This is a genomic window from Mycolicibacterium vulneris (assembly GCF_002104765.1).
Classification (GTDB): Bacteria; Actinomycetota; Actinomycetes; order Mycobacteriales; family Mycobacteriaceae; genus Mycobacterium; species Mycobacterium vulneris.
Genome location: NZ_NCXM01000027.1, coordinates 55,921 through 96,385, shown reverse-complemented (window position 1 = coordinate 96,385; position 40,465 = coordinate 55,921). Strand labels below are relative to the sequence as shown.

39 protein-coding genes, 4 pseudogenes and 1 riboswitch (1 of these 44 cut by a window edge) are annotated in these 40,465 nt (G+C 67.2%); of the genes and pseudogenes, 22 read left to right on the top strand and 21 right to left on the bottom strand.

The window, feature by feature from the left end; translation table 11 throughout:
* Positions 1-180 precede the first annotated feature (180 nt).
* The 3 genes and pseudogenes from B8W69_RS32040 to B8W69_RS32310 all read left to right on the top strand — a co-directional run.
* Positions 181-369, top strand: a complete 189-nt coding sequence (locus B8W69_RS32040; RefSeq protein WP_065029241.1) for a hypothetical protein — start codon at positions 181-183, stop codon at positions 367-369.
* A gap of 154 nt (positions 370-523) precedes the next feature.
* Positions 524-1,138 (top strand): annotated as a pseudogene (locus B8W69_RS32315) (DUF7159 family protein); the annotation flags it as partial.
* A gap of 300 nt (positions 1,139-1,438) precedes the next feature.
* A pseudogene (locus B8W69_RS32310) lies at positions 1,439-2,086 on the top strand (Rv1157c family protein); the annotation flags it as partial.
* 81 nt (positions 2,087-2,167) lie between these two features.
* Here the strand turns inward: B8W69_RS32310 and B8W69_RS22700 are convergent.
* Entirely contained in the window at positions 2,168-2,314 is a 147-nt protein-coding gene (locus B8W69_RS22700) for a hypothetical protein (protein WP_003875447.1), read from the bottom strand.
* 28 nt (positions 2,315-2,342) lie between these two features.
* A complete protein-coding gene (locus B8W69_RS22695) occupies positions 2,343-2,963 on the bottom strand; it encodes an HhH-GPD-type base excision DNA repair protein (RefSeq protein ID WP_110882024.1) in 621 nt (206 codons plus the stop codon).
* A gap of 46 nt (positions 2,964-3,009) precedes the next feature.
* Between B8W69_RS22695 and B8W69_RS22690 the strand changes: the two genes are divergently transcribed.
* Positions 3,010-3,540 carry a nuclear transport factor 2 family protein gene (locus B8W69_RS22690; RefSeq protein ID WP_245843338.1) on the top strand — a complete coding sequence of 177 codons (531 nt, stop codon included), beginning with the start codon at positions 3,010-3,012 and terminating at the stop codon, positions 3,538-3,540.
* A gap of 45 nt (positions 3,541-3,585) precedes the next feature.
* On the opposite strand, the gene B8W69_RS22685 is transcribed toward B8W69_RS22690, so the two are convergent.
* On the bottom strand, positions 3,586-3,810 hold the full coding sequence (locus B8W69_RS22685) for a DUF5302 domain-containing protein (RefSeq protein ID WP_085292008.1): 225 nt from the start codon (positions 3,808-3,810) through the stop codon (positions 3,586-3,588).
* Between the two features lie 49 nt (positions 3,811-3,859).
* Positions 3,860-4,303 carry a PPOX class F420-dependent oxidoreductase gene (locus B8W69_RS22680; RefSeq protein ID WP_065127467.1) on the bottom strand — a complete coding sequence of 148 codons (444 nt, stop codon included), beginning with the start codon at positions 4,301-4,303 and terminating at the stop codon, positions 3,860-3,862.
* A 74-nt stretch (positions 4,304-4,377) separates the two neighbouring features.
* Here B8W69_RS22680 and B8W69_RS22675 point away from each other — a divergent pair, with 74 nt between their 5' ends.
* The gene (locus B8W69_RS22675) at positions 4,378-4,899 is read left to right on the top strand and encodes a DUF1697 domain-containing protein (protein ID WP_085292007.1); all 522 of its coding nucleotides are present in this window, start codon (positions 4,378-4,380) and stop codon (positions 4,897-4,899) included.
* Positions 4,900-4,956: 57 nt separating this feature from the next.
* On the opposite strand, the gene B8W69_RS22670 is transcribed toward B8W69_RS22675, so the two are convergent.
* On the bottom strand, positions 4,957-5,322 hold the full coding sequence (locus B8W69_RS22670; protein WP_085292006.1) for an Rv1152 family transcriptional regulator: 366 nt from the start codon (positions 5,320-5,322) through the stop codon (positions 4,957-4,959).
* A 36-nt stretch (positions 5,323-5,358) separates the two neighbouring features.
* On the opposite strand from B8W69_RS22670, the gene B8W69_RS22665 reads away from it, so the two are divergent.
* A complete protein-coding gene (locus B8W69_RS22665; protein WP_085292005.1) occupies positions 5,359-6,072 on the top strand; it encodes an SIR2 family NAD-dependent protein deacylase in 714 nt (237 codons plus the stop codon).
* Positions 6,073-6,083: 11 nt separating this feature from the next.
* Here the strand turns inward: B8W69_RS22665 and B8W69_RS22660 are convergent, their stop codons facing one another.
* Positions 6,084-6,713, bottom strand: a complete 630-nt coding sequence (locus B8W69_RS22660; protein WP_085292004.1) for a class I SAM-dependent methyltransferase — start codon at positions 6,711-6,713, stop codon at positions 6,084-6,086.
* A 66-nt stretch (positions 6,714-6,779) separates the two neighbouring features.
* Positions 6,780-9,125 (bottom strand): MMPL family transporter, encoded by a 2,346-nt coding sequence (locus B8W69_RS22655; RefSeq protein WP_085292003.1) that lies wholly within the window; start codon positions 9,123-9,125, stop codon positions 6,780-6,782.
* Between the two features lie 310 nt (positions 9,126-9,435).
* On the opposite strand from B8W69_RS22655, the gene B8W69_RS31855 reads away from it, so the two are divergent.
* On the top strand, positions 9,436-9,558 hold the full coding sequence (locus tag B8W69_RS31855) for a hypothetical protein (RefSeq protein ID WP_085981634.1): 123 nt from the start codon (positions 9,436-9,438) through the stop codon (positions 9,556-9,558).
* 143 nt (positions 9,559-9,701) lie between these two features.
* Here B8W69_RS31855 and B8W69_RS22650 read toward each other — a convergent pair whose 3' ends face one another.
* Complete coding sequence (locus B8W69_RS22650) at positions 9,702-10,463, bottom strand: 3-hydroxyacyl-CoA dehydrogenase (protein ID WP_085292002.1); 762 nt, start codon at positions 10,461-10,463, stop codon at positions 9,702-9,704.
* 48 nt (positions 10,464-10,511) lie between these two features.
* Positions 10,512-11,603 (bottom strand): CaiB/BaiF CoA transferase family protein, encoded by a 1,092-nt coding sequence (locus B8W69_RS22645; protein WP_085292001.1) that lies wholly within the window; start codon positions 11,601-11,603, stop codon positions 10,512-10,514.
* A gap of 120 nt (positions 11,604-11,723) precedes the next feature.
* On the opposite strand from B8W69_RS22645, the gene B8W69_RS22640 reads away from it, so the two are divergent.
* Both B8W69_RS22640 and B8W69_RS22635 read left to right on the top strand, forming a co-directional pair.
* Entirely contained in the window at positions 11,724-12,536 is an 813-nt protein-coding gene (locus tag B8W69_RS22640; protein WP_085292000.1) for an enoyl-CoA hydratase, read from the top strand.
* Between the two features lie 90 nt (positions 12,537-12,626).
* Positions 12,627-13,970 carry a DUF2867 domain-containing protein gene (locus tag B8W69_RS22635; RefSeq protein WP_085291999.1) on the top strand — a complete coding sequence of 448 codons (1,344 nt, stop codon included), beginning with the start codon at positions 12,627-12,629 and terminating at the stop codon, positions 13,968-13,970.
* A gap of 2 nt (positions 13,971-13,972) precedes the next feature.
* On the opposite strand, the gene B8W69_RS22630 is transcribed toward B8W69_RS22635, so the two are convergent.
* Both B8W69_RS22630 and B8W69_RS22625 read right to left on the bottom strand, forming a co-directional pair.
* Positions 13,973-14,695, bottom strand: coding sequence for a CPBP family intramembrane glutamic endopeptidase (locus B8W69_RS22630; protein WP_085291998.1), 723 nt, complete (start codon positions 14,693-14,695; stop codon positions 13,973-13,975).
* Entirely contained in the window at positions 14,692-15,840 is a 1,149-nt protein-coding gene (locus B8W69_RS22625; protein WP_085291997.1) for an NAD(P)H-binding protein, read from the bottom strand. The genes B8W69_RS22630 and B8W69_RS22625 overlap by 4 nt, the downstream gene beginning before the upstream one ends.
* A 71-nt stretch (positions 15,841-15,911) precedes the next feature.
* Here B8W69_RS22625 and B8W69_RS22620 point away from each other — a divergent pair, with 71 nt between their 5' ends.
* From B8W69_RS22620 to B8W69_RS22610, 3 genes are read left to right on the top strand one after another with little or no spacing between them, the layout of a single operon-like run.
* A complete protein-coding gene (locus B8W69_RS22620; RefSeq protein ID WP_085291996.1) occupies positions 15,912-17,006 on the top strand; it encodes a type III polyketide synthase in 1,095 nt (364 codons plus the stop codon).
* A gap of 20 nt (positions 17,007-17,026) precedes the next feature.
* A complete protein-coding gene (locus B8W69_RS22615) occupies positions 17,027-17,527 on the top strand; it encodes an isoprenylcysteine carboxyl methyltransferase family protein (RefSeq protein WP_085291995.1) in 501 nt (166 codons plus the stop codon).
* On the top strand, positions 17,524-18,540 hold the full coding sequence (locus B8W69_RS22610; RefSeq protein WP_085291994.1) for an NAD(P)/FAD-dependent oxidoreductase: 1,017 nt from the start codon (positions 17,524-17,526) through the stop codon (positions 18,538-18,540). Before B8W69_RS22615 ends, B8W69_RS22610 begins: the two co-directional genes overlap by 4 nt.
* A gap of 109 nt (positions 18,541-18,649) precedes the next feature.
* Here the strand turns inward: B8W69_RS22610 and B8W69_RS22605 are convergent, their stop codons facing one another.
* From B8W69_RS22605 to B8W69_RS22550, 10 genes are all read right to left on the bottom strand, one after another.
* Entirely contained in the window at positions 18,650-19,441 is a 792-nt protein-coding gene (locus B8W69_RS22605) for a crotonase/enoyl-CoA hydratase family protein (RefSeq protein WP_085291993.1), read from the bottom strand.
* Entirely contained in the window at positions 19,438-20,586 is a 1,149-nt protein-coding gene (locus B8W69_RS22600; RefSeq protein WP_085291992.1) for a thiolase family protein, read from the bottom strand. Before B8W69_RS22600 ends, B8W69_RS22605 begins: the two co-directional genes overlap by 4 nt.
* 424 nt (positions 20,587-21,010) lie before the next feature.
* The gene (locus B8W69_RS22590) at positions 21,011-22,279 is read right to left on the bottom strand and encodes a cytochrome P450 (RefSeq protein WP_085291991.1); all 1,269 of its coding nucleotides are present in this window, start codon (positions 22,277-22,279) and stop codon (positions 21,011-21,013) included.
* A 493-nt stretch (positions 22,280-22,772) separates the two neighbouring features.
* Positions 22,773-24,257, bottom strand: a complete 1,485-nt coding sequence (locus tag B8W69_RS22580; protein ID WP_085291989.1) for an aldehyde dehydrogenase family protein — start codon at positions 24,255-24,257, stop codon at positions 22,773-22,775.
* 114 nt (positions 24,258-24,371) lie between these two features.
* On the bottom strand, positions 24,372-25,586 hold the full coding sequence (locus tag B8W69_RS22575; RefSeq protein WP_085291988.1) for a cytochrome P450: 1,215 nt from the start codon (positions 25,584-25,586) through the stop codon (positions 24,372-24,374).
* A gap of 9 nt (positions 25,587-25,595) precedes the next feature.
* Positions 25,596-26,600 (bottom strand): SDR family oxidoreductase, encoded by a 1,005-nt coding sequence (locus tag B8W69_RS22570; protein WP_085291987.1) that lies wholly within the window; start codon positions 26,598-26,600, stop codon positions 25,596-25,598.
* On the bottom strand, positions 26,593-27,735 hold the full coding sequence (locus B8W69_RS22565; protein ID WP_085291986.1) for a spirocyclase AveC family protein: 1,143 nt from the start codon (positions 27,733-27,735) through the stop codon (positions 26,593-26,595). Before B8W69_RS22565 ends, B8W69_RS22570 begins: the two co-directional genes overlap by 8 nt.
* A complete protein-coding gene (locus B8W69_RS22560; protein WP_085291985.1) occupies positions 27,735-28,853 on the bottom strand; it encodes an ABC transporter substrate-binding protein in 1,119 nt (372 codons plus the stop codon). Before B8W69_RS22560 ends, B8W69_RS22565 begins: the two co-directional genes overlap by 1 nt.
* 82 nt (positions 28,854-28,935) lie before the next feature.
* On the bottom strand, positions 28,936-29,811 hold the full coding sequence (locus B8W69_RS22555; RefSeq protein WP_085291984.1) for a CbbQ/NirQ/NorQ/GpvN family protein: 876 nt from the start codon (positions 29,809-29,811) through the stop codon (positions 28,936-28,938).
* Positions 29,812-29,867: 56 nt separating this feature from the next.
* Positions 29,868-31,589, bottom strand: a complete 1,722-nt coding sequence (locus tag B8W69_RS22550) for a nitric oxide reductase activation protein NorD (protein ID WP_439330636.1) — start codon at positions 31,587-31,589, stop codon at positions 29,868-29,870.
* A 124-nt stretch (positions 31,590-31,713) separates the two neighbouring features.
* Here B8W69_RS22550 and B8W69_RS22545 point away from each other — a divergent pair, with 124 nt between their 5' ends.
* The 10 genes and pseudogenes from B8W69_RS22545 to B8W69_RS31565 form a co-directional block, all read left to right on the top strand.
* The gene (locus B8W69_RS22545) at positions 31,714-32,688 is read left to right on the top strand and encodes an SDR family NAD(P)-dependent oxidoreductase (protein ID WP_085292018.1); all 975 of its coding nucleotides are present in this window, start codon (positions 31,714-31,716) and stop codon (positions 32,686-32,688) included.
* 178 nt (positions 32,689-32,866) lie between these two features.
* Positions 32,867-33,133: a nuclear transport factor 2 family protein gene (locus tag B8W69_RS32030; RefSeq protein WP_342744708.1), complete on the top strand. Its 267-nt coding sequence runs from the start codon at positions 32,867-32,869 to the stop codon at positions 33,131-33,133.
* Complete coding sequence (locus B8W69_RS22535; protein ID WP_085291982.1) at positions 33,081-34,238, top strand: acyl-CoA dehydrogenase family protein; 1,158 nt, start codon at positions 33,081-33,083, stop codon at positions 34,236-34,238. Before B8W69_RS32030 ends, B8W69_RS22535 begins: the two co-directional genes overlap by 53 nt.
* Entirely contained in the window at positions 34,235-35,356 is a 1,122-nt protein-coding gene (locus tag B8W69_RS22530) for an acyl-CoA dehydrogenase family protein (protein ID WP_085291981.1), read from the top strand. The genes B8W69_RS22535 and B8W69_RS22530 overlap by 4 nt, the downstream gene beginning before the upstream one ends.
* Before the next feature lie 17 nt (positions 35,357-35,373).
* Positions 35,374-35,619 (top strand): annotated as a pseudogene (locus B8W69_RS22525) (nitroreductase family protein); the annotation flags it as partial.
* Between the two features lie 138 nt (positions 35,620-35,757).
* Complete coding sequence (locus B8W69_RS22520) at positions 35,758-37,035, top strand: TetR/AcrR family transcriptional regulator (RefSeq protein ID WP_085291980.1); 1,278 nt, start codon at positions 35,758-35,760, stop codon at positions 37,033-37,035.
* A 97-nt stretch (positions 37,036-37,132) separates the two neighbouring features.
* Complete coding sequence (locus B8W69_RS22515) at positions 37,133-37,978, top strand: SDR family oxidoreductase (protein ID WP_085291979.1); 846 nt, start codon at positions 37,133-37,135, stop codon at positions 37,976-37,978.
* A gap of 26 nt (positions 37,979-38,004) precedes the next feature.
* Positions 38,005-38,646: an SDR family oxidoreductase gene (locus tag B8W69_RS22510; protein WP_085291978.1), complete on the top strand. Its 642-nt coding sequence runs from the start codon at positions 38,005-38,007 to the stop codon at positions 38,644-38,646.
* 216 nt (positions 38,647-38,862) lie between these two features.
* Positions 38,863-40,092 (top strand): glycosyltransferase, encoded by a 1,230-nt coding sequence (locus B8W69_RS22505; protein ID WP_085291977.1) that lies wholly within the window; start codon positions 38,863-38,865, stop codon positions 40,090-40,092.
* Between the two features lie 104 nt (positions 40,093-40,196).
* Positions 40,197-40,283: pseudogene (locus B8W69_RS31565) on the top strand (NAD-dependent dehydratase); the annotation flags it as partial.
* A gap of 52 nt (positions 40,284-40,335) precedes the next feature.
* Positions 40,336-40,465, top strand: a riboswitch (cobalamin riboswitch) (it continues 88 nt past the right edge of the window).

Here is a 40,465-nt window from a genome sequence, read left to right as displayed (position 1 = left end):
CCACCGGTGGTGGTCACCACCGCACCGCCGGCGCCCGTTTACACCCCGAGGCACACGGCGCCACCGACAACCGCGCCGCCGCAACCGACGATCACCACGACAGTTCCGCCGCCACCGATGGAAACCACCACGCCACCGCCGCCACCGCCGCCGCCGACCACCACCAGCACGACGGTGCCGATGACGACGGAGTGGATCCACGTTCCGCTGCTGCCGATACCGATTCCGGTGCCGGTTCCCCAGCAGCAGGCCCCATCGACCCCGCAATACCCGCAATATCAGCCGTATCCGGGGAACCAGTATCCGGGGAACCAGTATCCGCAGTATCCGGGGAACTCGCAGAATCCGTTCCTCGGACCGGGTTATTAGCGTCGTTCCTGCGTACGGACATCTCCTGCGCGACTAGCCACACACGCGTAACGTCTAGGTCACCAAGTTCAGACGGGTTCGTCCGTCATGCCCTCGCGAAGGGCATTGAAAAAGACCTTGGAGGCGTTACGTGGACATCGTGCTTGGGGTGTCGATGGCTCCCAGGACAGTCCGCCTGGTAGCGATCGAAGGCCAAAATGCTGACGGCGTGACCGTCGAACAAGAAGAGTTCGCGGTTGGGGCCGCGGGGAATTCGGCTGCCGGTGCGGTCGATCAGGTGATCGACGCGATCATCGGCAGCCGCGAAGGCGTGTTGGAGGGCGGTCACCGGTTGACCTCGACCGGGGTCACCTGGAGTGACCCCGCAGGCGTCGGCGCGTTACGGGACGCGATCGCCACCTACGAGCTGGGCGGCGTGATGTTGGTCGCACCGTTGCTCGCCGCGGCCGCGCTGGCGCAGACCGTCGGCTACGCGCTGGGCTACGAGCGCCTCGCGATGCTGTTCGTCGAGCCGGCGAACGCGACGCTGGCCGTGGTGGAAATTGCCGACGGCTCCATCGTCGACCTGCACCGGCGCCAGACCGGCGACGCTCGCGCGGGAGGCCTGGCCGCGGAACTGGCGACGATGGTCTCCGGTCTGGACGCGCGCGGGTCCCGGGCCGACGGTGTGTTCTTGATCGGCTGCGGAACCGACATCGTGCCGCTGAAGTCCACGCTCGATGTGGCAACCTCACTTCCGGTCACCGGGCCCGAGGAGCCGGACATGGCCCTGGCCCGCGGGGCGGCGCTGGCGTCGGCGAACGCCCCGCTGTTCGCGTCCTCGACGGCGGCCCTGGCCTACGCGCTGGACCCGGGCACCGGAGAGCTGAACCCGCCCGCGATCAGCCCAACCTACCTGGACGCCTGGGACAACGCCGACTTCGGGACCGACGCCCGGGCGTACAGCGCCGTCCCGGACGAGGACGACAAGCCCCCGCGCCGGCCCTGGTCCGTGCTGCTGGCCGGTAGCGCCCTGGCCGCCATCGTCGCCGCGATAGGCGGGGTGGTGTTGGTGACGTTGGCGTCGGATCGCCCGGGGTCCGACGTTCATCACAATTCGGGCGTCAGCGTCGCCACGCCGGGGGTCCAGCTGCCCGCGCCGCCGCCGCAGGCGCCCCCGCCGAGCAACCCGCCGCAGGCGCAGCTGCCGGGTCCGAGTCCCGCGCCGGCGCCCGGCCCGTCGGAGGTGGCCGCCCCGGCCCCCGCGCCGGCACCGGCACCCGCACCCGACGCCGCTCCCGCGGCGGCGGCCCCGGGTTTCGGCCCTGACACGCCGCCCACGCAGGACTTTATGTACCCGTCGATCGGCTCCAACTGCCTGGCGGACGGCACCAGCGCCATCGCCACCGCATTGTCGGTGGCGGGTCCGGCCAAGATTCCCGCTCCCGGCCCGGGGCCCGGCCAGACCGCCTACGTGTTCACCGCGGTCGGCACGCCCGGACCCGCCGAGGTGCAGAAGCTGCCGCTGAACGTCACCTGGGTGAACCTGACCACCGGCAAGTCGGGAACCGTCGCCCTCCAGCCGCGCCCGGACATCAACCCGGAAGGCCCGACCACCTTGAGCGCGATCGTCGACACCGGCTCGGGCAGCATCATGTCGACGATTTTCGGGCAGGTCACCACCAAGGAAAAGCAGTGCCAGTTCTTGCCCACCATCGGCTCGACGGTGGTGCCGTAACGGATCGGCGCCGCCGCTGTCTCGTCGCCCTGAATGCGCGTGTCCCCGACCGGGGGCACGCGCATTCGCGTTCGGCGGAAGCTAGTACGCCATGAACAAAATGGCGTCGCGGTCGTACTCGAGGCCAGGATGAACGCTGGCGAGGTGAGCCTGGGTCAACTCGACCAGTTCGTCCTCGTCCTTGCCGACGATGGCTTCGCCGCACGGACACGTAATGTGTGTCTTCACGTTGTCGCCCTTCCCTTCTGTGGACCTGCTACTTCGCCGCTTTGGCTGCCGCTTTCATCTGCTTTTTGTAGGCGCGCACTTTCCCCATCGACTGGGCGTCGACTATGTCGGCGACGGATATGTGCGCACCTGCCTTGCCGAAGTCCCCCGCCGCCGCGCGCCAGCCTTTCGGCGTCACGCCGTACTGCTTGCCCAGCAGTGCCAAAAAGATCTGCGCTTTGACGTCGCCGAATCCGGGCAGTCCTTTGATCCGCCGCAGCAGCTCGCTTCCGTCGGGGTCGCCGGCGGTCCACAATCCGGCCGCGTCGCCGTCGTAACGGTCCACGATGATCTGGGCCAGCGTTTGGATGCGCTTGGCCATCGACCCCGGAAAGCGGTGTATCGCAGGCCTTTGCGAGCACAATGCGGCGAACTTGTCGGGGTCGTAGTCCGCGATGTCGGCGGCGTCGAGGCTGCCCATCCGGTCCGCGATCCTTTTCGGCCCGGCGAACGCCGTCTCGAAGGGGACCTGCTGATCGAGAACCATCCCGATGAGCAGCGCCAAGGGACTCTCGTCCAGCAGCCTGTCGGCCTCAGGATCTTGAGCGAGGCAAATTTTCACCGTCAACGATCTTCCTTCCGCTGAAACATCCTGGGACCGGGGACCCATAGGTCGCAAGACTACTCACCAGCAATGACCGCGTTATCGTGGCGTGGTGGTGGATGAGGGCAAACTGGCGCTGATGCTGGCGCGCGACGAGCTGCACCAGCTCGTCAACGCCTACTGCCGGGCCGTCGACCGCGCCGACTACGACACGCTGCGCAGCCTGTACCACCCCGAGGCAACCGATTCGCACGGCTCGTTTTCGACCGGCGGCGTCGACCAGTTCATCGCGCAACTACAAGCGGCCGAACCGTATGTGCGTGTCTCCCAACACAACATCACCACCACGAACTTCGTGGTCGACCGCGACACGGCGCGCGGTGAGATCTACTGCACGGTGTTTCACACCTTCACCGGCCCCGAGCACGAAATCGACGTCATCATCGGCGGGCGATATCTGGACACGTACACCAAACACGACGGAAACTGGAAATTCAGTCAACGCACCATCGTGGCGGACTGGGCATACCAAAACGACCCGTCCCGAGTGAACTTCGAACACCCCAGCACCCGGGGCAGCCTGCGCGGCCGACCCGGCCAAGCCGACCCTTCGATCGGCCTGTTCATCGCGCCGGAAGGCTGAGCCCCGCGAAACACTCCGGCTTACAGCATGTTTCGCCAGCGACCGTCAGCCGCTCTTGCGGCGGAACTCCCGGCGGTTGCCCACTGCGCCGTGCGCCCGCGATTGCTTGCCCGCGCCGTCCTTGTGGTCGGACCCGCCCGAGGATTTCGCCATCTTGCGGTCCAGGGCTTCGCGGAATTTGCGCTTGGTGTCGTCGTCCGACCCGGGCGATCCCGCGGCCCCCGAAGGCTCCGACGACTTCGAACCCTGCCGGGCATTCGATTCAGCCATAGGGGCAGCCTAGCCCCGGTCTTCCGAAACGGCTGGATGGGCGGCGCGGTTACCGCATGCCCGGCGGCATGCCGTACAGGTGCGAGATCGGCAGCGTCAGCAGCACCCGCCGGTCGGTGACCATGGCCTCCCGGTATTCGTCCCAGTCCGGATGTTCACCGGCGATGTTGCGATACAACGCAATCAGCGCCTCGACGGTGTCGTCGTCGGGCGCGGCCGCGGGGGGCGTCAGCTCGGCCGTGCCCTCGGCGACGGCGTACGACCAGCCGTCGTCGGCATCGACCAGGATCGAGGCCCGCGGGTCCCGACGCAGGTTGCGGGTCTTGGCGCGGGGCTCGGTGATCGACACCTGGATCGCCACGCTGCGCGGGTCGAAGTGATAGCTCACGTTCGAGAGCTGCGGCCGCCCGTCGCGCTTGATGGTGGCCAGCACCCCGAGAGAGTGTCCGCTGATCAAGGCCAGCAATTTGTCGTCGAAGACTTGGCGTCCCATGACGAAAGCCTACGTCGCGACGGCCAGGGCGGCCCGGCATGTTTGCCGCGCGGCCGACCTGGTGGAATCGAGGCATGACCAAGTACGCGGCGTTTCTGCGTGGCGTCAACGTCGGGGGCGTCAACCTCAAGATGGCCGAGGTGGCGGCCGCGCTGACCGAGGCGGGATTCACCGAGGTCCGGACCATCCTGGCGAGCGGCAACGTGCTGGTGGAGTCGACCGCCGGCGTGGCATCGGTGCGCAAGAAGGCCGAAGCCGCGTTGCGTGACCGGTTCGGCTACGACGCGTGGGTGCTCGCCTACGACATCGACACGGTGCGCGCGGTGGTCGACGCCTACCCGTTCGAGCGTGAGCTCGACGGCTATCAGTCCTACGTCACGTTCGTCGCCGACCCGGCCGTGCTGGACGAGCTCGCCGCGTCGGGCAAGGACGCCGGCCCGGACGAGAAGGTTCGCCGCGGCGACGGCGTCATCTACTGGCAGGTCCCCAAGGGCGGCACGCTGGACAGCCGCATCGGCAAGACGATGGGTAAGCCGCGGTACAAGTCGTCCACCACCACGCGCAACCTGCGCACGCTGGACAAGGTGTTGCGCTGAGGACCCGCTAGCAAAACGGCTGTGCGCCAAAAGTTTTCGACGATCGCCGAGTACTCGTCACTCGTCGGGCACCGCTTCGACGTAGCGCACCGCGTCGGCCTTGTCCAACCCCAGTCCGCGCGCAACCCGAACGTACTCGCGGGCCGCGGCCGCCATCGCGGCGTCGGTCGGGTCGTAGCGGGCGACGAAAGTGCCGAAGCGCCCGCGGGTTTCGATGATGGCGGAGCTTTCCAGCTCGCGGTACGCGCGCGCCACGGTGTTGACGGCGACGCCGAGCTGGCCGGCCAGGTCCCGGACGGTCGGCAGGCGGGTGCCCGGCGGTAGCGCACCCTCCCGGACTCCGTCGATGACCTGCGTCCTGAGCTGGTCGAACAACGGCTTGCCCGCCTTCATGTCGACCTTCAACCAGTCACCCAGCTCCACCCGTCCAGTATCCCCCACCCCGGCTATCTTGGTGGGATGCGAGTAGCGGTGCTCAGCGGCGCGGGAATCTCCGCCGAAAGCGGTGTGCCGACCTTCCGCGACGACAAGAACGGATTGTGGGCCCGCTTCGACCCTTACGAGCTGTCCAGCACCCAGGGATGGCGCGACAACCCGCAGCGGGTCTGGGGCTGGTATCTCTGGCGCCACTATCTGGTCGCCGACGTCCAACCGAATGCGGGTCACCATGCCATCGCCGCCTGGCAAGACGACGCCCGGGTCAGCGTCATCACCCAGAACGTCGACGACCTGCACGAGCGCGCGGGCAGCCGGTCGGTGCACCATCTGCACGGCAGCCTGTTCGAATTCCGTTGTGCGCGTTGCGGTACGCGCTATTCCGGTGCGCTGCCCGCCATGCCCGAACCGGCGCTGGAGGTGGAGCCTCCGGTATGTCACTGCGGCGGGCTGATCCGGCCCGACATCGTGTGGTTCGGTGAGCAACTGCCCGACGAGCCGTGGCAGCGTGCCGTCGAGGCGACCGAGGCCGCCGACGTCATGGTGGTGGTGGGGACCTCGGCGATCGTCTATCCGGCGGCGGGGCTGGCCGAGCTGGCGCTGTCCCGGGGCACCGCGGTCATCGAAATCAATCCCGAGGTCACGCCGCTGTCGGGCAGCGTGACGATCAGCATGCGTGCGACCGCCAGCGAGGCTCTGCCCGGTTTGCTGCAACGGCTACCGGCGCTGCTGACCTGACGGGCCGGCCGTCAGGGCCGGCGCGCGCGGCCGAGCAGCAGCTCGGAGACGGGCATCGGCGCCCAGACCGGCAGCGTGAATTCGCGCCGCGAGGTGTCGATCTCGAACCCCGCCTCGATGATCGAGCGCTCGGTGTCACGGTGCGTATGGCAATTGCCGAACAGCCGCGGCCACAGCGTCGCATCGGCGAAACGCTGGAAGCGGCCCCGCGCACCGGCACTGGCGATGTGCTCGAGATAGCGCAGCTCCCCGCCCGGTCGCAGCAGCGAATACAGGCGCCGTAACACGCCGCCGGGGTCGCGCACCGAGCACAGCACCAGCGAGCACACCACCGCGTCGAACGGCTCGCCGCCGCTGAACGATTCGGCCGTCTCGCCGGTCACCACGACGCGCGTGGGTACCGCTTCCGCCGCGGCCCGGGCCTGGGCCGCCAGCCGCGGTTCGGGTTCCACCGCCACCACCTCGTCGACCGAGTCCGGGTAGTGGGGAAAGTTGGTGCCGATTCCCGCGCCGATTTCCAGCACCCGGCCGGACAGGCCGGCCAGATTCTCCCGGCGCAGGGCCCGGATCGCTCCGGCTTCATGGGTGGCGACGACTGGCCAGACGCGCGCGAAGAACGGGTTGTCGACCACCGTTGTCATATGTATGTGAACCTTCCGACTCGGATGAGCCTCACAGTAGGGTCCGCAACGACGAACCGGTCGGTGTTAAACGGAATTGGGTACCGGTTCGCCGACCGGCCTGGGCAGCTCGACGGGTTCCGCGGCCGGCTCGAGGTATTCGAGGGTTTCTTCGGGGTCGCCCTCACTGATGCCGAACCGGTCATGCAGCCACGCCAGGGGTTTGGGCGCCCACCAATTCCATCGACCCATCACGTGCATGAAGGCCGGCACGACCACCATCCGCACCAGCGTGGCGTCGGCCAACACGGCGAGCGTCAGGCCGAGGCCGAACATCCGCATGAACGAGACGTGAGCGGCGATCAGTGCGGCGAACGACATCGACATCACCAACGCGGCCGCCGTGATCACCCGTCCGGTGCGGGCGACACCGAGCGCCACGCTCTCGTCGTTGGCGGCGTGGGCCTGCTTCGCGGTCGGCCTCGCCGGCCGCGCGGCACCGGACGCCAGCCAGTACTCGCGGATCCGGGACAGCAGGAAGACCTCATAGTCCATGGACAGCCCGAAGGCGATGCAGAACAGCAGCACCGGCATGTTGGCCACCAGCGTTCCGCTGGGCGTCGTCCCGAGCGCACCCAGGTGTCCGTCCTGGAAGATCCACACCAGCGCGCCGAACGCCGCCGTCAGCGACAGGAAGTTGCAGGCCAGCGCCTTGGCCGGCAACAGCACGCTGCCGGTGAGCAGGAACAGCAACACGAAGGTGATCGCCGCCATCAACCCGAGAACCAGCGGAAGCCGGTCGGTCACGGCGTCGACGCTGTCGCGGTTGACCTGCGCGACCCCGCCCATCTGGACGGAGCGGCCCGCGGGTCCGGGCACCTCGTGCAGCCGATTGAGCTGGGTGTCATTCGCCGTGGAAAACAGCGGCGCCGTGCTGCTGACGGTCAGGAAGGCGCTGCCGTCGCGCAATCCGGTGGCCCCGGCCGGCGGCCCCACTCGGTTGCCGGCCGTGAAGGTGCCGCCGGGGGCTGCCACCGCTGACACGTCGGCAACCCGCGACAGATCGGCGGCGTAGTGGTCGAGGTCCGCCGGGCGCAGGCCGGTCGCGTCGGGGATGACGACGGGCACCGACGTCGCCAAGTCGTGCGCGAAATCGTTGCGCAGCTGGTCGCCCACCTGATGCGCCGACGCCGACCGCGGCAGCACCCGGTCGTCGGGGAAGCCCCAGGTGACGCGCAGGAACGGATACCCGAGCAGCAACAGCAGCGCAACGACGGTCAGGCCGATCGGCGCCCAGCGGCGCATCACGAACTTGGTGGACCGATACCAGAACAGCTGCTCGGCGGATTTGTGCACCGGCTCGGGGCGGCCCAGCATGCGACGCCCCAGCCGGCGCACGTTCAGCGAGTCCAGCCGGGGGCCCAGCAGCACGATCGCGGCCGGGGTGATCACGATGGAGGCGGTCGCGACGAAGGCGACGGTCGCGACGCCGGCGTAGGCGAACGACTTGAGGAAGTACATCGGGAAGGCCACCGTCGCCGACATCGACAACGCCACGGTCACCGCAGAGAACAGCACCGTTCGCCCGGAGGTGGCCATGGTCCGGATGAGCGCTTCCTCGCGGTCGTGGCCCTCGGCCAACTCGTCGCGGTAGCGGCTGACGATCAGCAGGGTGTAGTCGATGGCCAGGGCCAGGCCCAGGGCGGTGCTCAGGTTGAGGGCGAAGATCGAGACTTCGGTGGTGAAGGTGATGAGGCGCAACACCGTCATCGACCCGACGACGGCCAACGCGCCGAGCGCCATCGGCAGCGCCGCGGCCAGCAGGCCGCCGAAAACCCAGATCAGCACCAGGAAGCTCAGGGGCAGCGCGATCAGCTCCATGACCAGCAGGTCGGCCTGGTTCTGCGTGTTGATCTGCGCGTACTGCATCGCCGAGCCGCCGGCGCGGACGGTCACGCCGTCGCGGTCGTGGATGAACTGGTCCGCCAATGTCTGCGCGTTGGCCTGGGCGTAGTTCTCGCCGCCCTTGAGGTTGACCACCACGAGCCCGGACTTGCCGTCGCGGCTCACCAGGTCGTCGGGCTGCCCCGGGGGGGCGGGAACAGGTCGAGTCCACGGCGAGGAAACGTTGTAGACCAGCGGGGAATTCTGCAGCTGATCGACAAGGCCGGTGCCCACCTTGCGGGCCTGTTCACTGTTGGTGCCGCCGGGGGCGGTCACCAGGATGAGCACCTGCTGGCCGCTCTGCCCGAACTTGTCGCTCAACACGCTGATGGCGTGCGCCGACTCGGAGTCCGGGTCTTGGAAGCCGCCCGGCGACAGGCTCTTGGCGACGGGGACACCGAAGACGGCGGCGGCGATGAAAACCAGCACACCGGTCGCGATGATGCGGCGGGGCGCCCTGATGGCGACTCGGGCGATTCTTTGCAGCATGTGGTGCCCTTCCGCTGCCGGTGCCCCATTGCGCTGGCCGCTGGCTCATCCCGCGACAACCTAGCAAACGCTAGTTTCCACGCGTCCAACAGTGTTCTCTCTAAGCACGCAAATGGTGCCTGGAGCGTTCAACGACGAGTTTTAAACCGCGCCGACGGTAAGAGTCCAGCCAGAAAAATGTGTCGTAATTAAGCAGCTCACGGCCTAAATCGCCGCGCCTGCGCCGGTCAACCTACTTGCCGGTAAATTGCCAAGATTTTCCGAATCGTGACTCAAAGATTCCTTAATGGTGGCCCATACGCTCAGTGTCATGTGGATCGACGACACAAGTGCCGACGTCATCAAAGTTGACTTCGAAGCCCTCTACCACGGCGACGTGCTGGTAGAAGGCGAGACCTCCGAGCAGTTCGAAGAACTGCAAGCGGCGAGCTGAGGCAGAGATGAGCATGCTCGCACGGCTGTTAATGGCCGAACCCAACGTCAGTCGGTGGTTCCGCAAGTAACCATCGGTCCTGGTTTTCACGAAAGCCCCCCGCGGATGCGGGGGGCTTTCGTTTTGTCCGACGGCGGTGCGGCTCAGCGAGGCGCCATGCGGATGGCGCCATCCAGGCGGATGACCTCGCCGTTGAGCATCGGGTTCTCGACGATGTGGACGGCCAGGGCGCCATACTCGTCGGGGTCACCCAGCCGGGCCGGGTGCGGCACCTGCTTGCCCAGCGAGGCCTGCGCCTCCTCGGGCAGCGAACCCAGCAGCGGCGTCTTGAACAGGCCCGGCGCGATGGTCACCACGCGGATGAGCTCGCGCGACAGGTCGCGCGCGATCGGCAGGGTCATGCCGACGACGCCGCCCTTGGACGCCGAGTAGGCGGCCTGGCCGATCTGGCCCTCGAACGCGGCGACCGAGGCGGTGTTGATGATGACGCCGCGCTCCTCTCCTTTCGGCCCAACCGGTTCAGTCTTGGCGATGCGCTCGGCGGCCAGCCGCAGCACGTTGAAGGTGCCGATCAGGTTGACCCCGATCACCTTCTTGAAGCCGTCCAGCGGGAAGGGGCCGTCCTTGGACAGCGTCTTGATGGCGTTGCCGATGCCGGCGCAGTTGACGTTGATGCGCAGCGTGCCCATCGACTCTGCGGCATCCAGCGCCTTGCCGACGCCGGCCTCATCGGTGACGTCGGCCTCGACGAAGCGGGCGCGATCGCCCAGTTCGCGGACCGCTTCTTCGCCGCGCAGGTCGATGACCACCACCTGGGCACCGCGGTCCAGCAGTCGCTTGGTGGTGGCCAGGCCCAGGCCTGACGCTCCCCCGGTGACGACGGCAACGGCGTCTTTGATCTCCATCCGAGTCCTTCCTAATTCGCTCGAGTCCAGCCAACTGGTTGGTTGGGACTATACCCAGTCCTTGAGTACTGCTTCGGCGTCGGCCACCGGCGCCGCGCGACGCGGTGTCTCCGGCGCGGTGCGGGAGAACCGCGGCGCCGGCAGCGGCTGCAGGCCGCCGTCGACCTCGTAGAAGGTGTTCCGCTCGGTGATGTGCGGCTCGGTCTGCACCTCGCCGAACGCCAGGATCGGCGTCACGCAGGCATCGGAGTCGGCGAACACCTTGGCCCAGTGGTCGCGGTCCTGGCTGCCGAACTTCTCGGTCAGCACCGCCCGCAGTTCGGGCCAGCGACTGACGTCGTTCTGCCCGGGCAGGTCGGCGCCATCGAGACCGAGCCCGGTCAGCATGGCGGCGTAGAACTGCGGCTCGATGGCGCCGACCGCCACGTAGCGACCGTCGGCGCATTCATAGGTGTCGTAGTAGGGAGCGCCGCCGTCGAGCAGGTTGGTGCCGCGGGCGTCGGTCCACATGCCCGACGAACGCATCTGCCACATCATCTGCATCAGCACGCTGGAACCATCTACCATCGCGGCGTCGACGACCTGCCCCTTGCCGGAGGTCTGCCGCTCCCACAGTGCCGACAGGATGCCGAGCAGCAGGAACATCGAGCCGCCGCCGAAGTCCCCGACCAGGTTCAGCGGCGGGACCGGCCGCTCGTTCGCCCGGCCGATTGAGTGCAGGATGCCGTTCAGCGAGATGTAGTTGATGTCGTGACCCGCCTGCTGGCTGCGCGGGCCGGTCTGGCCCCAGCCGGTCATCCGGGCGTAGACCAGCCGGTCGTTGACCTTGGCGCAGTCCTCGGGGCCCAGTCCGAGCCGCTCGGTGACACCGGGACGGTAGCCCTCGATCAGCACGTCGGCCTTCGCGATCAGCTTGAGGACGAGGCCGCGGCCTTCGTCGGACTTCAGGTCGGCGGTCACCACCCGCCGGTTGCGCATCATGGCGTCCTTGGCGACGCCCCCGGAGCCCCCAGGGGCTTTAGCCGGGCGATCGATGCGTACCACGTCGGCTCCCAGATCCCCCAGGATCATCGCCGCGTGCGGGCCGGGGCCGATGCCGGCCAGCTCGACAACACGAAGTCCCTTCAACGGTCCAGCCACGATCCACCGACCTTTCGTCTGCCCTGACGCCGTTGACCGTTCGCAACCAAACAACCGGCCGTTCGACATCTTCGCAGCCGTGCCGGAAGGCCGCGCATCCCGGTCACTTATGGTGACCCCATGCCTTCATCCGCGCTCGCCACCCTCACCCCAGTCGCAGGCCTGGACGTCACGCTGTCCGACGGCGTGTTGTCGGTGACCATCAACCGGCCCGACAGCCTGAATTCGCTGACCATCCCGGTGATCACCGGCATCGCGGACGCGATGGAGTACGCGGCCACCGACCCCGAGGTCAAGGTGGTGCGGCTCGGCGGCGCGGGACGCGGCTTCAGCTCCGGTGCGGGCATCAGCGCCGACGACGTCTCCGACGGCGGCGGCGTCCCGCCCGACGAGATCATCCTCGAGATCAACCGGCTGGTGCGCGCGATCGCCACGCTGCCGCACCCGGTGGTCGCCGTCGTTCAGGGCCCCGCGGCCGGCGTCGGCGTCTCCATCGCCCTGGCCTGTGACGTCGTATTGGCTTCGGAGAGCGCGTTTTTCATGCTCGCCTTCACCAAGATCGGGTTGATGCCCGACGGCGGCGCATCGGCGTTGGTGGCGGCCGCGGTCGGCCGGATCCGGGCCATGCAGATGGCGTTGCTTCCGGAACGGCTGACCGCCGCCGAGGCGTTGTCGTGGGGCCTGGTCACCGCGGTCTATCCGGCCGGCGATTTCGACGCCGAGGTGGACAAGGTGATCGCACGATTGCTGGGCGGCCCGGCGGTGGCCTTCGCCAAGACCAAGCTGGCGATCAACGCGGCCACCCTGACCGAGTTGGACCCGGCTCTGCAGCGTGAGTTCGACGGTCAGTCGGTGCTGCTGAAATCGCCCGACTTCGTGGAGGGCGCAACGGCCTTCCAGCAGCGGCGCGCCGCCAACTTCACCGACCGCTGAAAGTTGTTGCGGTGATCGGCCGCAACGCTTAATCCCGCTGTGATGCGGTAATCCTCCTCGTCACACCAATTGACGAACGACGGAGGATCGATGCCCGAACAGGTTCGGTGCCTGATAACCGGAGCGACCGGCTACATCGGCGGGCGCCTGGTGCCCCGGCTGCTCGACGAGGGCCATCGCGTTCGGGCGTTGGCGCGCAACCCCGACAAGCTCGCGCGGGTGCCGTGGCGGCACCAGGCGGAGGTGGCGCGCGGTGACCTCGGTGACGTCGATTCGCTGATCGCCGCGTTCGACGGCATCGACGTCGTCTATTACCTGGTCCACTCGATGGGCACCTCGAAGGATTTCGCCGCCGAGGAAACCCGCGCCGCCCGCAACGTCGTGGCGGCGGCCCGGCGTGCCGGGGTGCGGCGAATCGTGTACCTCAGTGGGTTGCATCCCGAAAATCGTGATCTCTCAACGCATCTGGCGTCACGTAAGGCCGTCGGGGACGCGCTGATCGACTCTGGCGTCGAGACGGCGGTGTTGCAGGCCGGGGTAGTCGTCGGCTCGGGGTCGGCGTCGTTCGAAATGATCAGGCACCTCACCGACCGGTTGCCGGTGATGACCACCCCGAAATGGGTGCACAACAAGATCCAGCCGATCGCGGTGCGCGACGTGCTCTACTACCTGGCCGCGGCGGCGACGGCCCAGGTCCCGACGTCGCGCACCTGGGACATCGGCGGGCCCGACGTGCTGGAGTACGGCGACATGATGCGGGTTTATGCCGACGTGGCGGGCCTGGGCAACCGCTACCTCATCGTGCTGCCGTTTCTGACCCCGACGATCGCCAGCCTCTGGGTGGGGACGGTGACCCCTATCCCGCCCGGCCTCGCGCGACCGCTGGTCGAATCGCTGGAGTGCGACGCGGTGATGCGCAACCACGACATCGACGGCATCGTCGCGCCACCGCCAGGCGGCCCGACCGGCTACCGGCGGGCCGTCGAACTCGCACTTGCCCGCGCCGCTCGTGGCGTCCCCGAACCGACATGGTCGTCCTTGCGGACCGAACCGGCCGAAGCGCTGCCCACGGACCCGGACTGGTCCGGCGAGATCGTCTATGCCGATGTGCGTACCGCCACAACCACCGCCGCGCCTGGGAGCGTCTGGAAGGCAGCGGAGGACGTCGTGAACTCGCGGGCAACCGGCTGGAAGGTCGAGGAGCGCGCGGCGGGATCCCTGTTGCGGCTGAGTTCTACAAAGCGAGCGCCGGGACGCGAGTGGCTCGAAATCGCGGTCACTGCCCAAAACGGTCGCGGCACCCGCTACACCCAGCGGTCTACCTTTCTGCCGAAGGGCTTACCGGGGCGGGTGTACTGGTTCTTCGTTCGGCCAGTCCACTCCGCCAGGATGCGCGCTTTGGCCCGCGACGTCGTCGCGTCGGCGCACGAGTGAGCTCAGACGCCAAACATCGGGGGCAGCGCGAGAACCATGATCAGTCCCCACACCAAGTGGGTGAGCACCGGCGCCAGGACGCCGCCGGTGGCACGGCGCTCGAACGCGCAGACCGTCCCCAGGATGATCGCGGCGAAGCCGAGCATCGGGTTGCCGCTGGCCAGCGTCGCGCATGTATAGAGGACGGTCGAAATCACGACTGGGTGATAGCGACCCAGGGCTGTGTAGAGTGCGCCGCGAAAGAACACTTCCTCGGCGACGCCGTTGATCAGCGTGATCGCCACGATCACCGGATACCACCCGTGGTGGGCGTAGAGCAGCACCCGGGTTATCAACTCCGCCACGGGCGTGATCTGCCGGACGATCAGGCCGCCTATCACGAAAACCCCGCCGAGCAGGAGGCCGATCGTCGTCCCGGTGATGACCGGCCGCTGGTTGCGACCCCGCCAACAGATGCCGCCCAGGTGCAGCGGGCCGGAGATCAGCGCTCCTGCGGTCCACACCGCCGCGAGCGCGAGAGTCAGCCAGTAGAAGCTCTCATCCCCCGGATGGCGCCGCAACGAAAACCCGAGCACCCCGGCGCCGAGGATCACCGTGATGGCCACCAGGATCCGCCGGCGCCGCACCACGCCGGGCGACTCATGTTGGGGCACAGCAACATTGGTGACCGCTCGGCGCAACTCGCTGAAGGCGCCGGTGTGATACGGACTCGTCGACTGGGTCATGCGGGATGCACCTTCGGGGTCAGGGCGATCAGGATGTCGAGGCCGGTGCGTACCGCTCCGGCCACCGGTCCGGGGACCCTGTTCACCAGCCCCAGGGTCGGCCGCACGACCGACGGGGTGACCCGCCGAGCGACTCGGCGGATGCGCAGCGCGTCGCCGCCGGCCCAGACGGGATCGGTGTTGGCGAGGTGGTGCGGATCGGCCAGGGCATTGACGGGACGCGGCCGGTGCGTGGACCGGCCGGCCAAGGCCAGGGCCATGGACTCGTCGATGCCCAGCAGGCCGCCGGGCGGGTCGGGAACCCGATCGCGCAGGCCGCTGGCCGATGCCACCATCGGGTGGTCCAGCGATTCGACCAGATCGCCCGCCAGCCCCGGCGGCACCGGCAGCGCGACGCCGGTGATCAGCGAGGCCAGCGCGGTGTCGATCCTGCCCACCGGCACGCCGGTGTGCCAGCGCCCGGAGACCCGCGCATACGCCTTGAGTAGGTCCCGATAGGTCGTGGTGTCCGGGCCTGCGATGTCGTACGCCCCGGCGGGCACCAGGTCGCGGTCGGCCGCGGCGACGAGATAGTGCAGGACATCGCGGATGGAGATCGGGTCGATGGGGTTGTCCATCCAGCACGGGATCGGGATCAGCGGGAACCGGTCGCCGACGTAGCGCATCATCTCGAACGACGTCGAACCGGCGCCGATGATGATCGCCGCGCCCAGCCACACCAGCTCGGGGCCGTCCGGGATGGTCAGCGCCTGGGCCACCTCGGCCCGGCTGGTCAGGTGCTCGGACAGGTCTTCCTCGGCGGGCACGAACCCACCCAGGTAGACGATGCGTCGCACCCCGGCTTCGCGAGCCGCCGCCGCGAAGTTTGCCGCCGCGGACTTGTCGGCGTCGCGAAAACCGGGCTGACCGATCGCGTGCACCAGGTAATACGCCACGTCAACGGGCCCGCAACTGGCGAAGGCGGAGGCGAGCGACGCGGGGTCGGCGGCATCCAATTTCACCGGTGTGACGTCGTCGAACCAGCCGAAACGCTTGAGGCGCGCCGGTTTTCGAGTCGCCGCCGCCACTTGGTGCTGATCGGCCACCAGCGCGGTGACCAGGCGTGATCCCACATAACCGGTGGCACCGGTGACCAGAGCCCGCATACCCCGACCCTAGCGGCCCGACCGCGCGGCGGGCATTTGAACCGACGGCGCGGCGGCACCGTCACCCCTACATGGACCATCAGGGAAGCCGTGATTTCGCCGGCTCGACGGGCATTGCGCTGAAAGATCCGACCATCGCCGGCGTCGCGGTGAAGTTTCCACCTAATCGCTATACCCAAAGCGAAGCCATCCAGGCGCTGACCGACATCGCCGGCCCGGACTTTCAGCGCTTCGCCCGCAGCAGTGGGGTCGAGTTCCGCAACACCGCGCTGCGGCTGCCCCGCTACCGCGAGCTGAGCGGATTCACCGAGGCCAACGACGCCTATCTCGAGGTCGCGCTGGACCTGGGCGAGCAGGCGCTGCTGGCCGCGCTGGACCAGGCCAAGGTCAAGCCGTCGGAGCTCGACATCGTGTTTTCGACGACGGTCACCGGGCTGGCCGTGCCGACGCTGGAGGCGCGACTCGCGACGCGGGTTGGCCTGCGGCCGGACGTCAAACGCGTCCCGCTGTTCGGGCTGGGCTGTGTGGCCGGTGCCGCCGGCGTGGCGCGCATGCACGACTACCTGCGCGCCTTCCCCGACCAGACGGCCGCACTGCTCGCGGTGGAACTGTGCTCGCTGACCGTTCAGCGCCAGGACAATTCGGTCGCCAATCTCGTCGCCACGAGCCTTTTCGGCGACGGCGCGGCCGTGGTGATCACCGAGGGCGCCCACCGGGCGGGCCACGAACACACCGGCCCCCGGGTGCTGGCGACGCGCAGCCACATCTATCCCGACACCGAAGAGATCATGGGCTGGAAGATCGGCGGTAACGGCTTCCGGATCGTGCTGTCCGCCGACGTCGCCACGATCGCCGATAAATACCTGGGCGATGACGTCCGTGATTTCCTCGCCGACCACGGGCTGACCTCGCGCGATGTGGCGACGTGGGTATGCCATCCGGGCGGACCGCGGGTGATCGAAACCGTCGAGAGCGCCCTAAACCTCCCGGTGGACGCGCTCGACCACACACGAAAATCGTTGCGAGAGAACGGAAATCTGTCGTCGGTCTCGGTGCTCGACGTGCTTGCGGCGAACATGGCCGATCCGCCGCCGACGGGGTCGATCGGCCTGATGATCGCCATGGGCCCGGCGTTCTGTTCCGAGCTGGTACTGCTGGCCTGGTAGGGCTGGTAAAGACTGTAGCCATGTATTACCTGCTGGTGCTAGCGGTCGGACTCGAGCGCGTCGTGGAGCTGGTGGTGTCCACCCGCAACGCACATTGGTCGTTTACCAAGGGCGCCAAGGAGTTTGGCCGATCGCACTATCCGGTGATGGTGACCATTCACACCGGGCTACTGGTCGGCTGCCTCGTCGAACCGTGGGCGCTGCACCGGCCGTTCATCGCATGGCTGGGCTGGCCGATGCTGGCGGTGGTGGTGGCCAGCCAGGCATTGCGGTGGTGGTGCATCACAACGCTGGGCCGACGATGGAACACTCGGGTGATCGTCCTGCCGCAGGCGCCGTTGGTGCGGCAGGGTCCCTATCGCTGGCTGCACCATCCGAACTATGTTGCAGTGGTGGCCGAGGGGGTGGCGTTGCCGCTGGTGCATACGGCGTGGCTGACCGCAGTCGTTTTCACGCTGGCCAACGCCGCGCTGCTCAGGGTGCGCCTGCGGGTGGAGAACTCCGCGTTGGGTTACACATGAGCGGCTACGACGCGGACCTGTTGATCGTCGGTGGCGGACCGGGCGGCCTGGCCACGGCGTTACACGCTCGACGCCTCGGACTGTCGGTGATCGTGGCCGAGCCGCGCGACGGGCCCATCGACAAGGCCTGCGGCGAGGGTTTGATGCCCGGCGGGCTGGCCGAACTGACCTCGCTGGGCGTGGATCCCGTCGGCATGCCTTTTCACGGGATCGCCTACGTGAGTGAACGACGGCGGGCCCAGGCGCGCTTTCGCGACGGGCCGGGACGCGGCGTGCGGCGCACCACGTTGCACTCGGCGCTGGCCGCGCGGGCCAAAGAGCAAGACACCGACTGGATCCGCACGCGGGTGACCAGCGTCGCGCAAGACGCGCACGGCGTCTCGGCCGCCGGGGTGCGCGCGCGATGGTTGGTAGCGGCCGACGGGCTGCATTCCCAGGTTCGGCGCGCCGTCGGAATCACCGCGACGGCGGGGACCCCCCGGCGTTACGGCGTGCGGTGGCACTACCGGGTGCCGGCGTGGTCGGATTTCGTCGAGGTGTACTGGTCGCGCTGGGGCGAGGCGTACGTGACGCCGGTCGAGCCGGATCTGGTCGGTGTGGCTATCCTGTCGCGTGGCCGGCCCGACCTGGCCTGGTTCCCGCGCCTGGCCCGCCGGCTGCACGGCGCCAACCCGGGGCAGCACCGCGGCTGCGGCCCGCTGCGGCAGGTGGTCTCGCGACGGGTCGCGGGGCGTGTGCTGCTGGTGGGCGACGCGGCCGGCTACGAGGACGCGCTCACCGGCGAGGGCATCAGCCTGGCGTTTAAACAGTCCGCCGCGGCCGTCGACGCCATCGTCAACGAGGCGCCGGCGTCATACGAGCAGGCGTGGCGCCGGATCACCCGCGATTACCGGCTGCTCACCCGCGCGCTGGTGCTCGCCAGCACGCCGAGGGTGGTGCGGCGCGCCGTCGTCCCGACGTGCACGCTGCTCCCCCCGGTGTTCGACCGCGGCGTCAACATCCTGGCCGGGTAGTCCCCGATGGTGGCGACCCGCTTCGCCCGGCTGCGCCGCGCTCGCGATCGCCACTAGTCCCGATGGTGGCGACCCGCTTCGCCCGGCTGCGCCGCGCTCGCGATCGCCACTAGCGCGCCTTCCAGACCGGCTCCCGCTTCTCGGCGAACGCCAGTGGACCCTCCTTGGCGTCTTCGGACTTGAGCAGAACCCGCATCTCGCGCACCGTGCGTTCCCAACCAGGTTCGTCACCGACGACGACCCCGTCGTCGACGCCGTAGGCGATCCGCTTGCTGGCCTGCACCGACAACGGCGCGTTGACGGTGATCCGCGCAGCCAGCGCCAGGGCGGCGTCCAGCACCGAGCCCTGGGGGACGACCTCTTTGATCAAGCCCCACTCGCAGGCGGCGGCCGCGGTGAGCGGCTCGCCGGTCAACAACAGCTGCATACCCACCTTGCGGGGCAGCTGCTCGGCGATGCGGAAAACGCCACCGGCAGCGGCGATGAGCCCCCGCTTGACCTCGGGGAGGCCGAACTGCGCGCGCTCGTCGGCCACCACCAGGTCACTGGCCAGCGCCAGCTCGGTGCCGCCGCCCAGGGCGGTCCCGTTCACCGCCGCGATCGTGGGCTTGTCGATGAAGTGGTGGACGTAGCCGGCGAAGCCCCACTCGGGGTGATCGGGGTGATAGAGGTTCTCCCGCCGGGCGATCGCCTTGAGGTCGGCCCCGGCGCAGAACGACTTGTCGCCCGCGCCGGTGACCACCACCGCCCGCACCTCGGGGTCGTGCTGCGCCTCTTCGAGCGCATCCCCGAGGCCGATGCTGACGGCGGCGTTCACCGCGTTGCGGGCTTCCGGCCGGTTGATGGTTATCACCATCACGTTGCCCCGGCGTTCGGCCAGGGCCCCCGGCCCCTGGGTCACAACAGTTCCACGATGGTGGCGTTGGCCTGGCCGCCGCCCTCACACATGGTCTGCAGGCCGTACTGAATTCCCTTGTCCCGCATGTGATACAGCAGGGTTGTCATTATCCGGGCACCGGATCCACCGAGCGGGTGGCCCAGCGCGATGGCACCGCCGTTGGGGTTGAGCTTCGTCTCGTCGGCGCCGATGTCCTTGAGCCAGGCCAGCGGAACCGGCGCGAACGCCTCGTTCACCTCGTAGGCGCCGATGTCGCCGATGGACAGCCCGGAGCGCTTCAGCACCTTCTGGGTCGCCGGGATGGGCGCGGTCAGCATGATCACCGGGTCCGCGCCGGCCAGGGTCGCGGTGTGCACCTTGGCGATCGGCTTGAGCCCGAGTTCCTTGGCCTTCTCGGCGGACATGAACAGGATCGCCGCCGAGCCGTCGGAGATCTGCGACGAGTTGCCGGCGTGAATCACGCCGTCTTCCTTGAACGCCGGCTTCAGCGAGGCCATCTTCTCCATCGGCGTCCCGCGGCGGATGCCTTCGTCTTTGAGCACCACGTTGCCGTCCTGGTCCTTGATGCCCACGATCTGGTCATCGAAGGCGCCGGCATCCTGTGCGGCAGCGGCCTTTTCGTGCGAGTCGAGGGAGAACTGGTCGAGCGCTGTACGGTCGAATCCCCACTGCTCGGCGATCATCTCCGCGCCGATGCCCTGGTTGGGGATCTGGCCCTGGTAGCGGTCCAGGAAGGCCTGCGGGTACGGTCGCCCGCCGTTGGCCAGCGACGCGCCCATCGGGGTCCGCGACATCGACTCGACACCACCGGCGACGACGACGTCGTAGTGCCCGGCGATGACTCCGGCGGCGGCGAAGTGGATGGACTGCTGGCTGGATCCGCACTGGCGGTCCACGGTCACGCCCGGGACGGTCTCGGGCCAGCCGGCGGTCAGCAGCGCGGTGCGGCCGATGTCGAGGGCCTGCTCCCCGGCCTGCATGACGCAGCCCCAGATGACGTCGTCGACCAGGCCCGGGTCGACGCCGGCCTTGTCGACCAGGCCGTTGAGCACCTGTGCGGACAGATCCGCCGGGTGCACCCCGGACAATCCGCCATTGCGCTTGCCGATCGGTGAACGCACTGCCTCGACGATGACGGCTTCAGCCATGGTCTTGTCTCCTTTGACACGTGGACTTCGAAAAAGAGTGGAGTCTTGCGTCGATTGTCAACCAAGGGGTTGGGCGGGCGAAGCTCGGGGTGCTTCTGGGCACGGAAGCCGGCGCTCAGCGCTGTCCTCGGAACCAGAAATTTGTTCTCTTCGCTCGCAGAGCGGCGCAATAATGGTCGAGTGAAGCCGAGCGTGTGCAGCGGACGCTCGTAACCGAACCTGCGGTAGAAGGCCGCGGCGACGATCAGCACGTCCGGCGTGAGCATGCCGCCCGAGTGGTTGCCGACAATCAGGACACCACCGTCGGCCGGCAACGATTCCAGCCCACGCACGTCGAAGCGAAACCAGGCCCGCGCCTACGGTTCTGCCGCACCGACCAAGCGCTCGGTGAAGCCTGGGTCCCACTCGCCGATTTCGCGGTCACTCAAGAAATCGGCGTGAATTCGAGGTGCAACTCGGACAGACCCCGCATCTGCCACGTCGGGTCGTAGGTGTAGCGGCGGGCGTCCGGCGGTCCGTGCTCGGCCTCCGTGATGGCGATGTCCGCCATCCGGTCGAGTATGCGGTTCAGCGAGATTCGCCCCTCCGCGCGGGCCAATGGTGCGCCCGGGCAGGAGTGATTGCCGCGGCCGAAGGCCACATGCTCGCGCACGTTCGGCCGGTCGATGCGGAACTCGTCGGGCTGCTCGAACTTCCGTGCATCCCGGTTGCTCGCGCCGGGCAGCAGCATCATTGTGCTGCCCGCCGGGATCTCGGTGTCACCGATCGAGGTCGTCGTGCGGGCCATCCGGAAGTGGCACTTGACCGGACTCTCCATGCGCAGCGTCTCTTCGACGAAATTCGGTATCCGGCTGCGGTCTTCGCGGAGCAGCTTCTGCAAGTCCGGGTTCTCGGCGAGCGTGCGGACCCCGAAGCTGAGCAGCTTGGTCGTGGTTTCCTGGCCGGCCGCGAACAGGAATGTCGCCAGCCGGACCACGTCGATGACTTCGGGAGTCGAGCCGTCGGGGTACTTCGCCTGGGCCAGCTCGGTCAACACATCCTCGCGTGGCTGCCGGCGGCGTTCGGTGATGTGGGTGGTGAACTTGTCGTCCAGGTACTCCAGCGGATTGTGCGCGCGCGTCACCGAGTCGTCCCCGACCCCACCGGAGAACTTGCCCGAGAACACATCCCGAAATTCTTCGTGGTCCTCGACGGGAACTCCCAGGAGGTCGGCGATCACCAACCCGGAGAACGGCCGCGCATAGTCGTCGAGGAATTCACAGCTGCCGCGGGACAAGAACTCGTCGAGCTGCTGATCGGCGAGCCGCCACATGAAGTCTTCATTTTCCTTGAGCCGCTTGGGTGTCAGCAGGCGGCTGAGCAGACCCCGCGTCCGGGCGTGTTCCGGTGGATCTTGAGTCACGATGTGCTCGCTCATCGGGATCTGCGAGCGATGTTGTTCGATCAGGCTGCCGATGTCGTCGCCCTCGGGCTCGAACGCCAACCCCGAAAACGGCCCGGCGACCGAGACACACGACGAGAACGCCGGATCTTTGTAAACGGCGAGCGCCTCGGCGTGTCCCGTTACCGCCATGACGCCCTGATCGGGTCGCGGCAGCACCGGGCAGCGCGCCCGCAGATGATCGAAGTAGGGATACGGGTCCGGAATCAGGGACACGTCAGTGAAGAAATCAACCTTTTCGAATTCGCTCAACAGGACTCCTAGGCATCCACGTAACCGCCCCTCACCCACGTCAGCCCGGGCGACGTAACCTCTCTTGCCAATCTAGATCTGAACAAATATTAGGTCAAGCTGCCGGCTCCGGTGCGGCCGCGCGCTTGCCCGCTGCGCGCGGCACCTACCGCACCGTCAGCGCTGTTGCCGCCAGTTCTTCGGCGGCGTGTACAGCGACGGTCACCTGCAGTTCATTTCTCCTGGGTCGACGGCGCATACGGTCCCCGGATCTGAGCACGCCTGCACCCGGGCCCGGTTGGTGGCCGGCGTCAGACGGCAAGTGGTACCCCCAACGATTCAAGTTGCCCACCGATTCAAGGAATACGACAGGGGCGGTGACCACTATTTCGAGTGGAGCATCGTCTGCACACTCAAACGGCCGCTGCCGCCAGGTCAAACCGGGATTGCCGCCACGGTCGCAATCAAGCCCGAAAACCGCGACCCTGACGGCAATCTCGTCGAAGGGTGATTTCTAGCCGGCGGGGTAGGCGACCGACTTGATCTCGGTGTACTGGTCGAATCCGGCAATACCGTTCTGGCGTCCCACGCCGCTTTCCTTGTAGCCGCCGAACGGTGTGTCCGCGCCGTACGGGGCGCCGCCGTTGACGCCCATGAAGCCGGCCTTGATCCGGCGGGTCACCGACAGCGCACGCTCGAGCGAACCCGCAAACACGTTGCCGGCCAACCCGTACACGCTGTCGTTGGCGATCCGGATCGCGTCCTCCTCGTCGTCGAACGGGATGACCGACAGCACCGGGCCGAAGATCTCCTCCTGCGCGATGGTCATCTTGTTGTCGACGTTCGTGAAAAGCGTTGGCCTGATGAAATATCCCTTGTCGAAACCGGTTTCCGCACCGGGTCCGCCGACCAGGGCCGTGGCGCCCTCCTCGACGCCCTTCTTGATGTAGTCCGTCACGCGGTCGAACTGTCGTTGCGAGATCACCGGCCCACACAGCGTTCCCGGGTCCTGCGGGTCGCCGCACGTGACGTTCTCGTAGATGTTCTTGAGGATCTCGACGCCCTCCTCATAGCGGGACCGCGGCAGCAGCAGCCTGGTCGGGTTCGCACAGCCCTGACCGGCGTGCATGCACGGCGCGATGCCGACCATGCACGCCGTCCCGAAGTCGGCGTCCTCCAGCACGATGGTGGCCGACTTGCCGCCGAGTTCGAGGAACAGCCGCTTCATGGTCGCGGCGCCCTTCTCCATGATCCGCTTGCCGACCACCGTCGAGCCGGTGAACGAGATCAGGTCGACCTTCGGCGACAGCGTGAGCTCCTCGCCCACGAAGTGGTCCGAGGCGGTGACGACGTTGACGACGCCCGCGGGGATGTCGGTCTTCTCGGCGATCAGGCGGCCGAGCCGGTTCGCGTTGAACGGGGTGTTGGGGGCCGGCTTGAGCACCACGGTGTTGCCGGTGCCCAGCGCCTGGCCGAGCTTGTTGAGGGTGACCTCGAACGGGAAGTTCCACGGCACAATCGCGCCGACCACGCCCACCGGTTCCCGCCACACCTTGCGGGTGGTCAGCGTGCCGGTCAGGCTGATCACCTTGTCGCCCAGGTCGGTTTCCCACGCGTACTCGTCGATCAGGCGTGCGGGGTACTTCAGCCCGTCCTCCAGCGGGGCGTCCAGCTGGGGTCCGAACGTGATGGCCCGCGGGGAGCCGACCTCGAGGATGAGCTCCTCACGCAGCTCGTCGATCTCGGACTCGATCGCCTCGTGCAGCTGCAGCAGGCAGCGCTTGCGCAGCTCCTTGTTGGTCGACCAGTCGGTCTCGTCGAAGGCGCGCCGGGCGGCGTCGATGGCCCGGTGCATGTCCTCCTTCGACGCGTCCGAAACCTCGCCGAGCGACTCCTCGGTCGCCGGGTTGATGTTGGCGAAGGTGCCGGCCTGGCCCTCGACGAGCTTGCCGTCGATCATCATTTTCGGCTCGAAGCGGACCTTTACAGCCTCAGTCATATCTGTCACTCTCTTCTGACTCGTTAGAGGGGCGTCCCGCAGAGCGCTGGTTACCCTACGGGGAGCCTTACTGGAAACTAGCCGATTGGCAAGTGGAGCCTCGGACGGGGCCGGTTATTGGGGGTCGAACAGCACCGGGACCGACGTCGGTGACCGGAAGACCTGGCCGCGAATATGCGGGTCGATCCCCTCGGGGTCCAGCCGCAGGTTCGGCAACCGGTCGAGCAGAAGGTTGATGGCGGTGCGCATCTCGAGCCGCGCCAGGTGCATGCCGAGGCAGACGTGCACGCCGTGCCCCCAGCCCAGGTGGCCCTTGGGCGAGCGGAAGATGTCGAACGAGTCCGGTTCGGGGTAACGGTCTTCCTGCCGATTGGCGGCGCCCAGCATCGGCATCACGCTTGACCCGGCCGGGATCGGCACCCCGCCGAGTTCGGTGTCGCGGGTGGCGACCCGGGTGATGGTCAACAGCGGCGGTTCCCACCGCACGCCCTCCTCGATGGCCTGCGGCAGCAGCGAGCGGTCCGCGCGGATGGCGTCCAGTTGCTTGGGATCGGACAGCAGAGCGAGCAGCAGGTTGCCCAGCGCGCGGTAGGTGGTCTCCACCCCGGCGGGCAGCAGCAGACGCAGGAACGAATAGATCTCCTCGTCCTCGAGCTTCTCGCCGTCGATCTCCGCCTGGGCCAGCGCGCTGATCAGATCGTCCTTGGGCTCCGCGCGGCGGGCCGCCAGGATCGGCGCGAAGTAGTCGCACAGCGCCGCCGAGGCGGCAAGTCCGCGTTCCGGATTCAGGATCCAGCTCAGCAGCGAGATGGACCAGCGCTGGAACTGTGGGTAGTCCGCCTCGGGCAGGCCCAGCAGACCGGCGATGATCTGACTGGGATAGTCGAAGGTGAATTCCTTGACCAGGTCGGCCTTGCCGTTGGCGGCGAACTTGTCGATCAGACCATTGGCCACGCGTCCGACCAACTCGTCCTCCCAGCGCGCCAAGGCCTTCTGCGAGAACGCCTTTGACACCAGTGACCGCAGCCGGCCGTGTATCGGCTCGTCCATGCCGAGCATGACGCGCTCCCCCAGGACGGGGCCGAACGCCGCGATGACGGCCGCCGAGGAGAACGTTTCGTTGTCGCGCAGCATCTGCTGCGCCTCCTCGTGCCGGTAGACGATGAAGACCGGCTTGGATTCCTCATGGGGCATCCCGGAGGTGTCCAGGCGCTGAATCGGTTCCTCGCGACGCAGCCGGGCCAATTCGGTGTACGGGTCGCGCACGTCCCCGGAGACCGCCTCGTCGAATGCGCCGAAGTCTTCTAGATCGTCGAAAAGTTGTTCCATGATTGCCCCTTAATCCCCTTGCGGCGCAGCATTCGTTTGCGACGAGAACCGCCCCGCCACCGCGGCCAAGCGCTGCAGTACCGGCTGCGGAAGAACCCGGGCGACGAAAACCATCGCCTTTTGACTTGTCGTCAACGGCCACGCCCCATCGCGCATCGACCCCTGCCGGGGTATGCCCAGCACGATCCGCGACATGTGATGCATGCCCGACGCCGGCAGGATCCTGTTGGCCACCAACAGCATCGAGGCGTCCGGCCCGATGCCCCGGCGGCGGAATGCTCCCCGGTCATCGATCGCCTTGAGCAGGCCGTCGGTGAACCGTTCCGGCGGCCGCGCCAATTTCATCGCGAAGCGCCCGCGGCTGTTCATGGTGTTGTGCAGCCGGGCATACGGACCACCGAAGTTTCGGTCATCGGTGGTGCCGGCGTCGGTGATGATCTCGGTGTCATACGTGCCGGCGACCAGGACGGTGACACCGAGACCGAACGGCGCGATTTCGCACGCCATCGATTCCCCCCACCGCTCCAGCGCTCCCTTGGCCGCGGAGTACGGCGCGGTGGCGGGCTGGCCCCGCACCCCGGCCGCGCTGGACACCAGGATGATTCGCCCTTGACCCGCCGCCCGCATCGACGGCAGCAGGGCCTGGGTGAGCGTGACGGGGCCCAGGACGCTGGTGGCGAGCATGCGCTGCCACAACGCCATGTCGGTCTCCTCCACCATGCCGGCGGCCGAGATACCCGCGTTGTGCACCAGTGCGTACGGTGCGCCCACGGCTTCCTCGATTGTCTTGGCCGCCGCGGCGATCGACGCGCTGTCGGTCAGGTCGAGCTGGACGCCGATCAACCGCTCGTCATCGGGGGCAGCCCCGGTAGCGTCGCGCAGCAGCGGCATTCCCTGGTCGGGAGTGCGCATGGCCGCGACCACACGCCACCCCTCCCGGTACATCCGAACCGCCGAGGCGAAGCCCAGTCCGCGGGATGCGCCGGTGATGACGACCGTGCGCGGCTCAGCCATGCTGGCCCGCCGTCGCACACGCGCCCTCACCCGGCGGCGGGGGGATGACGTGGGGTCGCCCGTTGGGCTCCCCGCTCGCCCAGGTCGACCAGATGCCGACCGAGTAGGGGCCCTGAGCGCCCGCCTTCTCGTAATACCCTTGCGGGTCATACACTTTGGCTTCCGGATACGGCCACGGGCAGGCCACCGAGGTGGCGGCGTGGCTGACCTTGATGACCCAGAACCAGCCGCCGTAGGCGAAGTACGACACATTGATGATGACGAACATCACCAGGAACGTGCCCAGCACCGGGCGCGACGGGAACAACTTCGCTTTTGCGGCAAGCTTTTCCGCCACCGACTTACCGGTGTCGTCGCGGTAGCAGAGGATCGCGGCCGGCACCATCACGAAGCACACCGAGAACGATTCCCAGATCAGCGGGAACTGGAAGGTGGTGCCGGTGAACACTGATCCCCACGGAATCACCTGCGAGTAGATGTACATGCCCCAGTGGATGAGGATGTTTTCCAGGAAGGCATCGAAAATGAACCCGATCACCAGCGTGATCAGCCCCAGGCTGACCAGGGGATGCCGCGACACATAGCTGGTGGGTCCGTACTTTGCCTGCAGTCTGCGCAGCAGCCAGACCGCCGGGAAGTAGGGGCCGAAGTAGAACATCACGTAGCCGAAGACCACGAACGGTTCGACGGTCGGCGACAACGACACGAGTGGCCAGGATTCCGGCCAGTGAACGAGATCGGGGTTGTAGACCGCGAACGGTGACCAGTTCATGATCGGGTCCTGCCACACGATCAGCGTGGTGCACAGGAACATCAACATCACCGGGCTACCGGGATTGCGGCGCCAGCCCCTGATGAAGACGATCAACAGCACAATCAGCGCCCCGACCGTGGCCCAGTCCAGGAACGCGATGTAGTCCAGACCGAACGTGAATTTCACCGGGCGGGGCCGGCCCTGCACATTCGGGTTCGCGACGCGAGGGTCAAGGGCCACACGGCAATTCGCGATGAAGAACAGCGCGAAGGCGGCCAGCGCCGCGGCGGCGATCCAACCGCCCCAGCCGCGCTTGGCTTTTCGCTGTGCGGCGGCCGGTTCCTCCTGCTCGGCAGGAGGTGTGGTTTGTTCTGTGGACATCAGTCTTCCTCTCCGAAGCGATCCACCAAGTGCGAGTTGATGCCATCGGCGTCGAGGGTGCGCGCCACCAGGTACCCGGCACCCATCCAGGCCCGGCGTGTCCATTTGCCGAACGACACGCGGGTACCAGGCGCGCCAGACGCGGCGGGCATCATCTTGACCCGCTCCAGCGCCTCTTTGACGCCGCGCGGGCTGAGCGGATGGGCGTCGGTGAACGCGCGCACGAGGGTCGCGGCGACGTCGCGGTTGACCACGGTCACGCAGAATTCGGGGCGGCTCCCGTCGTACTTCTTTGCGTAGCTGTCGAGGAAGTCCTGGCCGATTCGATTCGCCTCGTCGTATTGGTCGACACCGATCCAGCCCATGAATGCATTCCACATGATCGGGTTCACCCAGGCGTTCTGCCACGCCGTCGTGGTGAAGCGGGGCGGGTCCCAGCCGAGGGACTCGAGCGCCGGGTTGATGAAGACGATTCCGAAGCCGAAGCCCAGGTGCACGATCGCCTCGGCCTTTGCCTCGTGCAGCGTCTGCACCGCGGCGTTGATGTCCTGGGCCGTCTGCGCGATCGCGACTTCCGCGACGATCCGAATGCCTTTGCGCCGGCAGGCACTTCGCAGGTTCTTCAGGTAGCTCTCACCAATGAGGCTCTGCTCGACCAGGACACCGATTTCGGTGAGCCCGCGCTTGGCGATGAGGTCGGCCAGGAAGATCGGTTCATCGGTCATCGATCCCTGGGGGAAGGCGAATGTCCACTCGCCCAGCCAGTCGTCGGTGCCGGTCACGCTGATCGCGGGTACCTTGAACCGTTCCTCGATCGCTTCTCGCAACGGCACGCAGTTATCGGTGATGTTCGGGCCGAAGACCACCAGGCAGCCCTCGTCGACCAGTTCGCCATACGCATCGATCACCGCCTTGACCGAACCCTTGGGCAGTCCCTCCACCTCGCGATAAATCATCTGCACGGGACGGTCCATCAGGCCCTGACCGGTTGCTTCTTCGAAGATGAGGTCGAACGTACGGGTGAAGGAGGCGAACAGCTCTTCGGGGAACCCCGGCGGGAGCTTGAAGTCCATCAGGTAGCCGACCTTGATCGGTTCTGCGCTGCTCTCGTAGGACATCCGACCTCCCAGGTGACTGAATTGCGCGCGCCGATCGAAAACCTAATATTTGTTCAGGCCCTAGCGGGGGCGGTATGCAGCGTCAATCATCGGACCCGCCGGACCCGCCGGACCCGTCCGTACCCAGGTAAATCTGGATCATTTCGCCCAGCGCCTTGCCCACCGCCACGTCGTCGGTCAGCGGACCCGCGATGGCGGCCCGCGCCGCCTCCCGCATGCTCAGGCCCTCGGCGACCAGCCTGCCGGCGGCGATCAGCACCCGCGTCGAAGCCACCTCGCGCAGCCCGCCCGTTTCCAGCCGGCGGATGGCCTGCCCGAACCGGACCAGCTCGGCCGCGGTGGTCCCGTTGACGCCCGCCTCGTGCGCGACGATGCATTCTTCGATATCGGCCGTGGGGAAATCGAATTCGATGGCCACCATCCGCTGCCGCGTCGAATCCTTCAGATCCTTCAACACGCTCTGATAGCCGGGGTTGTACGACACCACCAGGCCGAATCCGGGCGCCGCGTCCAGCGTGACGCCGAGTCGCTCGATGGGCAGCTGTCGCCGATGGTCGGCCAGCGGATGCAGCACGACGGTGGTGTCCTGCCGGGCTTCCACCACCTCGTCGAGGTAGCAGATCGCGCCCTCACGCACCGCCCGGGTCAGCGGGCCGTCCACCCACACCGTCTCGTCGCCACGCAGCAGGTAGCGGCCGACCAGGTCCGCCGTGGTGAGGTCGTCGTGGCAGGCGACGGTGATCAGCGGACGCCCCAGGTCGTGGGCCATCGCCTCGACGAATCGGGTCTTTCCACACCCGGTCGGACCCTTCAGGACCAGCGCCAGGCCCTGGCGGTAAGCCGCCTTGAAAACGGCCTCTTCGCCGCCGACCGCTTGGTAGTAGGGCCGCACTTCTTCCTTTCCGTCCGCGTCGGACGGACCGCCGTTGAAGTACGCAAGACCGGACTCGTTGGCCATAGCTTCCCTTCCGCTACTTCCGGCGATTGGAGCCTAGCCGGAACAGATGTTTGTTTTCAAGTGCTCTGCCGGGCGGTGTTTACGTTTTCGCGCGCCAACTGTGTTCTGGGACTTGGCATCACCGATAATCTGCGGCGAACCTCCGCCGAGCGCAGCGCGGATCGGAACAGCGGTCCGATCACACCGGCGAGCTGATCGGGGCGCGCGATGGTGGCGTGCGCCGTGCTGCCGAACACCCGGCGCAGCAACAGCACGTCGGTTCCCGCGCCGATCGTCAGGCATACGCAGCCGGTCCCCCGGCGGCGGGCCTCGGTCAGCGCGCGGCGCGCGTCCGCGGCACCGTACGCCCGCTCGTAGCCATGGTCGTAGGCCAGTCCATCGGAGAGCACCACCAATAGCCGCCGCGACGTACCGCCGCGCGCCTCCAGAGTCGCCGAACCGTGCCGGATCGCCGCGCCCAGTCGTGAATACGCGCCGGGTTCCAAGCTGTTGAGCCGCCGGATGACCTGGGAATTCAGCTGGTCGTCGAACCGCTTCACCGGCACCATGCTCACCGCGCGACGGCCCTGCGAGTAGTACGCGTACAGCGCGACACGGTCACCCAGATCGTGCAACGCCACGGTCAGGTTGGCGACGGCCGCACGCTGTTGTTCGTGCACCGTGCGCCCTGCCGTTCCGGGTTCGCCCGACGAACCCGACACGTCGAGCAGCAGCAGCACCGACAGGTCGCGACGGCGCCGCAGGCTGTCGAGGTACACGGCCTCGTCGGGCACCGATCCGGCCCGCACCTCGACCCGAGCCTCGACCGCCGCGTCGATGTCGATGTCGTCGCCCTGCGACTGCCGGTGCCGACGGTGCAGGCCCATGCCGAGCCGCGACAGCGGCCGCCGCACGCCGATGGCGTCGTCGATGGCCTGGGTGGCCGACCCCTTGATCTGTGGCTCGACCTCACGCACCGTGCACCAGGCCGGCCGATAGCTCTTGCGCGCGACGTCCCACTCGGGATACCGCACGCCGTCCGCGGCGGTCTGCCCATCGTGGTCGGCGTCGCCGTCGTCGCCGGAGGTCGAGGCCAGCGACGCGACGGCGTATGCGCCGCGCTTGCCGGAACTGATGCGGTGGGTCGGATTGTCCGCGCCGGGCGGGCCGCCGCCACTTCCGGTCTTGCGCGCGGACGACAGCATCTTCTTCAACCACTTGCCGATGAATCCGCCACCGCCAACCGGGCTGGTGAACAGGTCGGGATCGTCGGAGTCGTCGACCTCACCGTCGTCGAGCTCATCGAGTTGCGTTGCGCCATTGCGCCGCGGCACATGGCCGGCCTTCTCCTCCTCGTCTTGTTTGGCCACCCCGGCACACGCGGCAATGACCTTCGCCGCACGGATCACGCCGAACCCCGGCGGCGGGTCCTCGAGCGCCCCCCGTCTGGCGGCAATGTCGAGCGACGCGTCGGGCGAATCGCTGCGACCCGCGATGTCGCGATCGCCGAGCGACGCCAAAACGCTTGGCAGCAACGGGGCGTTGGCGACCAGTGCGCGGTGGCCTTCGACCGAGAGGTAACGCTTGGCCAGCTTGCGGCGGCGAACCAACGCGCCCACCACATCGGGCTCCAGGCTGCCGGCGGCGATCATCGACGCTTGCACGGCTACGGCTTTCAGTTGCGCGCGCGGCGCGGCCGCGGCATCGACGTGAATCGTCTGGCCGTCGGTCCATGCCGGTTCACCCGGTGGCAGCCCGGCGACCGCGACGGCCCGGCCCGCGAGCGCGGAGGCAAGCATGCCCAGGGCCTGCAGTCGGTCGGCACCGGCGCCGTCCTCCACGCTCAACCTCCAGATTGTTGACCAAATATCTGTTCCACCGTAAAGTCCGGCTGCACAGCAGTCAATGAATCAGGAGCGCACGATGATTGACTTCACCGGCCAGGTGGCGCTGGTGACCGGGGCCGGTCGGGGACTCGGTCGGCTGTACGCGCTGGACCTGGCCCGTCGCGGGGCCGCCGTGGTGGTCAACGATCTGGGCGGCTCGATGCGCGGCGAGGGTTCCGACAGAGGCGTCGCCGATGAGGTGGTCGACGAGATCACGCAGGCCGGCGGCCGGGCGATCGCCTCGTACGACTCCGTGGACAATCCGGCCGGCGGCCAGGCGATCATCGATGCGGCCGTGGACGCCTTCGGGCGCATCGACGCGGTCGTCAGCAACGCCGGCATTTTTGGCAGCGTGCCCTTCGAGGACCTCTCGCACGATGACTGGAGGCGGATGCTGCGCGTGCATCTCGACGGCGGCTTTCACCTTTCCCAGCCCGCATATCGCGTGATGAAGAACAACGGGGGCGGACGATTCGTGTTCATCTCGTCCTCCGCCGGGATTTTCGGCCAGCCGATGGAGGCCCACTACGCGGCGGCCAAAGCCGGATTGGTCGGACTGGCGAACGTCATCGCGATCGAAGGCGAGGCGCACGGGATACTCGCTAATTCCGTTATGCCCACCGGCTTCTCGCGGATGGTCACCGAGACCGTTGGCGACGAGAAGTTCCTCGCCGAATCCGGCTTCATGCAAGCCATCCGGCCCGAGCTCGTGGTGCCGCTGGTGACATTCCTGGCCAGCACGGCCTGCACGTTCACCCACCGCAACTATTCCGCGGCCGCCGGCCGCTATGCGCGGGTGTTCGTTGGTCTCACCGAGGGCTGGCTCGCCGAGGCCGAGAGTCGGCCAACGGCCGAGGACATCGAGGCGCATCTCGAACAGATGTCGTCGACCGAGAAGTTCATCGTGCCCGCATCGATCGTCGATGAGGTGCTGGAAGTGTGTGAGCGACGCGGCGTCAGCCCGATGCCGGACAACGCTGAGGTCGCATTCCCCGAACCCCGAGGGAGCTGATCGTGGACGGCGAATTGCGCAACCAGGTCAGGCATCTCACCGACCGCGCGGTGATCTGCCTACCACGACGGCGCCGTCGACGACCACGTCGGATTCGTCGGCGAGGTGGACGATTTCATCGACCGGGCGCTCGCGTATCACGGCAGCCAGACGCGATACCAGCACTATCTGCTGAACCATCGACGTCGACGGCGACGAGGCGCACGCGGAGACCTACTACCTGTTCATCGGGACCGACCGTGAACCGGCGAACCACATGACGGTCTCCGGCGGTCGTTACGTGGATCGCCTGGAGCGGCGTCGCGCATGGCCGCCAACATCATTGACCAGCTATCCGCTCAACCGTAGAGTCCGGCTGGGTCAGGGTTTTACGACGCAAAAGACAGAGGAACGTGGACTTCTCATACCCGGCGGACGTGGAACAGTTCCGCATCGAGCTGCGTGACTGGCTCTCGCAGAACCTGACCGACGAGCTGGTGGCCGCGCGCCGGCCCACGGGCCGCGACGACGCCGCGTTCGAGATGTTGCGCGCGTGGAACGCGACGATGGCCGACGCGGGATGGGCCGCCGTGTCCTGGCCGCCCGAATACGGTGGGCGCGGCGCAACCGTGCTCGAGCAGCTGGTCTACACCGAAGAGACCACGCGCGCTCGAGCTCCGATGCCGCTCAACGTGATTGGGCTCAACAACACCGCCCCGGCAATCATGCAGTACGGCACCGAGTCGCAGAAGCTCACGCTGCTCCCCCGCATGATGCGCGCCGACGACATCTGGTGCCAGGGAATGTCGGAGCCCGAGGCGGGGTCCGATCTCGCGGCGCTGCGCACCCGCGCCGTGCGATACGGCCCGAAAGATAGTGACTTCGTCGTCAACGGCCAGAAGATCTGGACCTCGCTGGGGCATCGGGCCGACTGGTGTCAGCTCTACGTGCGCACCGATCCCGAAGCACCCAAGCACAAGGGGATCTCCTGCCTGATCGTCGACATGACGCTGCCGGGCATCGAGGTCCGCCCGCTGGTCACGCTAAACGGTGACGCCGACTTCGCCGAGGTCTTCTTCCACGACGTGCGGGTGCCGGTGGACGCGTTGCTCGGTCCGCTCAACGCGGGCTGGCAGGTGGCCACCACCACGCTCAGCCACGAGCGCGCCGGAGCCGCCAGGCTGTACGCGGAGATGCAGGTGCGGCTCGAAGAGTTGGTCAACGATCTCGCCGCGGCCGGCACCGGCGCGCTAGACCATCCGGTGACGCTGCGGCGCCTCGGCGAAATCGCGGTTCGTATCAAGTATCTCGAGGTCCTGTGTCAGCGGTCGATCTCGGCGACGCTGCACGGCGGCGACGCACTGGGGTCGGCCAGCCTCGCCAAGACCGTGTGGGGCGAGATCGGCCAGGACCTGGCTGCACTGGCCTTCGACACCCTCGGCACCCAGGGCGCCGGCGCGCCGTGGGCGAACTACCGCCTGACGTCGCGGTCGCTGACCATCGCGGGCGGTACCACGCAGATCAACAAGAACATCACCGCACAACGAGTGCTGGGACTGCCGCGCAAATGAACCTCGAACTCACCGACGAGCAGGTGGCGCTGCGCGACACCACACGGCGCTTCCTCGCCGAGAAGGCATCGATTTCGCAGCATGTGCGGGCGCTGCTCGACGATCCGGCCGGGACGGACGATGCGGTCTGGCGCGGCCTCGCCGATCTCGGAACCACCGGCCTGCTGGTCCCGGAGGAGTACGGCGGCGCCGGCATGACGATGGTCGAGGCCGGCATCGTCGCCGAAGAGCTGGGCGCCGCGTTGCATCCGGGGCCGTGGCTGTCGACCGCGGTGGCCGCCGCGCGGGCGCTGACCCGGCTCGGGGACAACGACATCGCACCAAAGTTGTTGCGCGGCATCGCCGACGGCAGCACCGTGGCCACGGTCTGTTTCCCGGATTCGGCGAACACCTCGGTCGCCGCGAGCCGACGCGATGACACTATCGAGTTGCGCGGCGAGATCACCGCGGTGCCCGACGCCGCGGCCGCCGATGTTCTGCTCGTGGTCGCCGAAGATGACCACGGCAGCGCGCTTTTCGCGGTGCGGGCCGGCTCGTCCGGGCTGTCGGTCGCGCCCGAGCACGGCATCGACCAGACCCGCAAGCAGTTCCGCGTCGCGTTCGACGCGGTACCCGCGCAGCGACTGGCCGCGGTGCCCGCGGACGACCTGGCGGCGGTGATCGACGACGTGTTGATCGCCACCGCGGCCGACGCGCTCGGCGCCGCGCGCGCCATCATGGGCCTCGCCGTCGAATACGCGAAAAGCAGAACACAATTCGGTCAGCCGATCGGCTCCTTCCAGGCCATCCAGCACCTGTGTGTGGACATGTTCGAGACGGTCGAGCTGGCCCGCAGCGGTGTGATCCACGCGCTGTGGGCCAGCGACGCGTTCCCGGGAGCCGACGGTCGATCCGGCGAAGAGCGTCATCTCGCCGCGATGCGCACGAAGGCGTTCGCGGGACGATTGGCCACCGTGGCCGACACCGCCATCCAGGTGTTCGGTGGGATCGGCTACACCTGGGAGCACGATGCTCACCTCTACCTCAAGCGCCTGCTGAGCTGGAGCGCGTTGCGCGGCGGCCCCGACGAATACCTCACCGAACTCGGTGCGCGCCTTGCCAAGAGAGGCCGTCAGTGATGGATATCGAGTACCTGCTCTTCCCGCCGGTGTGGAATTTCCAGCTGGCGCTGCACACCCGGGGATACGGGACGTGCACCACCACCCTGCATCTGCATCACGAAGAGGAAATTCGGAACCTGCTCGGGATCCCGCCAACCTACGTTTAGGGTTGTCTGTTGCCGGTGGGGCGGCTCCGTGCGGGTCGCACGTTCTCACCGGCGCCCCGGCGGCCGCTCGAGGAGGTGGTTGCGTGCGACCGCTGGGACGGCCCCCCGCTCTAGAATGGGGCTTTCACCGCTTTGTGCAGCGCATTCATCGCACACAGTCTGATAGCCTCTAACAAAGATTTGGTTCGGCAAGAGAGGACGAATGCGAATGTTCGCCAGCCCGCAATCGTCCGGATTTGCACACCGCTAACCATGGCGAAGGCCGAGTCACTGCGAGGCAGCGGCACAGCTGATTCTCCGAGCCGCCGCGCCGAGATCCTAGCCACCGCCGCGTCATTGATCGCCTCCTCGGGGCTGCGGACGTCGCTGCAGGAGATCGCCGATGCCGCGGGCATTCTTCCCGGCAGCCTCTATCACCATTTCGAGTCCAAGGAAGCCATCCTCGTCGAGCTGATCCTGCGTTACCAGGAGGATCTGGAGCGCATCGGGCGGTCCGCGCAGGAGAGGCTGGACGGACCCGACGCCCGTCCGGTCGCCGACCAGATCATCGAGCTCGGATCGGCGATCGCCAACTGCGCCGTCGAACACCGCGCGGCGTTGCAGATGTCGTTCTACGAGGGGCCGGGTACGGATCCGGAGCTGACCAAGCTGACGCAGCAGCGGCCGGTGGCTATCCAGGAGGCGATGCTGCAGACGCTGCGCGCCGGCCGGTGGAGCGGCTACATCAAACCCGACATCGATCTGCCGACATTGGCCGATCGAATCTGCCAGACCATGCTGCAGGTCGGCCTGGACGTGATGCGCCACAGTTCGTCGGCCAACCAGGTGGCCGAACTGCTGTGCCGAATCATCCTGCAGGGCTTGGCAACTCGTCCTCCCACCGACGCGGCGCTGGACCGGTCCAACGCCTTCGCCGCAGCCAAGGACGTCATCGCGACGTGGTCCGACGACAGTGACGCGGACCCGAGCGACAAGGCGGCGCTGGTGCGCGCGGTGGCCCGAGCGGAATTTGGCCGCAGGGGGTACGAGGTCACCACCATCAGGGACATCGCCTCGGCGGCCGGTCTCGGCACCGGCACCGTATACCGGGTGATCGGGTCGAAGGACGAACTCCTGAACTCGATCATGCGCTCTTTCGGCAAGAAGGTGGAGGCGGGCTGGGTCAGCGTGCTGCGTTCCGACGCCACACCCACCGAGAAGCTGGACGCACTGAGCTGGGTCAACGTCAATGCGTTGGATCAGTTCTCCGACGAGTTCAGGATTCAACTGGCCTGGATGCGGCTGTCACCGCCGACCGCGAATCCGGGCTGGTCCTACGCCACACGCCTTCGGCAGATGAAATCGCTGCTCTCCGAAGGGCTGCGCTCCGGCGAGATCGCGATGGACGCCCCGTCGACTGCGATGCTGGCGCGCTGCCTTATCGGATTGCAGTGGATCCCGGAGAACATCCTCGCCGAGATCGGCAAACGCCCTGCTTTGCTGCACGTTCGTGACACCGTGCTGCGCGGCGTCGCCGTCCGCGGCAAGTAAACCTCAATTAACCCGCCCCGGTCTTGAACCAAATAACTGTTACCCATACAGTTGAGCAGTTAGAACCGCGTTGGCATTATCCGAGAAGGGGATTTCCATGTCTATTGTCGATCGGTTGCGCTACGACGGTAAACGGGCGCTGGTTGTCGGCGGCGCGACTGGCATGGGCGCCGCGGCGGCCAAGTCAGCGGCCGAGCTAGGCGCCGAAGTCATCGTGATGGACTACGCGCCGGTGGACTACGAGGTCGCCCAGTCCGTCCAGGTGGACCTGCGCGACCCCGCGTCCATCGATTCCGCCCTCGAGCAGATCGACGGCCCCATCCACGCGGTGTTCTCGGCAGCCGGCGTCGCCGACGGCACGATCGACCTGATGAAGATCAACTTCATCGGCCACCGCCACCTCATCGACCGGCTGCTGGAACACAACAAGCTCCCCAACGGCTCGGCCATCTGCTTCATCTCCTCGGTCGCCGGCATGGGCTGGGAGAACGACTTGGACCTGATGCTCGAATTTCTGGCCACGCCGGACTTCGCGGCGGCCGAGGCGTGGTGCCAGGCGCACGAGGCCGAAGGCATCAACCACTACGGCACCAGCAAGAAGGTGATCAACACCTACGTGGCCACCCAGGGCTATCCGCTGGCGAAGAAGGGCATTCGAATCAACGCGATCTGCCCGGGCCCGACGGACACCCCGCTGGCCCAGGCCAATGCGGACCTGTGGCTGTCCTTCGCCCAGGACTATCGCGACGAGACCGGCTCAAAAGTGCACACCCCCGAGCAGATGGGCGACGTGATGACCTTCCTCAACAGCGAGGCGGCCTGCGGCGTCAGCGGGATCACGCTGCTGGTGGACTCCGGACACACCATGGCCTCGATGACCGGCGCCTACGCCCCCGGCAAGCCGATCATTGATCTGATCATGGGGCGAGTGCAGCTCACGTAAGTCTTCAGCGCGTAACGTCGGTGGGTATGGCACGCATCGTCGTCATCGGCGGCCACGGCAAGGTCGCGCTTCAACTGGCCCCCATCCTGACCAAACGCGGCGACGAGGTGACTTCGGTCTTCCGCAATCCGGACCACTCCGACGACGTCGCGGCCACCGGCGCCCACCCGGTGGTTGCCGACATCGAGCAACTCGACACGGGTGCGCTGGCCACTCTGGTGGCCGGCCAAGACGCGGTCGTCTTCTCCGCCGGGGCCGGCGGCGGCAACCCGGCGCGGACTTACGCCGTCGACCGTGATGCGGCCATTCGGGTGATCGACGCCGCCGCGCAGGCCGGCGTCAAGCGGTTCGTGATGGTGTCGTACTTCGGCGCTGGCCCGAATCATGGTGTACCGCCGGACGATCCGTTCTTCCCCTACGCGGAGTCCAAGGCGGCGGCGGACGCTCACCTGCGCGCCAGCGACCTGGACTGGACGGTGCTCGGACCCGGCTGGCTCACCTCCGATCCCGCGACTGGACGAATCGAGATCGACCGGGAAATGCGCGAAGTCTCGCGTGCGGACGTCGCACTCGTCATAGCCGCCGCACTGGCGGAAGATGCCACGATCCGCCGAACCATCGACTTCAACAACGGCGATGTCCCCATCGCTCAGGCACTGGCGGGCTGAGCGCGGCAAGCAGCGGAGTAAGTTTCACAGCGCAGCTGGTCTGCGGTAGCCGCAACCGCGGCGCCGGCATCGAGCGTGCCAGTCTTTTGCGTATGCGATATCGGGCGCGGCATCATCTGGCGCTGAGTCGGGCTCACGCCGACGTCACGAGCTAGTCTAAGGCCGTTCAATGACATCACGTCGAAGTCGACATCACCTCGAAGTCGGGTTGCGCCGATGAAAGTTCTGCTGGCGGCCTACGGAACTCGCGGCGACGTCGAACCTCTCGCCGCCGTCGGACGGGAACTGCTGCGCCGAGGTCATGACGTGTGCATGGCTGCGCCGCCTCACATGTGTGGCTTCGTGGAGTCAGTGGGGCTTGACGTGGTTGCGTGGGAGTCCACGCCGTGGCAGGGCTACGGGGATTTCATCGGCAACGCGAACGGCCAGATTCCGTTTGGTGCGATGGTCGAAATCATGGAGCATGTCGCCCGTGCCTGGGCGGAGTGGTGCACCACTCTGCTGGCGCTGGCAAAAGGGGCCGACCTGCTGGTAGTGAACAAAGGCGGACAGGGGCGGGCCGCCATCGTCGCGGAGTATCACGACATTCCGCTGGCCGTGCTGAGTTTCTTCCCTGGGGAACCGCCGCGCTTGGATGGCATGCTCGGGCACATAACCAGGGACGCTGAAGACGCCCAACGCCGCGCATTAGGCCTGCCGGAGACAACCGGATCCTTTGAATCGCTGGAGATCCATGCCTACGACGAGCTCTGCTTTCCCGAAATGGCAACGGAATTGGCGAAACAGGGTGGGCGATCGCCCTTCATCGGCGCGCTGACACTGGAGTCACCGACGGATGCCTACGACGAGGTCTTGTCGTGGATTGCGGCGGGGACACCGCCGATCTATTTCGGGTTTGGCAGCATGTCGATCGAATCTCCGGCCCACACGATCGCCGCGATCAGCGCGGCCTGCGCGCATTTGGGCGAGCGGGCGTTGGTTTGCGCCGGCTGGAGTGACTTCAGCGACGTCCCCCATTTCGAGCACGTCAAGGTGGTGGATGCGGTGAATTTCACGACCATCTTCCCGACCTGTCGCGCGGTGGTCCACCACGGTGGTTCGGCCACCACGGCTGCGGGTCTGCGGGCCGGAGTGCCCACGTTGATCCTGTGGTTTTCGGTCCAAGATCAACCGATGTGGGCCGCCGCGGTCGAACGGCTCGAAGTGGGTGCCGGTCGGGCTTTTTCGGAAAGCACCGCAGCATCACTCGTCACGGACCTGCGTTCCATCCTCACTCCGCAATGTATGAGCCGAGCCCGTGAGGTCGCGGCCCAGATGACCACGCCCGCCCAGAGCGTTGCCAGCGCCGCCGATCTTCTGGAAGAAGCTGTCCGACTCGGGCGCTCGTCCACCGGTATGTCTGAAGTCTCCGCTAACGACCGAATTGACGACGTCGCCGGTCACTAGCCCTATACCGTGGTGTTCAAAGAGACGTCTTAATCCCGGAATCCGGGGAAGAGGCCCGAAACTCATCGCAATTGCGTGACCCCACGGTGGTACGCCGCCTCAGCTCCGCATTGGCGGACGACTCCACCATCGGCCGCACCATCGACTTCAACTGCGGCGAAGTTCCCATCACTGAGGCACTGGCTGGGTAATGCCGCCACCAGCCGAGTATGCTGCGCTACGCAGCTGGTCTGCCGTCGCCGCAAACGTGGCGCCGGCATCGAGCGAAGCAACGTTAGTAACGCTTCGTAAGAGGGAACCCGGTGGGAATCCGGGACTGTCCCGCAACGGTATGCAGGAACGACCGCCGTCAGAGTTTTTGGCAAGCACTGGT

Excerpts from the sequence above, each read along its gene's own strand:
- B8W69_RS32040 (WP_065029241.1), top strand. The coding sequence starts at position 181 with ATGACGACGGAGTGGATCCACGTTCCGCTGCTGCCGATACCGATTCCG.
- B8W69_RS22695 (WP_110882024.1), bottom strand. The coding sequence starts at position 2,963 with ATGGGTCCCCGGTCCCAGGATGTTTCAGCGGAAGGAAGATCGTTGACG.
- B8W69_RS22685 (WP_085292008.1), bottom strand. The coding sequence starts at position 3,810 with ATGGCTGAATCGAATGCCCGGCAGGGTTCGAAGTCGTCGGAGCCTTCG.
- B8W69_RS22680 (WP_065127467.1), bottom strand. The coding sequence starts at position 4,303 with ATGGGACGCCAAGTCTTCGACGACAAATTGCTGGCCTTGATCAGCGGA.
- B8W69_RS22675 (WP_085292007.1), top strand. The coding sequence starts at position 4,378 with ATGACCAAGTACGCGGCGTTTCTGCGTGGCGTCAACGTCGGGGGCGTC.
- B8W69_RS22665 (WP_085292005.1), top strand. The coding sequence starts at position 5,359 with ATGCGAGTAGCGGTGCTCAGCGGCGCGGGAATCTCCGCCGAAAGCGGT.
- B8W69_RS22660 (WP_085292004.1), bottom strand. The coding sequence starts at position 6,713 with ATGACAACGGTGGTCGACAACCCGTTCTTCGCGCGCGTCTGGCCAGTC.
- B8W69_RS22655 (WP_085292003.1), bottom strand. The coding sequence starts at position 9,125 with ATGCTGCAAAGAATCGCCCGAGTCGCCATCAGGGCGCCCCGCCGCATC.
- B8W69_RS31855 (WP_085981634.1), top strand. The coding sequence starts at position 9,436 with ATGTGGATCGACGACACAAGTGCCGACGTCATCAAAGTTGACTTCGAA.
- B8W69_RS22650 (WP_085292002.1), bottom strand. The coding sequence starts at position 10,463 with ATGGAGATCAAAGACGCCGTTGCCGTCGTCACCGGGGGAGCGTCAGGC.
- B8W69_RS22640 (WP_085292000.1), top strand. The coding sequence starts at position 11,724 with ATGCCTTCATCCGCGCTCGCCACCCTCACCCCAGTCGCAGGCCTGGAC.
- B8W69_RS22635 (WP_085291999.1), top strand. The coding sequence starts at position 12,627 with ATGCCCGAACAGGTTCGGTGCCTGATAACCGGAGCGACCGGCTACATC.
- B8W69_RS22630 (WP_085291998.1), bottom strand. The coding sequence starts at position 14,695 with ATGACCCAGTCGACGAGTCCGTATCACACCGGCGCCTTCAGCGAGTTG.
- B8W69_RS22625 (WP_085291997.1), bottom strand. The coding sequence starts at position 15,840 with ATGCGGGCTCTGGTCACCGGTGCCACCGGTTATGTGGGATCACGCCTG.
- B8W69_RS22620 (WP_085291996.1), top strand. The coding sequence starts at position 15,912 with ATGGACCATCAGGGAAGCCGTGATTTCGCCGGCTCGACGGGCATTGCG.
- B8W69_RS22615 (WP_085291995.1), top strand. The coding sequence starts at position 17,027 with ATGTATTACCTGCTGGTGCTAGCGGTCGGACTCGAGCGCGTCGTGGAG.
- B8W69_RS22610 (WP_085291994.1), top strand. The coding sequence starts at position 17,524 with ATGAGCGGCTACGACGCGGACCTGTTGATCGTCGGTGGCGGACCGGGC.
- B8W69_RS22600 (WP_085291992.1), bottom strand. The coding sequence starts at position 20,586 with ATGGCTGAAGCCGTCATCGTCGAGGCAGTGCGTTCACCGATCGGCAAG.
- B8W69_RS22580 (WP_085291989.1), bottom strand. The coding sequence starts at position 24,257 with ATGACTGAGGCTGTAAAGGTCCGCTTCGAGCCGAAAATGATGATCGAC.
- B8W69_RS22575 (WP_085291988.1), bottom strand. The coding sequence starts at position 25,586 with ATGGAACAACTTTTCGACGATCTAGAAGACTTCGGCGCATTCGACGAG.
- B8W69_RS22570 (WP_085291987.1), bottom strand. The coding sequence starts at position 26,600 with ATGGCTGAGCCGCGCACGGTCGTCATCACCGGCGCATCCCGCGGACTG.
- B8W69_RS22565 (WP_085291986.1), bottom strand. The coding sequence starts at position 27,735 with ATGTCCACAGAACAAACCACACCTCCTGCCGAGCAGGAGGAACCGGCC.
- B8W69_RS22560 (WP_085291985.1), bottom strand. The coding sequence starts at position 28,853 with ATGTCCTACGAGAGCAGCGCAGAACCGATCAAGGTCGGCTACCTGATG.
- B8W69_RS22555 (WP_085291984.1), bottom strand. The coding sequence starts at position 29,811 with ATGGCCAACGAGTCCGGTCTTGCGTACTTCAACGGCGGTCCGTCCGAC.
- B8W69_RS22550 (WP_439330636.1), bottom strand. The coding sequence starts at position 31,589 with ATGCTTGCCTCCGCGCTCGCGGGCCGGGCCGTCGCGGTCGCCGGGCTG.
- B8W69_RS22545 (WP_085292018.1), top strand. The coding sequence starts at position 31,714 with ATGATTGACTTCACCGGCCAGGTGGCGCTGGTGACCGGGGCCGGTCGG.
- B8W69_RS22530 (WP_085291981.1), top strand. The coding sequence starts at position 34,235 with ATGAACCTCGAACTCACCGACGAGCAGGTGGCGCTGCGCGACACCACA.
- B8W69_RS22520 (WP_085291980.1), top strand. The coding sequence starts at position 35,758 with ATGGCGAAGGCCGAGTCACTGCGAGGCAGCGGCACAGCTGATTCTCCG.
- B8W69_RS22515 (WP_085291979.1), top strand. The coding sequence starts at position 37,133 with ATGTCTATTGTCGATCGGTTGCGCTACGACGGTAAACGGGCGCTGGTT.
- B8W69_RS22510 (WP_085291978.1), top strand. The coding sequence starts at position 38,005 with ATGGCACGCATCGTCGTCATCGGCGGCCACGGCAAGGTCGCGCTTCAA.
- B8W69_RS22505 (WP_085291977.1), top strand. The coding sequence starts at position 38,863 with ATGAAAGTTCTGCTGGCGGCCTACGGAACTCGCGGCGACGTCGAACCT.